At 66.0% G+C, this 57,671-nt stretch carries 52 protein-coding genes and 1 tRNA gene (1 of these 53 running past the window's edge); 5 read left to right on the forward strand and 48 right to left on the reverse strand.

Annotated features, from left to right (window positions below; genetic code table 11):
* A partial coding sequence (locus tag ACTIAO_RS07420) for a response regulator (RefSeq protein ID WP_441905645.1) occupies window positions 1–432 on the reverse strand: 432 nt, incomplete at its 3' end.
* Window positions 433–534: 102 nt separating this feature from the next.
* Here ACTIAO_RS07420 and ACTIAO_RS07425 point away from each other — a divergent pair.
* Window positions 535–617, forward strand: a tRNA-Leu gene (locus ACTIAO_RS07425).
* Window positions 618–674: 57 nt separating this feature from the next.
* Here ACTIAO_RS07425 and pyk read toward each other — a convergent pair.
* The 27 genes from pyk to pyrR all read right to left on the reverse strand — a co-directional run bounded on the left by pyk (window position 675) and on the right by pyrR (window position 31,417).
* Complete coding sequence (gene pyk, locus ACTIAO_RS07430; RefSeq protein WP_441905646.1) at window positions 675–2,123, reverse strand: pyruvate kinase; 1,449 nt, start codon at window positions 2,121–2,123, stop codon at window positions 675–677.
* 56 nt (window positions 2,124–2,179) lie between these two features.
* Window positions 2,180–3,646: a glutamate synthase subunit beta gene (locus ACTIAO_RS07435; protein WP_441905647.1), complete on the reverse strand. Its 1,467-nt coding sequence runs from the start codon at window positions 3,644–3,646 to the stop codon at window positions 2,180–2,182.
* Window positions 3,639–8,210, reverse strand: a complete 4,572-nt coding sequence (gene gltB, locus ACTIAO_RS07440; protein WP_441905648.1) for a glutamate synthase large subunit — start codon at window positions 8,208–8,210, stop codon at window positions 3,639–3,641. Before gltB ends, ACTIAO_RS07435 begins: the two co-directional genes overlap by 8 nt.
* Window positions 8,211–8,318: 108 nt before the next feature.
* On the reverse strand, window positions 8,319–9,320 hold the full coding sequence (gene lgt, locus ACTIAO_RS07445) for a prolipoprotein diacylglyceryl transferase (RefSeq protein ID WP_441905649.1): 1,002 nt from the start codon (window positions 9,318–9,320) through the stop codon (window positions 8,319–8,321).
* A 10-nt stretch (window positions 9,321–9,330) separates the two neighbouring features.
* Entirely contained in the window at window positions 9,331–10,134 is an 804-nt protein-coding gene (gene trpA / locus ACTIAO_RS07450) for a tryptophan synthase subunit alpha (protein ID WP_441905650.1), read from the reverse strand.
* Window positions 10,131–11,345, reverse strand: a complete 1,215-nt coding sequence (gene trpB / locus ACTIAO_RS07455; RefSeq protein ID WP_441905651.1) for a tryptophan synthase subunit beta — start codon at window positions 11,343–11,345, stop codon at window positions 10,131–10,133. Before trpB ends, trpA begins: the two co-directional genes overlap by 4 nt.
* Entirely contained in the window at window positions 11,342–12,142 is an 801-nt protein-coding gene (trpC, locus tag ACTIAO_RS07460; RefSeq protein WP_441905652.1) for an indole-3-glycerol phosphate synthase TrpC, read from the reverse strand. Before trpC ends, trpB begins: the two co-directional genes overlap by 4 nt.
* The gene (locus tag ACTIAO_RS07465) at window positions 12,142–12,372 is read right to left on the reverse strand and encodes an HGxxPAAW family protein (protein WP_441905653.1); all 231 of its coding nucleotides are present in this window, start codon (window positions 12,370–12,372) and stop codon (window positions 12,142–12,144) included. Before ACTIAO_RS07465 ends, trpC begins: the two co-directional genes overlap by 1 nt.
* Window positions 12,373–12,419: 47 nt before the next feature.
* Window positions 12,420–13,010 (reverse strand): Trp biosynthesis-associated membrane protein, encoded by a 591-nt coding sequence (locus ACTIAO_RS07470; RefSeq protein ID WP_441905654.1) that lies wholly within the window; start codon window positions 13,008–13,010, stop codon window positions 12,420–12,422.
* Window positions 13,007–13,363, reverse strand: coding sequence for a phosphoribosyl-AMP cyclohydrolase (gene hisI, locus ACTIAO_RS07475; RefSeq protein WP_441905655.1), 357 nt, complete (start codon window positions 13,361–13,363; stop codon window positions 13,007–13,009). The genes ACTIAO_RS07470 and hisI overlap by 4 nt, the downstream gene beginning before the upstream one ends.
* Window positions 13,360–14,169: an imidazole glycerol phosphate synthase subunit HisF gene (hisF, locus tag ACTIAO_RS07480; protein WP_441905656.1), complete on the reverse strand. Its 810-nt coding sequence runs from the start codon at window positions 14,167–14,169 to the stop codon at window positions 13,360–13,362. Before hisF ends, hisI begins: the two co-directional genes overlap by 4 nt.
* Complete coding sequence (gene hisG, locus ACTIAO_RS07485; protein ID WP_441905657.1) at window positions 14,169–15,008, reverse strand: ATP phosphoribosyltransferase; 840 nt, start codon at window positions 15,006–15,008, stop codon at window positions 14,169–14,171. The genes hisF and hisG overlap by 1 nt, the downstream gene beginning before the upstream one ends.
* A gap of 38 nt (window positions 15,009–15,046) precedes the next feature.
* On the reverse strand, window positions 15,047–15,310 hold the full coding sequence (locus ACTIAO_RS07490; RefSeq protein ID WP_441905658.1) for a phosphoribosyl-ATP diphosphatase: 264 nt from the start codon (window positions 15,308–15,310) through the stop codon (window positions 15,047–15,049).
* Window positions 15,307–15,987, reverse strand: a complete 681-nt coding sequence (gene rpe, locus ACTIAO_RS07495) for a ribulose-phosphate 3-epimerase (RefSeq protein ID WP_441905659.1) — start codon at window positions 15,985–15,987, stop codon at window positions 15,307–15,309. The genes ACTIAO_RS07490 and rpe overlap by 4 nt, the downstream gene beginning before the upstream one ends.
* A 4-nt stretch (window positions 15,988–15,991) precedes the next feature.
* Window positions 15,992–17,419: an RsmB/NOP family class I SAM-dependent RNA methyltransferase gene (locus tag ACTIAO_RS07500; protein WP_441905660.1), complete on the reverse strand. Its 1,428-nt coding sequence runs from the start codon at window positions 17,417–17,419 to the stop codon at window positions 15,992–15,994.
* Window positions 17,416–18,354 (reverse strand): methionyl-tRNA formyltransferase, encoded by a 939-nt coding sequence (fmt, locus tag ACTIAO_RS07505; RefSeq protein ID WP_441905661.1) that lies wholly within the window; start codon window positions 18,352–18,354, stop codon window positions 17,416–17,418. Before fmt ends, ACTIAO_RS07500 begins: the two co-directional genes overlap by 4 nt.
* Before the next feature lie 19 nt (window positions 18,355–18,373).
* Window positions 18,374–20,326 (reverse strand): primosomal protein N', encoded by a 1,953-nt coding sequence (locus tag ACTIAO_RS07510; RefSeq protein WP_441905662.1) that lies wholly within the window; start codon window positions 20,324–20,326, stop codon window positions 18,374–18,376.
* Between the two features lie 43 nt (window positions 20,327–20,369).
* Window positions 20,370–21,566 (reverse strand): methionine adenosyltransferase, encoded by a 1,197-nt coding sequence (metK, locus tag ACTIAO_RS07515; RefSeq protein WP_441905663.1) that lies wholly within the window; start codon window positions 21,564–21,566, stop codon window positions 20,370–20,372.
* 14 nt (window positions 21,567–21,580) lie between these two features.
* Window positions 21,581–21,838 (reverse strand): DNA-directed RNA polymerase subunit omega, encoded by a 258-nt coding sequence (rpoZ, locus tag ACTIAO_RS07520; protein WP_033107065.1) that lies wholly within the window; start codon window positions 21,836–21,838, stop codon window positions 21,581–21,583.
* A gap of 65 nt (window positions 21,839–21,903) precedes the next feature.
* Window positions 21,904–22,824, reverse strand: coding sequence for a guanylate kinase (gene gmk / locus ACTIAO_RS07525; RefSeq protein ID WP_441905664.1), 921 nt, complete (start codon window positions 22,822–22,824; stop codon window positions 21,904–21,906).
* Entirely contained in the window at window positions 22,817–23,677 is an 861-nt protein-coding gene (pyrF, locus tag ACTIAO_RS07530) for an orotidine-5'-phosphate decarboxylase (protein ID WP_441905665.1), read from the reverse strand. Before pyrF ends, gmk begins: the two co-directional genes overlap by 8 nt.
* Entirely contained in the window at window positions 23,674–26,961 is a 3,288-nt protein-coding gene (carB, locus tag ACTIAO_RS07535) for a carbamoyl-phosphate synthase large subunit (RefSeq protein ID WP_441905666.1), read from the reverse strand. Before carB ends, pyrF begins: the two co-directional genes overlap by 4 nt.
* Complete coding sequence (carA, locus tag ACTIAO_RS07540) at window positions 26,961–28,121, reverse strand: glutamine-hydrolyzing carbamoyl-phosphate synthase small subunit (RefSeq protein WP_441905667.1); 1,161 nt, start codon at window positions 28,119–28,121, stop codon at window positions 26,961–26,963. The genes carB and carA overlap by 1 nt, the downstream gene beginning before the upstream one ends.
* Window positions 28,118–28,627, reverse strand: a complete 510-nt coding sequence (locus ACTIAO_RS07545) for a PH-like domain-containing protein (RefSeq protein ID WP_441905668.1) — start codon at window positions 28,625–28,627, stop codon at window positions 28,118–28,120. Before ACTIAO_RS07545 ends, carA begins: the two co-directional genes overlap by 4 nt.
* Entirely contained in the window at window positions 28,624–29,928 is a 1,305-nt protein-coding gene (locus ACTIAO_RS07550) for a dihydroorotase (RefSeq protein ID WP_441905669.1), read from the reverse strand. Before ACTIAO_RS07550 ends, ACTIAO_RS07545 begins: the two co-directional genes overlap by 4 nt.
* On the reverse strand, window positions 29,925–30,890 hold the full coding sequence (locus tag ACTIAO_RS07555; RefSeq protein ID WP_441905670.1) for an aspartate carbamoyltransferase catalytic subunit: 966 nt from the start codon (window positions 30,888–30,890) through the stop codon (window positions 29,925–29,927). The genes ACTIAO_RS07550 and ACTIAO_RS07555 overlap by 4 nt, the downstream gene beginning before the upstream one ends.
* Complete coding sequence (gene pyrR, locus ACTIAO_RS07560) at window positions 30,887–31,417, reverse strand: bifunctional pyr operon transcriptional regulator/uracil phosphoribosyltransferase PyrR (protein WP_441905671.1); 531 nt, start codon at window positions 31,415–31,417, stop codon at window positions 30,887–30,889. Before pyrR ends, ACTIAO_RS07555 begins: the two co-directional genes overlap by 4 nt.
* A 76-nt stretch (window positions 31,418–31,493) precedes the next feature.
* On the opposite strand from pyrR, the gene ACTIAO_RS07565 reads away from it, so the two are divergent.
* Entirely contained in the window at window positions 31,494–32,186 is a 693-nt protein-coding gene (locus tag ACTIAO_RS07565) for a TMEM175 family protein (protein ID WP_441905672.1), read from the forward strand.
* Here ACTIAO_RS07565 and ACTIAO_RS07570 read toward each other — a convergent pair.
* The 16 genes from ACTIAO_RS07570 to ACTIAO_RS07645 form a co-directional block, all read right to left on the reverse strand.
* Window positions 32,155–33,732 carry a Rieske 2Fe-2S domain-containing protein gene (locus ACTIAO_RS07570; RefSeq protein ID WP_441905673.1) on the reverse strand — a complete coding sequence of 526 codons (1,578 nt, stop codon included), beginning with the start codon at window positions 33,730–33,732 and terminating at the stop codon, window positions 32,155–32,157. The two genes, ACTIAO_RS07565 and ACTIAO_RS07570, sit on opposite strands and share 32 nt — an antisense overlap.
* Window positions 33,733–33,810: 78 nt before the next feature.
* The gene (locus ACTIAO_RS07575; protein WP_441905674.1) at window positions 33,811–37,080 is read right to left on the reverse strand and encodes a DEAD/DEAH box helicase; all 3,270 of its coding nucleotides are present in this window, start codon (window positions 37,078–37,080) and stop codon (window positions 33,811–33,813) included.
* Between the two features lie 43 nt (window positions 37,081–37,123).
* The gene (gene nusB / locus ACTIAO_RS07580) at window positions 37,124–37,534 is read right to left on the reverse strand and encodes a transcription antitermination factor NusB (protein WP_441905675.1); all 411 of its coding nucleotides are present in this window, start codon (window positions 37,532–37,534) and stop codon (window positions 37,124–37,126) included.
* A gap of 3 nt (window positions 37,535–37,537) precedes the next feature.
* Window positions 37,538–38,098: an elongation factor P gene (gene efp / locus ACTIAO_RS07585; RefSeq protein ID WP_441905676.1), complete on the reverse strand. Its 561-nt coding sequence runs from the start codon at window positions 38,096–38,098 to the stop codon at window positions 37,538–37,540.
* A gap of 71 nt (window positions 38,099–38,169) precedes the next feature.
* On the reverse strand, window positions 38,170–38,613 hold the full coding sequence (locus ACTIAO_RS07590) for a type II 3-dehydroquinate dehydratase (protein WP_441905677.1): 444 nt from the start codon (window positions 38,611–38,613) through the stop codon (window positions 38,170–38,172).
* Entirely contained in the window at window positions 38,610–39,170 is a 561-nt protein-coding gene (locus tag ACTIAO_RS07595) for a GNAT family N-acetyltransferase (protein ID WP_441905678.1), read from the reverse strand. The genes ACTIAO_RS07590 and ACTIAO_RS07595 overlap by 4 nt, the downstream gene beginning before the upstream one ends.
* The gene (aroB, locus tag ACTIAO_RS07600) at window positions 39,167–40,255 is read right to left on the reverse strand and encodes a 3-dehydroquinate synthase (RefSeq protein WP_441905679.1); all 1,089 of its coding nucleotides are present in this window, start codon (window positions 40,253–40,255) and stop codon (window positions 39,167–39,169) included. The genes ACTIAO_RS07595 and aroB overlap by 4 nt, the downstream gene beginning before the upstream one ends.
* A complete protein-coding gene (locus tag ACTIAO_RS07605) occupies window positions 40,252–40,770 on the reverse strand; it encodes a shikimate kinase (RefSeq protein ID WP_441905680.1) in 519 nt (172 codons plus the stop codon). The genes aroB and ACTIAO_RS07605 overlap by 4 nt, the downstream gene beginning before the upstream one ends.
* Entirely contained in the window at window positions 40,757–41,986 is a 1,230-nt protein-coding gene (aroC, locus tag ACTIAO_RS07610) for a chorismate synthase (RefSeq protein ID WP_441905681.1), read from the reverse strand. Before aroC ends, ACTIAO_RS07605 begins: the two co-directional genes overlap by 14 nt.
* Before the next feature lie 68 nt (window positions 41,987–42,054).
* Window positions 42,055–42,879 carry a shikimate dehydrogenase family protein gene (locus ACTIAO_RS07615; protein WP_441905682.1) on the reverse strand — a complete coding sequence of 275 codons (825 nt, stop codon included), beginning with the start codon at window positions 42,877–42,879 and terminating at the stop codon, window positions 42,055–42,057.
* Window positions 42,873–44,330 (reverse strand): endolytic transglycosylase MltG, encoded by a 1,458-nt coding sequence (gene mltG / locus ACTIAO_RS07620; RefSeq protein WP_441905683.1) that lies wholly within the window; start codon window positions 44,328–44,330, stop codon window positions 42,873–42,875. The genes ACTIAO_RS07615 and mltG overlap by 7 nt, the downstream gene beginning before the upstream one ends.
* Window positions 44,331–44,332: 2 nt before the next feature.
* Window positions 44,333–44,806, reverse strand: coding sequence for a Holliday junction resolvase RuvX (gene ruvX, locus ACTIAO_RS07625; RefSeq protein WP_441905684.1), 474 nt, complete (start codon window positions 44,804–44,806; stop codon window positions 44,333–44,335).
* Window positions 44,803–47,463 carry an alanine--tRNA ligase gene (gene alaS / locus ACTIAO_RS07630; protein ID WP_441905685.1) on the reverse strand — a complete coding sequence of 887 codons (2,661 nt, stop codon included), beginning with the start codon at window positions 47,461–47,463 and terminating at the stop codon, window positions 44,803–44,805. The genes ruvX and alaS overlap by 4 nt, the downstream gene beginning before the upstream one ends.
* Window positions 47,464–47,530: 67 nt before the next feature.
* On the reverse strand, window positions 47,531–47,719 hold the full coding sequence (locus ACTIAO_RS07635; RefSeq protein WP_441905686.1) for a hypothetical protein: 189 nt from the start codon (window positions 47,717–47,719) through the stop codon (window positions 47,531–47,533).
* Between the two features lie 105 nt (window positions 47,720–47,824).
* Window positions 47,825–48,454, reverse strand: a complete 630-nt coding sequence (gene rpsD / locus ACTIAO_RS07640) for a 30S ribosomal protein S4 (RefSeq protein WP_441905687.1) — start codon at window positions 48,452–48,454, stop codon at window positions 47,825–47,827.
* 212 nt (window positions 48,455–48,666) lie between these two features.
* Window positions 48,667–50,001 (reverse strand): replication-associated recombination protein A, encoded by a 1,335-nt coding sequence (locus ACTIAO_RS07645; RefSeq protein ID WP_441905688.1) that lies wholly within the window; start codon window positions 49,999–50,001, stop codon window positions 48,667–48,669.
* A gap of 83 nt (window positions 50,002–50,084) precedes the next feature.
* On the opposite strand from ACTIAO_RS07645, the gene ACTIAO_RS07650 reads away from it, so the two are divergent.
* From ACTIAO_RS07650 to ACTIAO_RS07660, 3 genes are read left to right on the forward strand one after another with little or no spacing between them, the layout of a single operon-like run.
* Window positions 50,085–50,375, forward strand: coding sequence for a hypothetical protein (locus tag ACTIAO_RS07650; protein ID WP_441905689.1), 291 nt, complete (start codon window positions 50,085–50,087; stop codon window positions 50,373–50,375).
* Between the two features lie 54 nt (window positions 50,376–50,429).
* Window positions 50,430–51,782 carry a DUF349 domain-containing protein gene (locus tag ACTIAO_RS07655; protein WP_441905690.1) on the forward strand — a complete coding sequence of 451 codons (1,353 nt, stop codon included), beginning with the start codon at window positions 50,430–50,432 and terminating at the stop codon, window positions 51,780–51,782.
* A gap of 51 nt (window positions 51,783–51,833) precedes the next feature.
* Entirely contained in the window at window positions 51,834–52,394 is a 561-nt protein-coding gene (locus tag ACTIAO_RS07660; RefSeq protein WP_441905691.1) for an SAM-dependent methyltransferase, read from the forward strand.
* On the opposite strand, the gene ACTIAO_RS07665 is transcribed toward ACTIAO_RS07660, so the two are convergent.
* The 4 genes from ACTIAO_RS07665 to ACTIAO_RS07680 all read right to left on the reverse strand — a co-directional run.
* Window positions 52,373–54,622, reverse strand: a complete 2,250-nt coding sequence (locus ACTIAO_RS07665) for a RelA/SpoT family protein (RefSeq protein ID WP_441905692.1) — start codon at window positions 54,620–54,622, stop codon at window positions 52,373–52,375. The two genes, ACTIAO_RS07660 and ACTIAO_RS07665, sit on opposite strands and share 22 nt — an antisense overlap.
* 66 nt (window positions 54,623–54,688) lie before the next feature.
* A complete protein-coding gene (secF, locus tag ACTIAO_RS07670; RefSeq protein ID WP_441905693.1) occupies window positions 54,689–55,678 on the reverse strand; it encodes a protein translocase subunit SecF in 990 nt (329 codons plus the stop codon).
* Window positions 55,678–57,408, reverse strand: coding sequence for a protein translocase subunit SecD (gene secD / locus ACTIAO_RS07675; RefSeq protein WP_441905694.1), 1,731 nt, complete (start codon window positions 57,406–57,408; stop codon window positions 55,678–55,680). The genes secF and secD overlap by 1 nt, the downstream gene beginning before the upstream one ends.
* Window positions 57,409–57,464: 56 nt before the next feature.
* Window positions 57,465–57,671, reverse strand: the 3' portion of a protein-coding gene (locus ACTIAO_RS07680) for a preprotein translocase subunit YajC (RefSeq protein WP_441905695.1). Its footprint extends 195 nt past the window's final position; the window shows 207 of its 402 coding nt (coding positions 196–402); its start codon lies beyond the right edge, outside the window — the gene reads right to left on this strand; the stop codon is at window positions 57,465–57,467.

Here is a 57,671-nt window from a genome sequence, read left to right on the forward strand (position 1 = left end):
GACCTCGGCCTCGAGCGTGATGATCTGCTCGTGGCGGGCCAGCGCGATCTCGATCGCCGGGAGGAGGTCGTTCGGCGTGAACGGCTTGACGACATAGGCCAGGGCGCCGGCCTCGCTGGCGCGCTCGACGAGCTCCTTCTGGCTGAAAGCGGTCAGCAGTACGACGGGGGCGATGTTCGCCTTGTGCAGGCGCTCTGCGGCGCTGATGCCGTCGAGCTGCGGCATCTTGACGTCCATGATGACCAGGTCGGGCCGAAGCTCGGTTGCGAGGGCCACAGCCGTCTCACCGTCTCCTGCCTCGCCGACGACGTCATAGCCGTTGTCTCGGAGGATCTCGACGATGTCGAGTCGGATCAGCGATTCGTCTTCGGCGACGACGACGCGTCGCGGGGCGGATGCCGTGGGCTGCTCAGACTGTTCTTGCTCGGTCACAGCATCCATTCTAGTGGACACCCAGGCCGAGCCCGCCGCACACGCCCGCGGTGGACCAGACCACCACCTGCTCTGCGCTAAAGTCGTAGACGCGACATCCGCGCCGGCGTGGCGGAATGGTAGACGCGGAGCACTCAAAATGCTTTGTCCGAAAGGACGTGTGGGTTCGAGTCCCACCGCCGGCACCGCAAGAATGACGAATGGCCCCGGGATCTCTCCCGGGGCCATTCCTCGTTCAGCTCTTAGGCGCCAGCCTTGTAGATCGGCGCTGCTCCGTTGACGGCATCCCCGACCTTGTGGACGCGAATGTCGTTGGTGGAGCCGACGATTCCGGGAGGGGACCCGGAGATCACGACGACCTTGTCTCCCTCGACGGCGAGACCATTGCCCAGCAGGTACTCGTCGACCTGGTGGTACATCAGGTCGGTGTGCTGGACCATCTCGACCAGCTTCGAGCGGATGCCCCAGGTCAGGGCCATGCGACGGCGGATGCTCGGCTCCGGCGTGAACGCGAGCATCGGAATCCGCGAGCGCAGGCGCGACAGACGACGCGCGCTGTCACCGGACTGCGTGAAGACGCAGAGGAACTTCGCATCCACGAACTCCGCGACCTCGAGAGCGGCCAGCGTGATGGCGCCACCTTGGGTGCGCGGCTTGGTCGTCAGTGGCGCGATGCGCTCGAGACCGTGCTCCTCCGTGGACTCCACGATGCGTGCCATCGTCTCGACGACGACGATGGGGTACTCCCCCACGCTCGTCTCGCCGGAGAGCATGACAGCATCCGCGCCATCGAGCACGGCGTTGGCGACGTCCGAGGTCTCAGCACGCGTGGGAACGGGGCTGGAGATCATCGACTCGAGCATCTGCGTCGCGACGATGACGGGCTTCGCGTTGCGGCGGGCGAGCTCGACAGCGCGCTTCTGCACGATCGGGACCGCCTCCAGAGGCAGTTCGACGCCGAGGTCGCCGCGGGCGACCATGATGCCGTCGAACGCGTCGACGATCTCTTCGAGCGCCTCGACAGCCTGCGGCTTCTCGATCTTCGCGATGACGGGGACCTTCACGCCCTCTTCCGCCATGATCTCGTGGACGCGGTCGACATCCTCTGCGTTGCGCACGAACGACAGCGCGATCAGGTCGGCGCCGATCTTCAGGCCCCAGCGGAGATCTGCCTCGTCCTTTTCGCTCATCGCGGGGACGTTCACGGCGACGCCGGGCAGGTTGATGCCCTTGTTGTTCGATACGGCGCCGGCGACGATCACCTTGGTCGTCACGACGGTTCCGTCGGTCTCGACGACCTCGACGCGGACCTTGCCGTCGTCGATCAGCAGGAAGTCTCCGGGCTTGACGTCGTTCGGGAGTCCCTTGAACGTCGTGCCGCAGATCTCACGGTTGCCGATGATGTCTTCGGTGGTGATCTTGAAGATGTCGCCTTCGGCGAGCTCGTACGGGCCGTCCTCGAACTTGCCGAGTCGGATCTTCGGGCCCTGCAGGTCGACCAGGACGGCCACAGCACGGCCTGCGTCGTCCGCGGCGCGGCGCACGTTGGCGTAGTTCGCGTCGTGGACGGTGTAGTCACCGTGGCTGAGGTTCAGGCGGGCGACATCGACGCCCGCCTCGATGATTGCTCGGACGTTCTCATAACTTGACGTTGCCGGACCCAGCGTGGCGACGATTTTCGCGCGTCTCAATAGACTTCTCCAGGGTAAGAGGGTGGGGGAATTATGGCGACGGTGCCGTCGCCAGCCTACGCGGGCTGCAGCCCGATTGCGACATCCGACGGGCGTACAGGTGCAGGCAGCACCGATTCTCCCATCAGGAAGCGGTCAACACCGGCCGCAGCCGCACGTCCTTCGGCGATTGCCCACACGATGAGCGACTGCCCACGACCGGCGTCACCGGCGACGAATACGCCCGGGATCGTCGACTCGTAGGACTCCGCACGGTGAAACGCACCGCGTTCTGCCGTCTGCGGCCGCATCTCGTCGGTGAAGGTATCGGTCTCCGGGCCCGTGAACCCCATCGCGATGAGCACGAGGTCTGCGGGGATCTCCCGCTCGGTGCCGCTCTTCGGCACACGCCGCCCGTCGAGGTACTCGGTCTCGGCGACACGCAGCGCGCGCACCTCACCGGCCTCGTTGCCGAGGAACTCGACGGTGGATGCCAGATAGTGTCGCTCGCCGCCTTCTTCGTGCGCGGACTGCACCTCGAAGATGGTCGGCATCATCGGCCAGGGCTGGTGGTCAGGACGCTCGAGACCGGGTTGGGTGCCGATAGCGAGGTTGGTGACGCTGAGCGCGCCCTGACGGTGCGCGGTCCCGATGCAGTCGGCACCGGTGTCACCGCCGCCGATGACGATGACGTGCTTGCCCGCGGCGCTGATCTGGTTCGGCACGATATCGCCGGCACCTGCACGGTTGGACTCGACGAGATACTCCATCGCGAAGTGCACGCCGTCCCAGTCTCGCCCCGGGATCGACAGATCGCGCGGAACCGTGGAGCCGGTGGCGAGGACGACGGCGTCGTAACGCGCGCGCAGGTCGGCCCAGGTGATGTCCGTGCCGATCTCGACACCCGCCCGGAAGCGCGTGCCCTCCTCCTGCATCTGACGTAGGCGGGACTCAAGGTGGCTCTTCTCCATCTTGAAATCCGGGATGCCGTAACGCAGCAGCCCGCCGATGCGATCGTCCCGCTCGAAGACGGCGACGGTGTGACCCGCCCGCGTGAGCTGCTGAGCAGCCGCCAGCCCCGCGGGACCCGAGCCGACAACAGCGACGGTCTTGCCGGTGAGCCGCTCCGGCGGCTGCGGCTCGACCCAACCCTTCGCGAAGGCCTCGTCGATGATCGAGACCTCGACCTGCTTGATCGTCACGGCCGGCTGATTGATGCCCAGCACGCAGGCGCTCTCGCACGGTGCGGGGCACAGCCTGCCCGTGAACTCCGGGAAGTTGTTCGTCGCGTGCAGGCGCTCGATCGCGGCACGGTCCTCGCCGCGCCAGGTCAGATCGTTCCACTCCGGGATGAGATTGCCCAGCGGGCACCCCGAATGGCAGAACGGCACGCCGCAGTCCATGCACCGGCCGGCCTGGCGGCGCAGCACGTTCTTGTCACCGGGCTCGTAGACCTCTTTCCAGTCCATGATCCGCACCGGTACAGGGCGACGGGCGGGCAGTTCGCGCTCCGTCACCTTCAGAAAGCCCTTGGGATCAGCCACCGGTCACCTCCAGGATGCGGTTCCAGACAGCATCGCCGTCCGGGTCGACGCCGGAGGCCTCTGCCTCCTGGCGCATGGTCTGCACGGCCGCGAAATCACGCGGCAGCACCTTTACGAACTCGGATGCGATGGTGCCGAACTGCGCCAGCATCCCGGCTGCGAGTGGAGAGTCCGTGCGTTCGACATGCTCTGCGAGCAGGCTTCGCAGCACTTCCAGATCTGCTCGATCCAGTGGTTCCAGCCGGAGTTCGCCACTCTCGCGCGACTGCTGATTCACCTTCTCCGGCGGCAGCGCGTGCACGTAGGCCACTCCCCCGGACATACCCGCACCGAGGTTGCGGCCCGTTGTTCCGAGAATGACTGCGCGGCCGCCGGTCATGTACTCGAGGGCGTGGTCACCGACTCCCTCGACGACCGCGGTCGCCCCGGAATTTCGCACCAGGAACCGCTCGCCGACGACACCGGAGATGAACATCGACCCGGACGTCGCGCCGTAGCCGATCACGTTTCCTGCGATCACGTTCTCGTGAGGGGTGATACTCGACTCCCGCGCAGGGCGAACGACGATATCGCCGCCGGAGAGGCCCTTGCCGACGTAGTCGTTCGCATCGCCCTCGAGGCGCAGCATGATGCCCGCAGGCAGGAAGGCGCCCAGCGACTGGCCGGCCGTGCCGTGCAGGGTGACATCGATCGTCTCTCGTGCGAGACCGCCGGGCCCGAAACGAGTCGTGACCTCGTGTCCGAGCATGGTGCCCACGGCGCGCTCGGTGTTGCGGATCGGCAGTTCGATGAACACAGGCTGTCGATCGTGCAGCGCCTCCTGCGACATCTCGATCAACTGCACATCGAAGTGCTTGTCGAGCTCGTGATCCTGCGTACGCGCGTGCCGACGAGGTTCGGATGCTGGGAACAGCGGACCCTCGAGGATCGGTGCGAGATCGAGGCCATCGGCCTTCCAATGCTGGATCGCCGCATTCGCCTCGATGAGGTCTGCACGGCCGATGATCTCATCGAGAGAACGGAAGCCCAGATCGGCGAGGAGCTCACGAACCTCTTCAGCGATGAACTCCATGAAGTTCACGACGAACTCCGGCTTGCCGGTGAATCGCTCCCGCAGGGCGGGATTCTGAGTCGCAACTCCCACCGGGCACGTATCGAGATGGCAGACGCGCATCATGATGCAGCCGCTGACCACGAGCGGAGCGGTGGCGAAACCGAACTCCTCCGCCCCCAGCAGCGCACCGATGATGACGTCACGGCCGGTCTTGAGCTGTCCGTCGACCTGCACCACGACGCGGTCGCGCATACCGTTGAGCATGAGCGTCTGCTGCGTCTCGGCGAGCCCGAGTTCCCACGGAGTGCCGGCGTGCTTGAGCGAGTTCAACGGGCTTGCTCCCGTGCCGCCGTCGTGGCCGGAGACCAGGATGACGTCGCTGAGCGCCTTCGCCACGCCCGCAGAGACCGCGCCGATTCCGGACTGGCTCACCAGCTTGGTGTGGATGCGCGCCTTCGGGTTCGCGCGCTTCAGGTCGAAGATCAGCTGCTTGAGATCTTCGATCGAGTAGATGTCATGGTGCGGCGGCGGTGAGATGAGTCCCACACCGGCTGTGGCGTGTCGAGTCCTCGCGACCCAGGGATAGACCTTCCCCGGCGGCAACTGCCCGCCCTCGCCGGGCTTCGCGCCCTGGGCGAGCTTGATCTGGATGTCATCCGCCTGCGTGAGGTAGAGGCTCGTGACCCCGAAGCGGCCGGATGCGACCTGCTTGATCGCACTGCGACGCTCGGGGTCGAGCAGCCGATCGACGTCTTCACCACCTTCGCCGGTGTTCGACTTCGCTCCGATGCTGTTCATCGCGACGGCGAGCGTTTCGTGCGCTTCGCGGGAGATGGAACCGTAGCTCATCGCTCCGGTCGAGAAGCGTTTCACGATGGCGCTCGCCGGCTCGACGTCGTCGATCGGGATCGGCGGACGTGTGCCCGTGCGCAGGGCGAACAGTCCACGCAGCGTCTTCAGCTCGGCTGCCTGATCATCGACGAGCTTCGTGTACTCGCGGAAGATGTCATAGCGACGGTTGCGCGTGGAGTGCTGCAGTCGGAACACCGTTTCGGGATTGAACAGGTGCGGGGAGCCATCGCGGCGCCACTGGTACTCGCCGCCGGTCCACAGGCGTTCGTGGGCCCTGGCTGCGGCATCCTCAGGATAGGCGTAGTCGTGACGGGCCTGGTTCTCGGCGAAGACGTCTTCGATGCCGATGCCGCCGAGCTTGGTCTCGGTGCCGGTGAAGTAGGCGTCGATGAAGTCCTGGCTGAGGCCGATGGCCTCGAAGACCTGCGCGCCGGCATACGAGGAGACGGTGGAGATGCCCATCTTCGACATGATCTTCAGCACGCCCTTGCCGAGCGCGTAGATGAGATTGCGGACGGCCTTCTCCGGGGAGATTCCGGTGATGAAGCCGGTGCGCACGAGGTGCTCCACCGTCTCCATCGCGAGGTAGGGATTGACAGCGGATGCCCCGTATCCGATAAGGGTGGCAACGTGATGCACTTCGCGCACGTCACCCGCTTCGACGAGCAGGCCCACCTTCATCCGATTCTCACGACGGATCAGATGATGGTGGATCGCCGAGACCATCAGCAGAGACGGGATCGCGACGAGATCCTTGTTCGAGTCACGGTCGGACAGGATAATGAACTCCGCGCCTTCGGCGATCGCCTCATCCGCTTCGGCGCACATCTCCTCGATGCGCTCCTGCATCGTGTGGGCACCGGCATCGAAGTGGTAGAGGCCGCTGATCGTGACGGCGGAGCGTCCTTCAAGCGCCTTATCTATGTGCCGGATCTTCGCGAGCTCGTCGTTATCGATGACGGGGAAGTCGACGGCGACAGTGCGCGTGTGCTCCGGACCCCAGCTGAGCAGGTTGCTCTCCGGGCCGAGGGAGGACCGGAGGCTCGTCACGACCTCTTCGCGGATCGAGTCCAGTGGCGGATTCGTCACCTGCGCGAACTGCTGCGTGAAGTAGTCGAACAGCAGGCGCGGACGGTCGCTGAGCACCGCAATCGGTGTGTCGGATCCCATCGCCCCCAGTGGCTCGACGCCGGTCTGGCCCATCGGCGTGAGCAGGATGCGCACTTCTTCTTCGGTGTATCCGAAAGTGCGCTGGCGGCGCGTGATGGATGCCGGCGGGTGCACGATGTGCTCGCGCTCCGGCAACTCGGCCAGACGAACGGCGCCCTGATTGAGCCATTCCTGCCAAGGATGCAGTGTCGCGAGGTTCTTCTTGATTTCGTCATCTTCGACGATGCGGCCAGCGGCCGTGTCGACGACGAACATCTTGCCCGGCTGCAGGCGGCCACGACGCTTGATCCGCTCGGGCTCGAAATCCAGCACACCCGTCTCTGATCCGATGACGACGAGCCCATCGGTGGTCTCGGTCCATCGTCCTGGGCGCAGGCCGTTGCGGTCGAGTGTGGCACCGACGAGTGACCCATCGGTGAAGATGAGAGCGGCAGGGCCGTCCCACGGCTCCATCTGGTTGGAGTGGTAGTCGTAGAACGCCCGTAGCTCGGGTGAGAGGTCCGACTGCTTCTCGTAGGCCTCGGGGACCATCATCATGATCGCGTGCGGGAGGCTGCGGCCCGAAAGCGTCAGCAGCTCGAGAACCTCGTCGAACGATGCCGAGTCGCTGGCTCCGGGCGTGCAGATGGGCAGAAGAGGTCGGATGTCGCCGAGCAGCTCGGACTCCAGCTGCGACTGGCGTGCGCGCATCCAGTTGCGGTTTCCACCGACGGTGTTGATCTCCCCGTTGTGGGCCAGCATCCGCAACGGCTGTGCGAGCGGCCAGGACGGGAAGGTGTTCGTGGAGTACCGGGAATGCACCACGGCGAGCTCGGAGGCGAAGCGCTCATCCTGCAGGTCGGGGTAGAACGGCTCGAGCTGGAGCGTCGTCACCATGCCCTTGTAGCCCAGCGTACGACTGGACAACGAGACGAAGTAGGCATCGAGCTCGTGGCCGGCGCGCTTGCGGAGCCGGTACGCGACGCGGTCCAGGGCGATTCCGGATAGTCGAGCGTCGTCGCCGGGGGCAGCGGCGACGAAGAGCTGTTCAAATGCCGGACGCGCCTCATCGGCGAGCTTTCCGAGATTCTCATTGGCGGTGGGAACGACGCGCCAGCCGAGGACGTCCAGTCCCTCTTCGCGGGCGATCTTCTCGACCCCGGCCTTCTGCGCACGGCGGTCAGAAGCCTGCAGCGGAAGGAAGGCGAGCCCGGCGGCGTATTCGCCGGCATCGGGCAGTTCGAAGTCTGTGACTTCACGCAAGAATGCGTCTGGCATCTGGGTGAGGATGCCCGCACCGTCTCCGGTGCCGGCGTCAGAGCCGATGGCACCTCGGTGCTCGAGGTTGCGCAGCGCTTGAAGCGCCAGCGCGATGATGTCGTGTCCTGCTGTACCCCGGAGGGTGGCGACCATAGCCAGGCCGCAGGCATCCTTCTCGAATGCCGGGTTGTACATGCCCTGCTTCGGGGGGTAGGCGCCGGAGGCGCCGTAGGGAGGCTGGAAGTACATCTGTTACCGTCCTCAGGCAATCAGGTGACACCGGGGACGCCGTCGGCCCACTCGTTCAGTGCAATGGATACGTGACTCGACGAGGGGCCTTCGGGGGCCGCCTTCGCCTTACGGAGCGGTGCTTGTGGCGGTGGCTCCGACGGTGACTTCGGCGGGAGGCTCGCTCACGTCGACGAAATCATCAAGATCGTGTTGCGATTGTACATCAGCGGCCGCGGCCTTCCGCCCTCGGCCCGGCGCGTAGGGCGAGGCCTCCTGGCCGGTGTGCCGACGCGTCTGGACGATGAGGATGACGATGCCGACGATGATGCCGATGATCGAGGCCCACACGTTGCTGCGCAGTCCGAGAATGATCTCGCTCGGGTCGATGCGGATCGATTCCCACACCACGCGACCTGCGCTGTACCAGATCAGGTACACGGCGAAGAGCTTGCCCCACTGCAGGTGCAGGCGACGGCCGATCCAGAGCAGGAAGAGCACGCCGAGGAGGTTCCAGATGACCTCGTAGAGGAAGGTGGGATGGAACAGCGTGCCGTCAGCGAGTCCCGGAGGGAACGCTGAATTGTCGGACTCGATCTCGAGTCCCCACGGCAGGTCCGTCGGCAGACCGAAGAGCTCGTGGTTGAACCAGTTCCCGAAGCGCCCCATCGCCTGGGCGAGCAGCATGCCGGGCGCGAGTGCGTCGGCGAAGGTCCAGAACCGGATCCCGGTCCACTTGCAGCCGAGGTACGCACCGACAGCTCCTCCGAGGAGCGCACCGAAGATCGCGATGCCGCCCTCCCAGATCGCCCAGACCGAACCTGGCTCGAAGGGGTTCCAGGTGTTCCTGCCCTCACCGAAGTAGAAGTTCGGGTGGGTGAGCACGTGGAAGATGCGTGCGCCGATGATGGCGAGCGGCACGGCCAGGATGGCGATGTCAATGACGACCCAGGGCTCTGCCCCGCGCTTGGTGAGCCGGTGGTTCGTCAGCAGAGTTGCGACGATGATGCCGGCGATGATGCACAGAGCGTAGAAGTGGATCCGCAGCGGGCCGAGGTCGAAGTAGCTGACCGGAGGGCTCGGGATGCTGGTGAGCACACCGCTGAGGGCAGAGTGAAGCGCGAGGGACATGAGTGCGATTCTAGTTCTCGTGTGAGCGGACTGCGGACGGCGTGCCTGCAGCAAGGGTCTTCGCAACGTCGGCGAGGGCGTCAAGGCCCCCGTCGCGAAGCGCGCGAACCAGGGCGGTTCCGACGATGGCTCCATCGGCGTACTCGACCACGTCGGCGATCTGATCGGCTGTGGAGATGCCGATGCCGACGCAGGCATTGACGGCGCCGTAGGCGCGGAGTCGACCGACGAGCGCCCGCGCTGCCTGGTCGAGCTCGGCCCGTTCTCCGGTGATGCCCATAGTCGAGACGGTGTAGATGAATCCGGTCGAGGACTTCACGACGAGATCCAGCCGCTCATCGGTCGATGTGGGAGCTGCGAGGAAGATTCGATCGAGCCCAGTGCGCTCACTGGCGGAGATCCACTCCCCTGCTGCTTCGGGGGTGATGTCGGGTGTGATGAGCCCCGACCCACCCGCGGCGAGGAGATCGTCCGCGTAGCGATCGACGCCGTACTGCATCACCGGATTCCAGTACGACATCACGACGACGGGCACATCGGTTGCGGCGGTGATCTCGCGGACCGCGGTGAAGAGGTCGCGCATCTTGAAGCCGTTCGCCAGAGCGGTCTGGGTCGCTTCCTGGATGACCGGGCCGTCCATCACCGGATCGCTGTAGGGCGGGCCGAGCTCGATGATGTCGGCACCGTTCTCGGCGAGCGTGATCGCCGCCTGGATGCTCGTCTGAAGATCGGGAAAACCGACCGGGAGATAGCCGATGAACGCTCCGCGTCCAGCATCCTTCGCCTTCTGGATGGCGGCGGTGACGCGGCTCATCGGGCTTCCTCCACACCTTCGTCGTACAGCTGGAAGTACTTCGCGGCGGTGTCCATGTCTTTGTCGCCGCGCCCCGATAGGCAGACGGCGATGACGGCATCCGGCCCCATGGCGAGTCCCAGACGGATCGCACCGGCCAGCGCATGCGCGGACTCGATGGCGGGGATGATGCCCTCTGTCCTGCTGAGCAGCCGCAGCGCCTGCATGGCCTCGTCGTCGGTCGCGGGAATGTACTCGACGCGTCCGATGTCGGCGAGCCAGGAGTGCTCTGGCCCAACGCCCGGATAGTCGAGCCCGGCGGAGATCGAGTGCGACTCGATCGTCTGGCCGTCCTCGTCCTGCAGCACGTACGTCTTCGCGCCGTGCAGCACGCCGGGTCGGCCGCGTTCAATCGATGCTGCGTGCTTGTCGGTATCGACACCGTCGCCGGCTGCCTCGACGCCGTACAGCTTGACGCTCTCATCGTCGAGGAACGCATCGAACATGCCGATGGCATTGGATCCTCCGCCGACGCAGGCGACGACTGCCTCCGGGAGGCGTCCGAGCTCCGCGAGAAGCTGCTCGCGCGCCTCTTCGCCGATGATCTTCTGGAAATCACGCACCATGGCGGGGAACGGGTGGGGGCCGGCCGCCGTTCCGAAGATGTAGTTGGTCGTCTCGACGCTTGTGACCCAGTCGCGGTAGGCCTCGTTGATCGCGTCCTTCAGCGTGCGCGATCCTGTCGTTACGGGGATGACCTCGGCGCCCAGCAAGCGCATGCGGGCGACGTTGAGCGCTTGCCGTTCGGTATCGACCTCGCCCATGTAGATGGTGCAGTCCATCCCGAACAGCGCCGCGGCGGTCGCGGTAGCGACACCGTGCTGCCCTGCGCCGGTCTCTGCGATGACCCGGGTCTTTCCCAGACGCTTGGTGAGCAGCGCCTGGCCGAGCACGTTGTTGATCTTGTGGCTGCCGGTGTGGTTGAGGTCTTCGCGCTTGAGGAAGATGCGCGCTCCCCCGGCGTGCTCGGCGAACCGCGGGACCTCGGTGAGGGCGGACGGTCGGCCCGCATAAGAGCCCAGCAGTTGCGCCAGCTCGGAGCGGAACTCCGGGTCGGCAACCGCCTGCTCGTAGGCGACGGTCAACTCATCGATCGCGGCGATGAGGGATTCGGGCATGAAGCGCCCGCCGAACTCACCGAAGAACGGCCCTGGCTGTTCGCGCAGACTCACGGTGTCTCATGCCTCTCATCGTCTCCGGCTTCGAGGAAGCCCTGCAGTGTGGCGACCGGGTCGCCGGTCACGAGTGCCTCGCCGATCAGTACGACATCGGCGCCGGCTTGGCGGTAGTGCGTGACATCCGCGGGCTCCAGGACGGCAGATTCCGCGATCTTGATCGCGCCGGACGGAATGCGATCGACCAGCTGGCCGAACAGGTTGCGGTCGAGCTCGAAGGTCGAGAGGTTCCGGGCATTGATTCCGATGAGCGATGCGCCGAGATCGATGGCCACGTCGAGCTCCTCGGCCGAGTGCGTCTCGACGAGGGGCGTCATGCCCAGTTCCAGGACCAGCGAGTACAGCTCCTGCAGGACGTCCCGCTCGAGGCCGGCGACGATCAGCAGAGCGAGGTCAGCACCTGCGGCACGTGCTTCGAGCACCTGGTACGGCGTTGCAATGAAGTCCTTGCGCAGAACGGGTAGCCCGACCCGTGCGGTGACAGCTTCCAGGTCTGCGAGGCTGCCGCCGAACCGGCGCTCCTCGGTGAGGACGCTGATGGCGGAGGCACCACCGGTTTCATACAGCGATGCCTGATGGGCGGGATCGGGGATCTCTGCCAGGGCACCGCGCGAGGGGCTGGCGCGCTTGACTTCGGCGACGATCTTCACCCGGGATGCCGGGGCGAGCGCTGCAAGCGCGTCACGCGCGGCGGGACGCGCGAGAGCATCCTTCTCGACCTCGGCGAGCGGGCGCGAGAGCGCACGGGTCTGCGCGTCCTCGACTGCGCCGGCCGTCAGGTCGGCGAGGACCACTAGTGTCCCTTCGGCGAGTACTTGGGTCCGTTGACGCCGTAGCCGGCCTTCGCCATGATCCAACCGACAACGATTCCGACGACGACGATAGCGACGCCCACCCACACCAGCGGCGGCATGTCGAGGCAGAAGAACAAGGTGCCGAAGGCAACGCCGACGAGCATGATCACGACAGCGGTCCAGGCCGCAGGCGAGTGTCCGTGGCCGGGGTCGGCGATCGGGTTGGTCATGTTCTCCTCCGAGGCGGTCGTGGGTGTTGGGTTCAAGTCTATCGGGCTCATCGCGTGGGATCCGTGCCATGCGAGAGGTCATCCCAGGAATCGATGGCGTCCACCGGCCCGTCATGCTGGTCATGGGCCTCGGCATCCGTCTGGAAGCGGCGCCCGCCGCGCTGCCAGCGGTGCGCGGTCAGGAGGGCGAATACTGCCGTGATGATCTGGACGGCCCATCCGATCAACGCGAGAACCGGCCACGCCGAGGGGACGATCGAGGCGATCATCTCTGCGACCGTTGCACTTCCGGCGAGTCCGGTGGTCTCGGTGACAGTGGGCGCGACGGCCGAGAGAGGGGTGGTGAAGAGGATCTCAGCGGTCCACCAGGCGAGCAGGCCTCCGGCCAGGAGTGCCAGCATGGCGAAGACGTAGCGGAGCACCTTTCCCACCAGTGCGAGGGCGGCACCCACGGCGAGGACGGCCAGGCTGAGCGGCGCCAGCAGCGCCATAGCGTCTGCGCCGGGAACGAGGATCGGCTCGGCAGCATCGACCCGGTTCACGGTCAGCCACGTCTGGGTCGACGAGATGATGCCGATGCCGCCGGCGATCAGCAGTCCGATCACCGAGAGGCTGCGCCCGCGACGCGCGACGTTCATTCGTGCACGCCGTCGACGGCTTCGAGATCCGCTGCGTCGAAGCAAGTGCGCGTACCAGTGTGGCAGGCGGGTCCGGTCTGATCGACCAGCAGCAGAATGGCGTCGCCATCGCAGTCCAGCCGCGCCTCGTGAATGCGCTGGATGTTGCCCGATGTGTCGCCCTTGCGCCAGTACTCCTGGCGTGAGCGCGACCAGTACGTGACGCGGCCGGTGGTGAGCGTGCGACGCAGCGCCTCGGCATCCACCCAGGCGAGCATCAGCACCTCGTGCGTGTCCCACTGCTGCACGATGGCGGGGGCGAGGCCGTCGTCGTTCCAGACGACCTGTGCGATCCGCGCCTCGAGATCTGTCACTTCGACTCACTCCACTCGGTCTGGTCCGACTCGGTCTGTGCGCTCGAGCGCACCAGGACGCCCTCTGCGCGCATGGCGTCCTTGACCTCGCCGATGGTGAGTGCTCCGGAGTGGAAGACACTCGCGGCGAGCACGGCATCAGCACCGGCGTGGATCGCCGGGGCGAAGTCGGACACGCTGCCCGCTCCGCCGGATGCGATCACCGGTACTGATGACACCTCCCGCATGAGACGGACCAGTTCGAGGTCGAAGCCGTCACGGGTGCCGTCCGCATCGATGGAATTGACGAGCAGTTCACCGGCGCCGCGTTCGATGGCCTCGCGCGCCCAGTCGAGGGCGTCCAGATCGGTTGCCGTCCGACCACCGTGGGTGGTGACGATGAAGCCGGACGCGGTCGTGGGTGCACGTTTGACGTCGAGCGAGAGCACGAGCACCTGTGCGCCGAAACGGTCCGCGATCTCGCCGATCAGGTCGGGGCGTGCGATGGCTGCGGAGTTCACTCCCACCTTGTCGGCTCCGACGCCCTGGAGTCGCGCAACGTCTTCGACGCTGCGCACTCCCCCGCCGACGGTGAGCGGCACGAACACGTTCTCGGCAGTGCGCTGCACGACGTCGTATGTGGTCGAGCGGTCATCGACGGTCGCGGTGACATCGAGGAAGGTGATCTCGTCCGCGCCCTGCTGCGCGTAGTGGGCAGCCAGCTCGACGGGGTCGCCCATGTCGCGCAGATTCTCGAAGTTGACGCCCTTCACGACACGGCCGCCCGCGACGTCCAGGCAGGGGATCACCCGGCTTGTGAGCGTCATCAGAGCCGGGCCGCCTCGATGGCGGTGACCAGGAGCGCACGTGCGCCGAGCGCATACAGGTCGTCCATCACCTTGTTGATGCCCTTGCGGGGAAGCATCACGCGCACGGCGACCCACGTGGGGTCCTGAAGAGGTGAGATCGTCGGAGATTCACGACCGGATGCGATGGCCGCTGCCTCTTCGATCTTGTCCGCAGGCAGGTCGTAGTCCAGAAGCACGTAGCGACGGGCGACGATGACGCCGCGCAGTCGACGCAGCAGCTTCTCGGTGCCCTCGACTTCGCCGGGACGGCTGATCAGCACGGCCTCGGACTCGATGATCACCGGGCCGAAGATCTCCAGACCCGCCTGACGCAGCGTCGTACCGGTCTCGACGACATCGGCGATGGCATCCGCCACGCCCAGCTGCACGGCCGACTCGACGGCGCCGTCCAGCGGGACGAGTGTCGCTTCGACGCCGTTCTCCCGCAGGAACGTGTCGACGAGGCCAGGGTAGGCGGATGCGATGCGCACACCGGCAAGGTCGGCGATCGAGGAGAATTTGCCGGTCGGTGCGGCGAAGCGGAATGTCGAGTGGGCGAAACCGAGAGCTTCGATCTCGCGCGCCTGCTGCGGTACGTCGCGGAGCAGGTCGCGGCCAGTGACGCCGACGTCGAGTGCACCGGATGCCACGTAGGTGGCGATGTCGCGGGGGCGGAGGAAGAAGAACTCGACATCGTTCGCGGCGTCGATGACGTGCAGGGTCTTGGAGTCGCGGCGGCCGGCGTATCCGGCTTCGGCGAGCATCTCGGCGGCGGTCTCGGCGAGCGAGCCCTTATTGGGAACGGCAATGCGCAGCATGGTGAAACTTTCAGATCAGAGGAACAAGACGGTGCGCATCAAAGATGTCGGTACACGTCTTCGAGGCTGAGCCCCTTCGCCAGCATCATCACCTGGAGGTGGTAGAGCAGCTGGGAGATCTCCTCGGCCGCCTCAGCATCGGACTCGTACTCGGCAGCCATCCACACCTCGGCTGCCTCTTCGACGATCTTCTTGCCGATGGTGTGCACGCCGGCGTCGAGCTCGGCGATCGTGCGAGATCCCTCCGGACGGGTCTCTGCCTTGGCACGGAGCTCAGCGAACAGCTCGTCGAAAGTCTTCACAGTTCCAGGCTAGCGGCTCGCGCGCGGTCTCGAAGCCCCTCGATGGCAGCCTCGATGTTGTCCGCACCGTACACCGCTGAGCCCGCCACGAACGTGTCGGCCCCGGCGGCCGCTGCCTGGGCGATCGTGTCATCGGAGATTCCGCCGTCGACCTGGAACCAGGCATCCGTCCCGCGCCTGCGCGCTTCGGCCACGAGACCCCGCAACTTCGGCATGGTTTCGGGCATGAAGCTCTGACCACCGAAGCCCGGTTCGACCGTCATCACCAGAACCTGATCGAACTCGCCGAGCATATCGTACAGCTCCTCCCCCGCTGTTCCGGGCTTGAGCGCGATGCCGGCCCTGGCGCCGATATCGCGCAGCCGGCGTGCGAGCGCGACGGGGTCGGCGGCGGCTTCGAGGTGGAATGTGACGCTCGCAGCTCCCAGCTCCGCGTATCCGGGCGCCCAGCGGTCGGGATCGTCGATCATGAGGTGGACATCGAGCGGAATCGGGCTCGTGGCCTGCACGCGCTCGACCATCTGGAGCCCGAAGGTGAGGTTGGGCACGAAATGGTTGTCCATGACATCCACGTGCGCGAAATCGGCCGCCGCGATGCGCGCGAGGTCGGCCTGCATGTTCACGAAGTCGGCCGAGAGGATGCTGGGGTTGATGCGTGGGGCGTGCGGAAGGCTCATGGGATCACTCTCCAGTGGTGTCGCGCTGCAGCAGCGCGAGGAACATGGCATCTGTGCCGTGGCGGTGCGGCCAGAGCTGCACGCGACCGGTGCCGTCCGTGGCCAGGTCGATGGGGCTCTGGGCGACCGTCGACATCACCGCTGCGGCATCGAGCTCCGTGATGTCATTGCGCGTGCGTAGGGCTTCTGCGACGATGCCGGAGGTTTCCGCGAGGTGCGGCGAGCAGGTGACGTAGGCGACGATTCCGCCGGGTGCCACGGCATCGAGCGCGCCGGAGAGCAGCTGCGCCTGGAGAACCGCGAGCTCTGCGACGTCGGAAGGTGATTTCCGCCAGCGGGCCTCGGGACGTCGGCGCAGCGCACCGAGTCCTGTGCAGGGGGCATCGACGAGGATCCGATCGAATCGGCCCGGGTTCGCCGCCGTGAGCTCGCGTCCGTCCTGCTCGTGCACGACCACTTCGCCCGGCACGGCCTTCAGCGCGCTGCGCACGAGTCCGGCGCGGGTGGGAATGACCTCATTCGCCTCGAGCGTCACATCGTGCTGCCGGGCGATTGCCGCGAGGAGCGCTGTCTTGCCACCAGGGCCGGCACACAGATCCAGCCACTGCTCCCCCGGAGCGATCGGCTTCGCCGCCGCCAGGGCCAGGGCGACCAGCTGAGATCCTTCGTCCTGCACGCGTACTGTTCCTCCGGAAGCGCGGATGATCGTGTGCGGGTCCCCGCCCGGTGAGCCGAATGCGGTGCGTGCGTAGGGGCACGGAGGCACTCCGGGCTCGGCGAGGCCGGGGAGAGCGACCAGCGTCACCTCCGGGGAGGCGTTGTCAGCTTCCAGGAGCGCTTCGAGCTCATCGGCGCGCCCCTCGGCGGCCAGGGCGCGGCGCATCGCCCGGATGATCCACACCGGGTGCGCACTCGTGAGGCCGAGGCGCTCATCATCGGACCGGGCGCCCTGCTCGATGCGCTCCTGCCACTGGCCTGGTGTGTCGCGCGAAATACGGCGGAGCACCGCATTGGTGAATCCGGCGGGCCCGCGACCGAGTTCGGCGGCGACGAGGTTGACGGATTCGTTGACGGCGGCGTGAGAGGCCACCCTGGTGGCCAGCAGCTGGTGCGTCGCGAGACGGAGAGCGCCGAGCACAGCGGGATCGATCTGATCGATCTCGCGACCGGCCGCTATCGCGATCACGGCGTCGTACATCCCGCGCCGTCGAAGCGCCCCGTAAGTGAGCTCTGTCGCCAGGGCTGCATCCTGCGGGGTGAGGGATGCCGAAGTGATCGCCGAGGGCAGCAGCAGATTCGCGTAGGCGTCGGAGTCGCTCACGGCGCGCAGCACGTCGTACGCGACACGACGTGCGGGCTGAACCCGGCGGGCCGACGATGCGCCCGTTCGGTCGCGCCCGCTGCGGGCGGGGCGTCGCTGGGGGGCGCTCACGATCCTGCTCGCAGGGTGACATCGCTGCGGACGCCGCGCCACCAGTCCGTCGCGCTCATGGCCTGCTTGCCTGCCGGCTGCACGCGCGTGACGGCGAGCGGCTCGGTGGCGGTGCCGATCAGCACCGCATGCTTCGTCGCGGTGATCTCCCCTGGGGAGAGGTCGCCGGGTTCGGTCGCGCCCTCAGCATCTGTCGCAGGTCCTGCGGCGAGGACTTTCAGGCGCTGCCCGTCGATCGTCGTATGTGCCCCGGGCTCGGGGGTGACTCCGCGGAACCGTGCGTACACCTCGTCGAAGGGTCGATTCCACTCCAGCGCACCGTCATCGAACGCGAGCTTCGCCGCTGTCGTCGGTTCACCCTGCTGAGGGTGGGCGACGGCGGTGCCACCGGCGATGTCGGCGACGACCTCGGCCATGAGCTGCGCACCATCGTCGGCAAGTATCCCGAGCGCGACATCGGCGGTTGCATCGCCGGGGACATCCACGGTGCGCATCGCGAACACGTCGCCCGCGTCGAGCGCCGGCACGATCTGGAAGACGCTGGCGCCCAGCTCGGCATCACCGGCGATCAGTGCGCGCTGTACGGGCGCAGCGCCCCGCCACATCGGAAGCAGCGAGAAATGCAGATTGATCCAGCCGTGATCGGGCGCCGACAGCAGCGGTTCGCGCACGAGTCCGCCGTAGGCCACGATGACGCCGAGTTCGGGCCGAAGCGCCGTGATACGGCCGGTGGCCTCGTCATCCAGGCGCGCGGCCTTGATGATCGGGAGTCCGAGCTCTTCGGCGACCAGGGCGACCGGCGAAGGGGTGAGGACCCGCTTGCGACCGAGCGGCGCATCCGGGCGAGTGACTACCGCGGCGATATCGTGCAGTCCGGCCAGCGCTCGTAACGTCGGGGCGGCTGCCGCTGGTGTGCCGGCGAAAACGAGGCGCATAAAGGTACTCCGGAAAGGATCAAAGCTCAGGATCGAGCATATCGAGGCGAACGGACAGCGGGACGCGATTGCTCTGCCCACGACCACGCCGACGCTTCACGGCCTCGGCGACGACAGCCGCGCGCAATCGGGTCGCGACGGCGGCGCCGGCGGCGTATTCGAAGCGCACGAGGGCACGCACGCGCCCGTCGTCGCTGTTGGTGTCGTTCTCGATCGGGACCGGGCCGAGGATCGCGTCGGAAGGCAGGGGCAGTTCGCGAAGCACGTCCAGGGCCCTCGAGACCGATGCCGGCTGGCCTTCGACCAGTCCGACACGCGTCGCGGGCGGCAGATGCAACGGTGCGCGGCTGTCGAGCTCGGAGCGGGCATAGGCCGGCTGCGTCCAGGTCGCCAGAGCTCGACCGATCGGCCCGTCGACGCCGACGAGATGGATCGGCGCCCCGGGAGCAGCGAGCGCGGCCGCGTTGGACCACCAGCGCAGGCACGACTCGCCGATGCGCAGGTCGGGGGCTTGCAGCATCCGCGTGCCGTCCAGCAGCAGGACGGCACGGTAGCCGCCTTCGGCGACCGGTTCGGCACCGCGGGTGGCCACGACGAGCGCGGGCTTGGCCGACACGGTTTCGACCGGATGCGCGCCGTCCGCGACGATCACGCGCACACCGGCGAATGCCCGGCCCAGCTCATCCGCGGTGCGCTCGCTTCCCGAAGAGGACAGGCGCAGCTGTGCGGAAGAGCATGACGGGCAGCGCCAGGCCTGTGCCGAGCGACCGCACCACCCGCATACGGGGACGGCACCGCGGTGCGATGCGCCCAGCGGCCCACCGCAGTGAGCGCAGCGGGCCGGGGCCCGGCACTGCGCGCACACCAGCGTCGGCGAGAAGCCGGGGCGTGCGACCTGAACGAGAACAGGTCCTTCATCGGTGGCCTTGCGTGCGGCCGAGAATGCGCTCGAATGCACGCGCTGGGCCGGCTGCTCCATCTCCTGGGGGCTGCTAAGCACGACGCGCGGCAGGACACGGCGCTCGGCGTGCACGTCTGTCAGCCACCCTCGCTGAACGAGACGCTCGACGTCTGTGGTTCGGGTGTGACCGGCAAAAAGAAGCGCCGATCCCTCCTGCTCCTGGCGCAGGAGCATCGCGTCTCGGGTGTGGACGTATGGGGCGAGAGGCTCGCTGTAGAGCGGATCGCCATCGTCCCAGATCGCCACCAGTCCCGCCCGGACAGGGGCGTACACCGCAGATCGATTGCCGACGACGATGCAGGGGGCGTCCTCGAGCGTGCGGAGAAACCCGCGGTACCGATCCGGGTTGGTCTGCCGGGAGTCGTGGCGAACGATCGCGTCGGCAGGAACGAACGTCTCCAGTGTCGCCAGCAGCCGATCGAGATCTCGATGATCGGGCACAGCGATGATCGCCGAGGAACCGGATGCCAGTGCCCGACTCGCAGCGGCGGCGAGCAGCTCTGTCCAGCTCAGAGTCTCATCACGAATACCCGGAATCGCTTCGACTGCGGCGCGCCCGTGTTCATCGAGCACAGCGCTGAGGCCGGTGTACTCCGCGAGGACGGCATCCGCGCGCTGCACATCATCCGCTGACGGCACCGGGGTATCGGCATCCGCCTTCCACGCCTTCTCGACCCGTACCTGACGTTTCGGGATCACCAGGCGCAGGATGTCCGACGCCGAACCGGCGGCACGGTCGGCGACCCGGCGCGCGAGTCGGTACAGCCGATCCGGGAGCACCGGAACGAGCGAAACGACGCTCTCCAGCGTCGAAAGCGGGCGCTCGGCGTCATCCTCTTCGTCGATCTCCACGACGTAGGCGTCGACCATACGTCCCGCTGTGCGCAGGGGCACTCGGACGCGCGCACCGATCGGTACATCGCCGAGTTCGTCCAGCAGGACGTAGTCGAAGAGGCGATCCAGCTGCGGAAGCGGAGACTCCAGCAGCACGCGCGCGATACGCCGACTCAACGCCGAACCCCGCGCGAGTGCGTGCGCGACCCGCGACTGTGCATTACAGCCCCGCGGCGCGGCGCAGTTCGTCAGCGCGGTCCGTGCGCTCCCATGTGAAGTCGGGCAGCTCGCGACCGAAATGACCGTAGGCGGCCGTCTTCCGGTAGATCGGGCGCAGCAGATCAAGCTGCTCGATGATGGCCTGCGGCCGCAGATCGAAGACGTCACGGATCGCGCGGGTGATCACCTCATCGGAGACTTTCCCCGTGCCGAAGGTCTCGACGTACAGTCCGACGGGACGCGCGACACCGATCGCGTAGGCGACCTGGACCTCGAGTCGGTCCGCGAGACCTGCCGCGACGGCGTTCTTGGCAACCCACCGCATGGCGTAAGCACCGGAGCGGTCAACCTTGGAGGGGTCTTTTCCGCTGAACGCGCCGCCGCCATGGCGGGCTGCTCCGCCGTAGGTGTCGATGATGATCTTGCGACCGGTGAGGCCGGCATCGCCCTTCGGACCGCCCGTGACGAACGGGCCTGCAGGGTTGATGAAATAGCGATCGCTCGCGGGCATTTCGAGGCCGGTGCTCTCGAGCACCGGATCGATCACGAGTCGGCGCACCTGCTCCTGCAGTTCGTGCTGGGAGACATCGGGGTGGTGCTGGGTGGACAGCACCACGGCGTCGATCGTCTTCGGTGTGAAGCCCTCGTAGCCGAGCGTGACCTGCGTCTTGCCGTCGGGACGCAGGAAGTCGAGCTCACCCGAGCGGCGAACCGCGGTGAGCCGCTCAGCGATCCGATGCGCGGTGTGACCGGCCATCGGCATGAGTTCCGGCGTCTCGATGGTCGCGAAGCCGAACATGATGCCCTGGTCGCCGGCGCCAAGACCATCGAGCGCATCGCTCGAGCTGCCGTCGCGATGCTCCTGCGCGAGGTCGACACCGTGCGCGATGTCTGTGGACTGCTCCCCGACGGAGATGCTCACGCCACACGAGTCGCCGTCAAATCCGGTCTCGCTGGAGGTGTAACCGATCCCGTTGACGACCTCGCGGACGATCGTGGGGATGTCGACGTACGCCTCGGTGCGGATCTCGCCGGCGACGTGGACAAGCCCTGTCGTGACAAGGGTCTCCACAGCCACCCGCGAGCCGGGGTCTTTGGCGATCAATCCGTCGAGGATGCTGTCCGAGATCTGATCGCAGATCTTGTCAGGGTGTCCCTCGGTGACGGACTCGGAGGTGAAAAGGCGCAGTGCGCTCATCGAGGAAGCGGCCCTCACTCGGCGTGGCGAAGGCGGAGCTTGTCCTCGTTGATCTCGTGGAGCGCAATGGTCAGCGGCTTGTCCTCGACGGACGAGTCGACCAACGGTCCGACGTTGTCGAACAGGTTGCCCTCGTGGAGATCGGCGTAGTAGTCGTTGATCTGGCGGGCGCGCTTGGACGCGTAGATGACCAGTTCGTACTTCGACTCGACGCGATCGAGCAGGTTGTCGATGGGCGGGTCGATGATGCCCTTGGTGTGGTGTCCGGCCATGGTGGGACCTCCAGATCAGGCGACGGGTTCGTCGCGAAGTCGATTCGGCGGGCGCGTAAAAGCGATCAGCGCGCAGTAGCCTCAGACAATTCTACGACCTCCCGCGCTGCTGCGGCGACGTCCTCGTTCACAATGCGGTAATCGAACTCGCTCTGCGCCGCCAATTCGACCTTTGCGGTGCGCAGACGACGGGCCCGTTCTTCTTCGTTCTCGGTGCCCCGCCCGACCAGGCGGTGCACCAATTCGTCCCAGGACGGCGGGAGCAGGAAGATGAGAGTCGCCGACGGTTCAGCCGCCCGGACCTGCCGCGCACCCTGCAGATCGATCTCGAGCAGCACCGTCTTTCCGGCGGCCAGCGCATCGGCGATGGGTGCGCGCGGAGTCCCATAGCGGGACTTGTTGTGCACGACCGCGTATTCCAGCAGCTCATCATCGGCGATCAGACGATCGAACTCGTCATCGCCGACGAAGTAGTAGTGCACGCCGTCGATCTCGCCCGGGCGTGGTGGGCGTGTGGTGGCCGAGACCGAGAGGTGGATCTCGGGGTTGTGCTCGCGGATGTGCGCGGCGACAGTGCCTTTGCCGACCGCGGTGGGCCCCGCGAGGACGAGCAGGCGGCTGCGTCCTGCGCGCGGCGAAGGCTGCGGGAATCGTTCGTCGAGCCAGCGCGTGAGACTTGTGCGCTGGCGCACGCCGAGGCCGCCGAGTCGCTTGACCGGGGCGATCTCGAGGTCAGCGAGGATGCGGTCGCGCTTGCCGACGCCGATTGCGGGCAACGCGACAAGGAAGTCGGTGATCCGCATGGATCCGGCCACGGAGTCGGCGTCGTCGAATGCGTGAGCGGCGACCGCCTGGGGCGTCACGACGCGCATCGTGAGATCGCGTTTCAGCGACGCACGTGCACGGCGCCGCTCGACGGCGCGGCGTGCCGCCGCCGCCCGATCCACCTCGGGGACAGTGCGTTCGGAACCAGCGCGCTCAGACATCGAGAGCCTTTCGATAGTCGGCGACACGTTCGTCGATCGCCAAGGCGAGCCCATCGGGACCAGCCGAGAGGATGCTCCGGCTCTCCGAGGCGATGACCGTCGCTGCAGCGGTGCCGAAGCGTCCGCGCAGGTCAGCAGGTCCGGCGCCCTGGGCGCCGAAGCCGGGACCGAGAATGGGAGCCGGCGGGGAGAACGGTGCGAGGCCCGCTGCGGTCCAGTCCACGGTTGCCCCGATCACGAAGCCGAGACTGCCCCACTCGCCGGCCGGCGTGCTGTGCGCATTGCGCGTGCTGACCTGCGCCACGATCTCCGCCGAGACCGACTGGGCTGCTGCGGTCTGCGCGCGCTGTACGGTCGTCGCTTCGGGGTTGCTGGTCGCAGCGAGGACGAAGACGCCCTTGCCGTTGCGCTGTGCCAATTCGAACGTGCTCTCGAGTGCGCCCACTCCCAGGAAGGGATTCACCGTCAGAGCATCCGCCTCCAACGGCGAGCCGGAGCCCAGCCATGCTGCCGCGTACGCATCCATCGTCGTGCCGATGTCGCCGCGCTTGGCGTCGGCGATAACGATGAGACCGGCCTCACGTGCCGCGCGGAGAACATCTTCGAGTGCGGCGATCCCGACAGAACCGAAGCGTTCGAAGAATGACACCTGCGGCTTGACGAAACCGACTCGATCAGCTGCGGCATCCACGGTGCGCAGGCCGAATTCACGCACTCCCCGAGCAGACTCGGAGAGCCCCCACGCGCTCAGCAGACCGGCATGCGGATCGATGCCGACGCACAGGGGGCCTCGCGCACGCAGCGCGAGGCGAACCCGCTCCCCGAATCGCTCTGGCGATGTCTGTCGTGTCACAGAGCCGCCTGCCGGTCGAGCGCGTACTCCTGGAGGCTCTTGACATCGAACCCGGTGTCGGCGGCATCCATACCGCTGACTGCAGCACCGAGCACCGCCATCGTGGTGAACAGCGCCTTGTCCGCCGCGACCGCCGCTGCGCGGATCTCGTAGCCGTCGGCACGCGCGGCCCCGCCGGAAGGCGTGTTCACGACGATGTCGATGGAGCCGTTGTTGATCAGATCGACGACGTTCTCCGAGCCATCTTCCTGAGTCTCGCTGTATTTCGCCACCGCCGTCACGGCGATGCCGTTGCGGGAGAGGACTTCGGCAGTTCCCTCGGTCGCGACCAGCGTGAAGCCGAGCTGCTGCAGACGATGCGCGGGAAGGATCACAGCGCGCTTGTCCGCATCGGCGACGGAGATGAACACCGTGCCGGATGTCGGCATGCCGCCGTAGGCTGCGGCCTGGCTCTTCGCGAACGCCGTCGGGAAGTCCTTGTCGATGCCCATGACCTCACCGGTCGAGCGCATCTCGGGGCCCAGCACGGAGTCGACGATCTTGCCGTCCTTGGTGCGGAACCGCTTGAACGGGAGAACGGCTTCCTTCACAGAGACCGGTGAGCCCAGCGGAACCCGTGAGCCGTCCGAGGCCGGGAGCAGCCCCTCTGCCTTCAGATCTGCGATCTTGTCCCCCACCATGACGCGGCTGGCAGCCTTCGCCATCGGGATCCCGAGCGCCTTCGAAACGAAGGGCACCGTGCGGCTGGCGCGCGGGTTCGCCTCGATCACGTAGAGCACGCCCGCGCTGATCGCGAACTGCACGTTGAGGAGGCCGCGGACACCCACGCCCTCGGCGATCGCGAGCGTCGCCTCGCGGACACGGTCGACATCGCTGCGACCGAGCGAGATCGGAGGCAGGGTGCAGCTCGAGTCGCCGGAGTGGATGCCGGCCTCTTCGAGGTGCTCCATCACTCCACCGATGTAGAGCTCGTCACCGTCGTACAGGGCATCGACGTCGAGCTCGATGGCGTCGTCGAGGAACCGGTCGACGAGCAGCGGCGTGCCGGGGCCGACGATGACCTCGCCGCCGGTGCGCACGAAGTAGTCGCGCAGGCTCGGGGTGTCGTAGACGATCTCCATGCCACGGCCGCCGAGCACGAAGCTCGGACGAACGAGAACGGGATAGCCGATGTCCTCCGCGATCACGACGGCACCGTCGACGTCAGTGGCCGTACCATGACGCGGGGCCACGAGACCGGCCTTGTCGAGCAGCTGCGAGAAGAGCTCGCGCTCCTCGGCGATGTCGATCGCTTCCGGGCTCGTGCCGAGGATCGTGTAGCCGGCTGCCTCGATGCCTTTCGCGAGGCCGAGTGGCGTCTGTCCACCGAGCTGGCAGACGACACCGAGGATCGTGCCGCTGGCGGCTTCGGCATCCAGCACTTCGAGAACGTCCTCGAGCGTGAGCGGCTCGAAGTAGAGGCGGTCCGAGGTGTCGTAGTCGGTCGAGACGGTCTCGGGGTTGCAGTTGACCATCACCGTCTCGTATCCGGCATCCGACAGCGCGAACGACGCGTGGACGCACGAATAGTCGAACTCCACACCCTGGCCGATGCGGTTCGGGCCCGATCCGATGATGACGACCTTGGTGCGCTCGGACGGCGCCACCTCGGTTTCGAAGTCATAGCTCGAGTAGTGGTATGGCGTGAGTGCCGGGAACTCCCCCGCACACGTGTCGACCGTCTTGTAGACCGGGCGGATGCCGAGGCCGTGACGCACGCCGCGGACCTCGGCCTCGCCGATGCCGCGCAGCTGGGCGATCTGCGCATCGGAGAAGCCGTGCTCCTTCGCGTGGCGGATCACGTCGGCGTCCAGCTCGTCGGCCGTGTGCACGGATTCGGCGACCTCATTGATCAGGACGATCTGGTCGAGGAACCACGGGTCGATCGCGGTCGCATCGAACGCCTGCTCGATCGTCGCTCCCTTGCGCAGCGCCTGCTGCAGCACGACGATACGGCCATCGGTGGGCGTCTTCGAGATTTCGAGCAGCTCCTCGACGGACCGGGGCTCATCGCCCCAGTGGAAGCTGGAGCCGCGCTTCTCGAGCGAGCGCAGCGCCTTCTGCAAGGCGGTGGCGTAGTTGCGGCCGATCGCCATCGCCTCGCCCACCGACTTCATGGTCGTGGTGAGCGTGGCGTCGGCGGCGGGGAACTTCTCGAACGCGAACCGCGGCACCTTCACCACCACGTAGTCGAGCGTGGGCTCGAAGCTCGCCGGGGTGACGCCGGTGATGTCGTTGGGGATCTCGTCGAGGCGGTAGCCGAGGGCGAGTTTGGCTGCGAGCTTGGCGATCGGGAAACCGGTCGCCTTCGATGCCAGGGCGCTCGAGCGCGAGACGCGCGGGTTCATCTCGATGACGATGATGCGGCCGTTGGACGGATCGACGGCGAACTGGATGTTGCATCCGCCGGTGTCGACGCCGACGGCGCGAATGATGTCGATGCCGATGTCGCGCATCTTCTGATACTCGCGGTCGGTCAGCGTGAGGGCCGGAGCGACCGTGATCGAGTCGCCCGTGTGAACGCCGACCGGGTCGACGTTCTCGATGGAGCAGACGACGACCGTGTTGTCGGCGGTGTCGCGCATGAGCTCGAGCTCGTACTCCTTCCAGCCGAGGATCGACTCCTCGAGCAGGACCTCATTCGTCGGCGAGTCGTGCAGACCTGCTCCGCCGATGCGGCGGAGGTCCTTCTCGTCGTACGCGAACCCGGAACCGAGACCGCCCATGGTGAAGCTCGGGCGGACCACGAGCGGGTAGCCGAGCTTCTCCGCTCCCGCGATGAGCTCATCCATGGTGTGGCAGATGACGGATGCTGCGACATCCGCGCCAGCCTCGAGGACGAGCTCCTTGAAGATCTGACGATCCTCGCCCTTGTTGATGGCCTCGAAGTTCGCACCGATGAGCTCGATGTCGTACTTCTCGAGGATCCCGTGGTTGTGGAGGTCGATTGCGGCATTCAGCGCCGTCTGACCACCCAGGGTGGGCAGAATCGCGTCCGGGCGCTCCTTGGCGATGATGGTCTCGATGACCTGCCAGGTGATCGGCTCGATGTAGGTGGCATCCGCGAAGTCCGGGTCGGTCATAATCGTCGCCGGGTTGGAGTTGACCAGGATGACGCGCACGCCTTCTTCGCGCAGCACGCGGCAGGCCTGGGTTCCGGAGTAGTCGAATTCGCACGCCTGCCCGATGACGATCGGGCCGGAGCCGATGACGAGGACGGAGTTGATGTCGTCGCGCTTTGGCATTACTTTGCGTCCTTCTGCGTGGAGATGACCAGCTCGGCGAAGCGGTCGAAGAGGTAGTTGGCATCGTGCGGGCCGGCGGCGGCCTCCGGGTGGTACTGCACGGAGAACGCGGGCAGGTCGAGGGCGCGGAGCCCCTCCACGACGTTGTCGTTGAGGCCGATGTGGCTGACTTCGACCTTGCCGTACCCGTTCGGGCTGTCGAAGGTCCCCTCCAAGGGCGCCTCGACGGCGAAGCCGTGATTGTGCGCGGTGATCTCGACGCGGCCCGTGGACTTGTCGAGAACCGGCTGGTTGATACCGCGGTGGCCGAACGGCAGCTTGTACGTGCCGAGCCCGAGGGCGCGGCCGAGCAGCTGGTTGCCGAAGCAGATGCCGAAGAACGGCAGCCTGTCGTCGAGCACAGCGCGCAGCAGAGCGACGTGGTCCCCTGATGCGGCAGGGTCGCCGGGGCCGTTGGAGTAGAACACGCCCACGGGGTCGATCGCCTGGATCTCATCGAACGTGACATCCTGCGGCATCACGTGCACGTCGAATCCACGCGCGGCGAGGTTGTCGATCGTGGCCTGCTTGACCCCGAGGTCGAGCACCGCGAGGTTGCCGATGCGCTTCCCGAGCGCCGTCGTGATGGTGGGAGCGTCGACGGACACCTGTGCAGACAGATTCTGTCCGCTCATCTGCGGCGCCTGCTGCACGATGCGCAGCTGCTCATCAGCATCGAGTGCGGCATCCGCCCCCGAGAAGATACCCCCGCGCATGGATCCGGCCGCGCGGATGTGGCGCGTCACGGCGCGCGTGTCGATCCCGCTGACGCCGATGATGCCGTCTCGGACGAGAATCTCGTCCAGCGAGGCGTTCGCACGCCAATTGGACACCACTCGCGAGGGGTCTCGCACGATGTAGCCCGCGACCCAGATGCGTCGGGACTCGGAGTCTTCGTCGTTCATGCCGGTGTTGCCGATGTGCGGTGCGGTCTGCAGCACGATCTGGCCGGCGTAGGAGGGATCGGTGAGGGTCTCCTGATAGCCGGACATCCCGGTCGCGAAGACGACTTCGCCGAGGGTCGTGCCTTCGGCGCCGTATGCGCGGCCGGTGTGCCGGGTTCCGTCTTCGAGGACGAGGACGGCGGATGCCCGGTTGGTCAGAGGATGTGAGCTGGTCAAGACATGGCTCCTGTGTCGGGGGCGGGGGTGAGCCGCTGCAGTTCTGAGATGAGAGTGTCGGGGTTGCCGCTGACGGCCCGCAGGTAGGAGTCGACGATGGTGTCGGCATCCACCCGCCAGGCGATGCGGACGAGTCCGCCGGGTTCGACCACCCGGTCGATGGTGACGGTGGCGCGATCGACGGCTTCGATATTGTCCGTGGCGAAGAAGACCGTGGGCGATCCGTCGAGGCAGAGCGCCGCACCGCGGTCGGTGACGGCGAGCTCTCCGCGCGCACGATATGCCAGCGGCTTGATCGCGAGGCGCTCGAGGGGCGCATCGTGACGAGTGGTCGAAACGTAGAGCACCTCGTGACGGCTCGTCACCTCGGCGTGCTCGGGAACGCCCAGTGGCGCGGTGTAGACGGCATCGCGTCGCAATCGTCGTCGCCACGCGAACAGCATCGCGAGCAGAATGAGGACTGCGACAGCGATCGTGATCGCGACGGCGAGGTCCCGTGCACTCACGAGATCAGCTCCGAGACGACCTCGCCGGCGGCGAGCGTGACGACTCCGTGATGGATGGTCCACTCCACCCGCCCGGGGAGGTTCCGCCCGAGGTACGGCGAATTCTCGCTGCGACCGTGCAGATCGGCAGTGGTGAACTCCCCCGCCGCGGACGGATCGTAGAGCGTGATCTGTGCGGGCTGTCCGACCTCCAGCGGCGTGCCGTGCCCCTCGAGCATTCCGATGCGCGCAGGGGTCGTGCTCATCACGCGTGCCACATCCGTCCAATCGAGGAGCCCGGTCTGCACCATCGACTGATGCACCACGCGCAGAGCGCTTTCGAGGCCCACCATGCCGTTGGCGGCGGCCTGCCATTCGCATGCCTTGTTCTCGCTGGGATGCGGTGCGTGATCGGTTGCGACGATGTCGATCGTGCCGTCGGCGAGTCCTTCGCGGACGGCGAGCACATCTTCTTCGCGGCGCAGCGGCGGGTTGACCTTGAAGCGCGCGTCATATCCGCGCACGAGTTCGTCGGTGAGTAGCAGGTGGTGCGGGGTGACTTCGGCGGTGACGTTGACGCCCCGCTTCTTCGCCCAGCGGATGATGTCGACCGAGCCTGCCGTGGAGAGATGGCAGACGTGCAGGCGCGAGCCGACGTGCTCGGCGAGCAGCACATCGCGGGCGATGATCGACTCCTCGGCGACTGCCGGCCAGCCGGCGAGCCCCAGTTCCGCCGAGACTGCGCCCTCGTTCATCTGGGCGCCCTCGGTCAATCGCGGATCCTGGGCATGCTGGGCGATGACTCCCCCGAACGACTTCACGTATTCGAGAGCGCGTCGCATGATCAGCGGATCGAAGACGCAGAAGCCGTCGTCGCTGAACACACGCACCTTCGCGCGGGAGTTCGCCATCGCGCCGAGTTCGGCGAGCCGCTCGCCCTTCTGCCCGACGGTGACGGCGCCGATCGGCTGCACGGTGGCGTAGCCCGCCGCCTCACCGAGCGCGAGCTCCTGTTCGACAACGCCCGCGGAGTCGGCGACCGGCGAGGTGTTGGGCATCGCGAAGACAGCGGTGAAGCCGCCGGCAGCTGCGGCCCGAGTGCCGGTGAGGATCGTCTCGGATGCTTCATATCCGGGCTCGCGCAGGTGCGTGTGCAGATCGACGAGTCCCGGCAGTGCCACAAGACCGTCAGCATCGATCACGCGTGCGCCGTCGCGGCTGATTCCGCTGCCGATCTCGGCGATCTTCCCGTCTTGAACGAGGATGTCGGCGCCATCGGCGCCCAGCATGCGCGCTCCGGTGATCACGAGGGTCTCGGTCACAGGTCTCTCCCTCGTTCGTCGTTTCGTTCTCCTGCGAGCAGCAGGTAAAGGACGGCCATTCTCACGGACACCCCGTTTGTCACCTGCTCGAGCACCGTCGAGCGCGGTGAGTCCGCAGCCTCCGACGAGATCTCGAGGCCCCGGTTCATGGGCCCGGGGTGCATGACAATGCTATCTCGCGGCAGCGACGCCGCGCGTACGGCATCCAGGCCCCACGTGCGGGAATACTCCCGCTCACTGGGGAAATATGCGGCGTTCATGCGTTCGAGCTGAATGCGCAGCATCATGACGGCGTCGGGACCATCGGCGAGAGCTTCGTCGAGCGAGTACAGCACGCGTACCGGCCACTTCGTGACGTTCTGGGGCACGAGGGTCGGCGGCGATACGAGCGTGACCTGCGCGCCGAGTGTCGCAAGCAACCAGACGTTCGATCGCGCGACGCGGGAGTGTAGCACGTCGCCGACGATGACCACGTGGATGCCGGTGAGATCCTTCCCGCGGCTATCGGCGCCGAAACGGCGCTTGCGGATCGTGAAGGCGTCCAGCAGCGCCTGGGTCGGATGCTCGTGCGTACCGTCGCCGGCATTGACCACACCGGCCGAGATCCATCCGCTCGTTGCGAGCGTGCGCGGGGCCCCGGAAGCCGCATGACGGACGACGACGGCATCCGCCCCCATCGCCTGCAGGGTCTGGGCGGTGTCCTTCAGGCTCTCGCCTTTGGAGACGCTGGAGCCTTTGGCGGAGAAGTTGATGACGTCGGCGGAGAGGCGCTTGGCCGCTGCTTCGAACGAGATGCGCGTGCGCGTGGAGTCTTCGAAGAAGAGGTTAACGACGGTCTTGCCGCGCAGCGTTGGAAGCTTCTTGACCTCGCGCGACTGCGTATCGGACATGTCTTCGGCGACATCGAGGATGCGCAGAGCGGTCTCGCGGTCGAGAGTCTTGGTATCGAGGAGATGTCTCATGCGCCGATCGTCACCTCGTCCACGCCGTCGTATTCATCCAGACGCACATTCACGCGCTCTGCGCTGGCCGAGGGGATGTTCTTGCCGACGAAGTCAGGGCGGATCGGCAGTTCTCGGTGGCCGCGATCGACGAGAATCGCGAGGCGCACGATGGCGGGTCGCCCGATGGACTGGATCGCGTCCAGCGCTGCGCGGATGCTGCGACCAGAGAAGAGCACGTCATCGACGAGAACGACCGTCTTGCCGTCGATGCCGCCGGAGGGGATCTCGGTCGGCTGCGGGGAGCGAGTCGGATGCTTGGCGAGGTCATCTCGGAAGAGCGTGACATCCAGTGACCCGACCGGGATCTCGGTGTCGGAGATCGAGGCGATCAGCGCGCCGAGCCGCTCGGCGAGGGCGACGCCGCGAGTGGGGATCCCGAGCAGCACCAGATCTGCCGCACCCTTGTTGGATTCGAGAATCTCATGGGCGATACGGGTCAGTGCCCGCGAGATATCGGCTTGCTGCAGCACAGTGCGTGCGCTCATCAGCCGCTCCCTTCTCCGCCTCTCTGGACGGTGTTAAAGGTTGCTTGCGCTGTCAGTCTACTGGCACGCTGTGGACATGAGCGACGACGAGGTCCCGTCGAGGAGTGCCGAGTCTGCGAGCCGTCGAACCGAATCCGTGGACACCACCGACTCGATGCCGTTCAGTCGGGGCGTCTCGTTGTACGACTCCATCTACGGATTCGCGATGACACTTCTGATCGCGAACGTCGATCCACCTCCCGTGAGCGCCTGGCAGAGTCTTGAGAGCCTCCTCGCATCCGGCGTCGGAACACAGCTGCTCGGATTCGCGCTGAGCTTCATCGTCATCGCCGTGGTCTGGCGCGCCAACGTCCGCCTGACGCGTCGCCTTTCCGGTACAGACGGCCCCGTCACCGCGTTGAACCTCCTGGCCGCGGCGCTGGTCATCCTCATCGCCTTCACCACGCAAGGCATCAGCGATCCGGTGGCGACCGAATTCGCTCTTCCCACCGCGCTCTACGCCGTGAACATCGCGGCCGTGTCGCTGACCCAGACGATCACGTATCAGGTGGCTCGCGCGCGCGGGCTCGAGGATCCGCAGCGACCGGATGCGCAGAACAGGATCGAGACGCTCGCGGCGCTCATCACGCCCGTCGTGTTCCTGGCATCCGTGCCGGTGGCGCTGTTCATCGACGCGAACACTGCCAAGCTCACCTGGCTGATTCTGATCGTGCTGAATCCACTCTCCGACGCGCTGGTCAGGCGCCGAGTCGCAAAGCGTCGTCGGTAACAGGGCAGCGCTGAGCGCGGATTTCGTGCCCTGTTGTGGTCAGGCACTTGCCGGTCTTCAGATCCCACTTCCAGTCATGCATGCTGCACGTGAGGATGCCGTCATCATCGACCTTGCCGGTCTTGGTGAGGTCGGCACGCAGGTGCGGGCAGCGGCGCTGGACGACCCAATCTCCGACCTCGGCGTCCTCGGTCTGATCGGTCTGCTCGGAGTACCAGTTCTCGACGTATTCGATGCGATCGACCGATAGGCACTTGAGGAATGTGGTGAGGAACTCGTTGAACTTGCCGCTGCGGCCCACGGAGAACTGCATCGACAGGAAGATCGAGTTCGACCAGTCGATCTCGTGATCGCGGATGTTCGTCGAGACGAGGTCCGCGGGAATCGTGTACCAGTAGATGCACTCCTCCCCCGCGTATTCGCGCACTTTGGCCTTGGGAAAATCGACCACCATGTCGAGGTCGCCGATGCGGAACCGCACACACCCGCCGACACCGAGACGGATCGTGCGCGACTTCTTTAGCAGCGGCTCCCACCAGCTCTTGAGGGCCGCGAGAATCTCGTCGGCGGGCAGTGGCTCTGCCCGCTCGGCCTCCTCGTCGCGGATCTCCTGCTGCCGGCCAGCGCGCTGACCCTCGAGGTACTCCCACTTCTCGTCGAAGATGTGATCGATCTCGTCCTGGCTGTACAGCGTCTGCTCGATCGAGGACAGCGCTCGATTCTCGAGAGTCACGACAGTGCCGGGAACGAACAGCTGCCCGTCGTACTGCGGCGCGAGCTCTTTCAAATGCGTGATGAACTGCTTCTGATCGGTGAAGATCGACTCGCCGTTCTTGCCGAACCCGTTGTACGCGAACAGCTCGTCTCGCAGGAACATCGGCGGGCCCGCCATCGGGAACACGAGGGGTGCATCGACTTTCTCGATGTAGTACATGGCGCGTTTGTTCTGCGCTTCGCGCTTGAGCCGTGCGAAGTTCTGCTTGGCATCCAGTGGCAGGTCGTAGACCATCGGCCACCAGATCGCTCCGGAGGTCTGTGTGAAATAGGCATCGGGCTTGCCGAAGCTCAGCAACCTGTCGAGATCGAGCGGATGCGAATCATTCTGATTGAGCACGGATGCCGTGCCATCGTCGACACTCAGTGACGAGTCACCGATCGGACCGTCACTGGGGGCGCGCAACGGGGTGATCATGATCTTGAGGTCGCCGCGCTCGATCACCTGGCCCGCCGGAGCGTAGGTGATGTTGGTGTAGCCGAGGGAGCGGATGTCCTGCTCGAGATCGTTGATCGGGTACTCCGGCAGGAGTACCTCGATGTCACGGCGGATATAGCACTGCAGCAGCTTCGGGTCGAAGTGATCGCGGTGGCGGTGCGAGATGTACAGGAAGTCGGCTTCGGCGCCGAACTTCTCCCAGTCGAGGCCGCGGTTGTCGGGGAACGGGAACCAGGAGCCGAAGAAGGAGGGCCCGAGCACCGGGTCGCAGATGATGTTTCCGCCGACGGTCTCGATGAACATCCCGGCGTGGCCGAGTCCGGTGATCCGCATTGCACTCCTCCTGAGGTGGACAGCTCGATTCTACCGGCGGCATGCTCACGACCAGCCGAGCGTGGCCGTGGATATCGGTCAGGCCTCGAATAGCCCGCGGATGTCGTCGGCGGTGAGCGACTGCGCGAACAGCGCTTCATCGTCCATGACCGCGGTGAACAGCCGCGCCTTGCGCTGCTGAAGGGCCAGCACCTTTTCCTCGATCGTGCCGGAGGAGATCATGCGATAGACCATCACGGGATTGCGCTGACCGATCCGGTGCGTGCGGTCGATGGCTTGGGCTTCTGCCGCCGGATTCCACCACGGGTCGAGCATGAAGACGTAGTCGGCTTCGGTGAGCGTCAGTCCGAAGCCGCCGGATTTCAGGCTGATGAGGAACACAGGCTGCTTCCCCGTGCGGAACCCGTCGATGACCTGCTTTCGCGCACGTGTGGAACCGTCGAGGTACGCATAGGCGATGCCCGCCTGCTCGAGTCGCGCGGCGGCGAGCTGGAGGAATGAGGTGAACTGGCTGAATACCAGTGCCCGGTGTCCCTCGGCGTGCAGCTCGATGACGCGCTCGACAAGGGTGTCGAGCTTCCGTGAGCCGATCGCTGCGTCAGCTTCGTCGACCAGGCCGGGTGCGAGACTCAGCATCCGCAGCATCGTGAGCGATCGGAAGACGATGAAGCGGTTGCGGTCGAGGTCTTTGAGCAGCCCGAGCACCTTCTGCCGCTCTCGCTGAAGAACCGTGTCGTAGAGCGCGCGATGCGCGGGGCTGAGATCGACGTGCAGCAGCTGCTCCTGCTTTTCGGGGAGATCGGTCGCAACAAGCTCTTTCGTTCGTCGCAGCATGAGCGGACGGATGCGTCTGCGCAGTCGCTGCAGTCGTCGCTGCCGGTACTCGCCGCCCTCTTCGTTCTCGGGGACCTTGCCTTGCTCAATGGGCTGGATGTAGTCCTGCCGGAACTTCCGTGCCGAGGCGAACAAGCCGGGAGCGGTGAGTTTCAACAGCGCCCACAGGTCGCCCAGGCTGTTTTCCATCGGCGTTCCCGTCACGGCGAACGTCACCGGTGCCGGGATGGATGCCACGGCACGATGCTGCTTCGTCGAGGGGTTCTTCACGAACTGCGCTTCATCGAGCACGAGGACTGCCCACTCGGTTGCGGCGTATTCGTCGGCATCGAGTCGCGCGAGGGTGTACGAGGTGACGACGATGTCGGCATCCTGGACGATGTCTCCGGCGGAGGCACCGCGACGGTTCGATGTCCCCTCGACCAGACGCACGCGCAGGGATGGTGCGAACCGCGCTGCCTCTTCCTGCCATGTGGGCAGCACCGAGGTCGGGGCGATGACGAGGAAGGGTCGCTTCTCCCCTGCCGCGCGGGCATGCAGCATGAGGGTGAGCAGTTGGATCGTCTTTCCGAGCCCCATATCGTCGGCAAGGATTCCGCCGAGGCGGTGCTCCCACAGGAACGCGAGCCAGTCGAACCCGGCTTTCTGGTACGGACGCAGTTCCGCGTGCAGCCCAGCGGGAACTGCTGCCGACGGCACACCGTCGGCCGTTCTCAGGCCGTCCGCCGTGGCTCGCCAGCTGGTCGCCGGCGTCGCTTCGTCGGCGAGGTCCTCGAACTCTTCCCAGAGGTCTGTCTGGTACCGGCTGATGCGGGGCGCGGTCTCCCATTCGGCGAGCTCCGTGGCTTCGTCGATGAGTTCGCGCAGGGAGTCCAGCGCGGGGTGCGCGAGCGAGAAGTAGCTGCCGTCGACGAGCAGCAGTTTCGTCCGGCGCATGCTCAGTGCAGTGAACAACGGCGCGAACGGGATGCTGCGGCCATCAATCTTGACGATGATTCCCAGATCAAACCAGTCCGGGTCGCTGCTCTCCACGGTCGACACCGAGATCTCGGGCGCTCCGCTGAGCTCCTGATACGTCTTGGCCTTTCCGACGACGACGGTCGTGATTCCCTGGCTCTTCAGCGCGGGAACGACATGGGTGGCGAATTCGGCGGCGTCCACGTCCTGGTAGGTGCCGGTCGCTGCGAACGGCTCTCCGGTGGCTGTCTGCCATTGCCGCTCCAGCTCGGACAGCGCGGAGGACTCGGCGCTCTCATCGCGCACGCCGTCGCCGGTGGGAGTGAGCGGAAAGCGTCCGTGCCCGGTGTAGGTCCATTCGAACGCGTAGTCGATTCGATCCTTGGGCCGATGAGTGATGACGAGGGTCGCCGTCGGCACCGGCACGGGCGGGAGCTCGATCGTGCCGATGGCCCGCACGGGCACGCGCCGAGCGAGCGCCGGGTAGGCATCGCGCAGGAATGCGGGTTCGTCATCCGCTGGCACCGTCAGCGTGCTGCGCGCGGTGACCAGTGCATGGACGATCGGACTGAGCGCGACCTCCGCGATCGTCACCTGCGCTCTGCTGCCGAGAGGTGCGACGCTGTATATGCCCGAATGGCCGAGCGTGTGCACCGTCGTCGCGTCGATCCGCTGCCCGTCCAGGGTGATCTCCGCCGACACCAGGAGACCGTTGTCATCGCGCTCCACCTCCGCGGCGACAGCCCCGGAGTCTGCGAGTCCCACCGAAAAGCTCTTCTGATTGGTGACGATGGGAATGTCGTAATCCGCACCAGCACGCAGATGGGGCCAGAGCAGGCCGGACTCGACGTGATCGAGGATCAGCCAGTCACCGGCGGTGCCGGACATGAGCGAGTCCCTGGCGATGCTCAGAAGCTCGGAGAACCACCGCAGCTGGTCAGGACGGAACTGCGGGCCGGGCCGGCGCACCACGTCCCACGAGATCGTCCCCTGGATCCATGCACCCGTCGAGACGCTCTTCATGAGCGGACGGATGCCGAGCAGCAGTTCGCCGCTGTTCTTGACCACATCGCGCACTGTGGCCGTGCGCACGGGTCGCGGCGCCCACTGGTGGGCGCCCTGCGCGCCGCGATGCCGCACCTCGATGCCGAGTGCGAGCGGCACGGCCCCGACCTGTGGCCGGGGCGTTTCGAGCAGCAGCCGCCAGGTGGGAACCTGGACCGAATCGACGGGGCCCGACGGCACCGGGACGGGTGCTGCCTCCACCTCGGCGTTGCTCGCGAGCACGGTCGCGACGATGTGCTTGCATCCTCGTCGCACGGGGCAGGTGCAGGTCGTGGAGGTGATCTCGGCGGTCTCGGCGCCCATGGCCACGCGCACGACGCTCCGGTACTCCGCAGCCCCCGATCCCCGCACATCGGCGGCGAGCATCGTGAAGGCGGCGTTCCATGCCTTTCGGAGCACCATGCCGCTTCGGGCATAGGCCCGTCCGCGGTCGAGGCTTCCCGCGTCTGTCACCCGTTGCAAGATGTACAGGTCTATGAGCGGAGCGGGCATACCGGCATCCTCTCGGCGACCACCGACAACGTGATGACTCGGATCAGCTGGCGCGCGCTACGCGGGCGAGCACCCCGTGCACGAAGGCCCCGGAGTCGTCCGTCGAGAACTCCTTGGCGAGTTCGACCGCTTCATCGATCGCGACGGCGGTTGGCACCTCGTCGTTGTACAGGATCTCCCACGCACCCATCCGCAGCAGTGCGCGGTCGACGGTCGGCATCCGATCGATCTTCCAATCACGACTGTGCGTGACGATGCTCTCGTCGATGTCTTCGCCGTGATCGATGATGCCGTCGATGATCTCGCGGGCGTACAGCCACGATGCCTCGCGCGCCGGCTCGCTGGCCGCACGCTTGGCTTCCGCCGCGAGAGTCACACCGAGTGCGTCTCCGCGGACATCCGAGGAGAAGAGAATGTCGAGTGCGCGCTTGCGCGCCTTCGTCCGAGCGCTCACGCCTTACTTCTCGCGACCGAGGTAGTCACCCGTGCGCGTGTCGACCTTGATCTTCGTACCGGTCTCGACGAACAGCGGAACCTGCATCTCGTAGCCGGTTTCGACCGTTGCGGGCTTGGTGCCGGCGGAGGAGCGGTCGCCCTGCAGACCGGGCTCGCTGTAGGTCACCTCGAGGATGACCGATGTCGGCAGCTCGATGTACAGCGGGTTGCCGTTGTTGAGCGCGATCGTGACCTGCGTGTTCTCCAGCAGGAAGTTCTTGGCGTCGCCGACCACGACATCACTGAGGGTGATCTGATCGAAATCGGTCGCGTCCATGAAGACGTAACCATCGCCGTCGGCGTACAGGTAGGTGAAGTCGCGGCGGTCGACGTTCTCGATGTCGACCTTGGCGCCGGCGTTGAAGGTCTTGTCGTTGGTGCGACCCGTGACGACGTTCTTCAGCTTGGTGCGCACGAATGCGCCGCCCTTGCCCGGCTTGACGTGCTGGAACTCCACAACGGTCCAGAGCTGCCCGTCGAGATTGAGGACGACGCCGTTCTTGATATCTGCGGTGGATGCCATGCGGGAGAGTTCCGTTTCGTTGAGGTAGAGGCCATCACTGATCCTGTCGAAGTGGCGACCGACAGTCGATTCTACGGGATGAGCGCACAAAGCTGTGCGACGGCGGTGGCGTACCCGTGCACGCCCTCGCCGATGACGCGGACGGTCGCGACATCATGCAGATAGGAGAAGCGGCGGAACTCCTCACGCGCGTTCACATCCGAGATATGGATCTCGGCGAATGGGAGCGACACCCCGGTGAGGGCGTCGCGCAGCGCGACGGATGTGTGCGTCAGTCCGCCAGGGTTGATGACGATGCCGGCGCAGTCCTCGCGGGCTGCGTGGATCTCATCGATGAGCACACCCTCGTGATTGCTCTGGATGCTGCGCACCGAGAAGCCGGCTTCGGCCGAAGCATCCGCCGTGATCTTCTCCACGTCGGCGAGGGTCGAGGTGCCGTACACCGCCGGATCGCGGATGCCGAGCAGATTCAGGTTCGGACCGTTCACGAGCAGGAGACGGCGTGGGGCGCTCATTTCACTCCCCCGCTCGTGGCGAGGTCGTTTACGAGGGAGCGCTCCATGACGATTTCGGCGCCGATGGGGCCGGTGAACGTCTGGCCGGTCTCGACGAACCCGACGCGTCGGTAGGCCGCCTGCGCGCGGGAGTTGTCCGCGTGCACATCGAGAGAGAGACGCGTATCGCCGAGTGAGGTCGCCCAGTCTGCGGCGGCGTGGAACAGCTCGTCGACGATGCCGTTGCCGCGGTGCTCGGGACGGATGAAGACGCCGACGACATCACCGCGAGGTGCGTCCACGACGTGTCCCTGATGGTCTGTCGCCCCGGCAGCCCAGCGCAGCACCGTCAGAGTGCCGATCCACTCGCCATCCTCCTCGGCGACGAACTGCGCCACAGCGTCGCCTTTTGCGCCGCCAGCGGCCCGATCCTGCCAGAAGGCATCGTCGTGCGCGGCCTCAACTTCATAGGGATGCAGGAAGGCGATGGGAGCGGCAGGATCGCGCACAGCGTCCAGGCGCAGGGCCCGAACCCGCTGCCATTCGTCAGCCTTGATTCGCCGGATCTCTGCGCTCACGCTCCCACCTCCTGATAGGCGGCGAACATCAGCGATTCGTCCGGTGCCTGCAGGACGGTGGGCTTGGCGATGTCGTCGAGCAGGATGAAGCGCAGCATCCCCCCGCGTGCCTTCTTATCGCGCTGCATCGTCGATAGGAGCTGCGGCCACGCACCCGCGCGATAGGTGGTCGGAAGGCCCAGCGATTCGAGGACCGAGCGATGCCTGTCGACCGCCGAGTCCGACAGACGGCCGGCCAGGCGCGAGAGTTCGGCCGCGTACATCATCCCTATCGAGATCGCCGCGCCGTGCCGCCACTGATAGCGCTCGGCGTGTTCGATAGCGTGGCCCAGCGTGTGTCCGTAGTTCAGGATCTCGCGCTGACCCGCTTCCCGGAAGTCCTCGGAGACCACTGCCGCTTTCATCTCGACCGCAAGCTCCACGGTGCGTCGGAACTCCTGCGTGGAGGTGTCGACCACGCGAGACGGGTCGGCCTCGATGAGGTCGAGAATCTCCGGCGCCCAGATGAAGCCCGCCTTCACGACCTCGGCGTAGCCGGCGGTGGCCTCGTTCGCGCTGAGACTACCCAGTTCATCGAGATCTCCGATGACCGCCTGCGGCGCCCAGAAAGCGCCCACCAGGTTCTTTCCCTCAGCGGTGTTGACCCCCGTCTTTCCGCCCACGGAAGCATCGACGAGCCCCAGCACAGTGGTCGGCACCTGGACGAGCTGGACGCCGCGCAGCCAGGTTGCCGCGACGAATCCGGCGAGGTCCGTGACCGCCCCGCCGCCGTAGCCGACCACAGCATCGGTGCGCGTGAAGTCGGACTGTCCCATGACCTGCCAGCAGAACGCGGCGACCTCGATGCGCTTGCCCTGCTCGGCGTCGGGGATCTCAGCGAGGATCACCTCGCGCCCGGTGTTGACCGGGTCGGCGAGAAGCCGCTCGCGCAGCTCGGCCGCACGAAGTGCCAGCGTCGGCGGGTGCACGACGAGTACCTTGCGGACGGCGGGGTCCAAAGCGCTCGAGACCTGGTCGAGGATGTCCCGACCGATGGTGATGTCGTAGGACGTCTGTCCTGTGACGCTGATCGTGGTGGTGCTCATGCCTGCTCTCTCCTCCAAGCCGCGATCTCTTCGGCGATGCGCTTCATCGGCCGATGAGAAGTATCGAAGGTCGCATCCGCAACCTCGTCGTACCAGCCACGGCGCTGTTCGTAGATCTGCTTCCAACGGGTGAGCGCATCGTCGCTGCCGGCCAGCATGGGGCGTCCTGCTCCGCCGATGCGGTGGCTGACCGCATCCGCGGCGACGGTCAGAAAGACGACAGGATGCTGGAGCAGCATCTCACGCGTGTGCGCGTCGGCCACCGCGCCCCCGCCCAGCGAGATCACACCGCCCGCGTCCAGCGCCTCGGCGACTGCTACGCGTTCCAGCGATCTGAATCGATCTTCACCGTGCTCGGCGAAGATCGCCGGAATCGGACCGTGCTCGGCGACGATGCGCTTGTCCGTGTCGATGAAGCCGACCTCGAGAATCTTCGCGACTCGACGGCCGACGCTGGTCTTGCCGGCCCCCATCGGGCCGACGAGCACGAGCGTCAGCGGATCAGGACTGCTCATCGTGCGCGATCAGTGCCGTTTCCGATGCCGGGGCGGTGCGCAGCTCGGCCGGGATCGCCTCGAGGTACCCCTCGAGGTTTCGCCGGGTCTCACGAACGCTGTCGCCACCGAACTTCTCCAGCACGGCACGTGCCAGCTCGACCGCGACCATCGCCTCGGCGACGACGCCCGCAGCAGGGACCGCGCACACGTCGGAACGCTGGTGATGGGCGCTGGCTGCCTCGCCGGTGGCCGTATCGATCGTGCGCAGGGAATGCGGGACCGTTGCGATCGGCTTCATACCGGCGCGCACGCGCAGGACGGTGCCCGTGGACATCCCGCCCTCGGTGCCGCCGGCACGATCGGATGCGCGAGTGATCCCGGCATCCGCGGCGAAAAGTTCGTCATGTGCGGCCGAGCCTCGCCTGCGCGTGGTCTCGAACCCATCGCCGACCTCGACGCCCTTGATCGCCTGGATGCTCATGAGCGCCTGAGCGAGACGAGCGTCCAGACGACGATCCCAGTGCACGTGCGATCCGAGCCCCGGCGGAAGACCATAAGCGAGCACCTCGACGATGCCGCCCAGGGTGTCGCCGGCCTTGCGAGCGTCGTCGACCTCGTCGACCATGCGCTCGGAGGTCTCTGCATCGAAGCACCGCAGCGGATCGGCATCGAGCGCGTCCACGTCATCGGGTGTCGGAAGCGCGGCTCCCTCCGGAACACGAACCGGACCGATCGAGAGTGTGTGGCTGACCAGACGGATGCCGAGCTCGCCGAGGAATGACCGGGCGACAGCGCCCAATGCGACGCGTGCGGCAGTCTCTCGTGCGCTGGCACGCTCGAGGATGGGGCGGGCCTCGTCGAAGTCGTACTTCTGCATGCCCACGAGATCGGCGTGTCCGGGGCGGGGCCGGGTCAGCGGCGCAGAACGCCCCCGGGACTTGTCGGTGATCTCCACGGGCTCGGGGTTCATGACTTCGATCCACTTGGGCCACTCGGTGTTGCCGATGCGGAGCGCAATCGGGCTGCCGAGCGTCTTGCCGTGGCGGACACCACCCGAGATCGAGAGCGCGTCCTGTTCGAACTTCATCCGCGACCCGCGACCGTAGCCGAGTTTGCGGCGGGCGAGATCGGCCTGAATGGCCTCGGAGGAGATCGGAACGCCGGAGGGCAGGCCTTCCATGACGGCGATGAGTTCGGGGCCGTGCGATTCGCCGGCCGTGAGCACGCGGAGCATTGCTCCAGTCTCCCATGACATCAGGGCTGCATCCGCCCGTGTGTCAGCACGTGCGATGGCAGTGCTGTTCAGACCGCGGCGCGCATCGCCGCAATCACACGGTCCTCATCGGGCAACAGGGTGAGCGGGTCGCCGGTGAGGAAGATCCGGATCTGACGCACGGCCTGATGCAGCAGCATCCCGAACCCGGAAATCACCGGCGAGCCGCCCCAGCCAGCGGCCAGAGCCGATGGCCACGGCGCGTATGCCGCATCGAACAGGACACCGCCGGTTGCCGCGAACGATTCTGTGACGGGCGCATCGAGCACGGTGCCGCTGGGAAGCGTCGCGATCGTGAGATCCGCCGGCTCTGTCGCCCCTGCGAAGCTGTCGATCGTCACGTGGAGACCGAGCCTCTCCCCCAGCGCCATGAGCTCGATGGCGCGCTCCGGACGGCGTGCACGGATATCGACGCGCGCAGCGCCGATCTCGCTCACGGCGACCAGGGCGGATGCCGCGGTCGCCCCTGCCCCGAGAATGCGAACCCGGTGCGCTGCGGCGATCCCGCCCTCGGCAAGGGCATCGACGATACCGCCGACATCCGTGTTGAAGCCGGCCGGCTTCGCGCCCAGAAGCAGCGTGTTGGCCGCGCCCGTGAGGGTCGCATGACGGTCGTGCGAGGCCGAGGCCGCGAATCCCTGCTCTTTCAGCGGCATGGTGAGCGAGAGGCCGCGCCAGTTGCCGTCGAGCGAGGCCAATGCCCCAGTGAAACCTGCGGCGTCCACCTGTCGACGCCCGTACTCCCAGTCGAGCCCGAGCACGCGATACGCGGCGACATGCAGCGCCGGAGACTTGCTGTGCGCGATGGGATCGCCCCAGACCTCGAAGCGGTTCCCCGCGTCTCGCGTCAGCATCCTTGATCGGGGTTCGCCCGGCACCATTCCTGCCACGTCTTGATCGCCGCCTGATGTTCCTCGTAGGTCGTGGAGAAGACCGTTTCACCGGTCTGCGGGTTGGTCGTCACGAAATACAGCCACGGGCCATCGGCGGGATGCATCGCTGCCTCGATCGCGGCGTCACTGGGATTGGCGATGGGCCCCTGGGGCAGACCGTCGATGACGTAGGTATTCCACGGGTTGTCATCGAACTGCGCCTCATCGGACGTGCTGACCACGCCGGCGTGAAGTTCACCGAAGCCGTACTGCGCTGTCGAGTCCATCTGCAGCTTCATTCCGTCATCGAGTCGGTTCTGAATGACACGGGAGACCTTGGCGAAGTCATCCGTGCGGCCCTCGCGCTGGATGATGGACGCGATCGTCAGGATGCGCTGCTCATCGGCGGCAGGAACAGCCGCTGCCGACAATGATTCGCGCGTACGGTCGACCATGCGTGCGATGACCTGCGTAGCCGTGGCCTCCGGATCGAATGTGTAGATCGCCGGGAACAGCCAGCCCTCGAGATCCGGGGCATCCACGCCGTACGCTGCAGGATCGGCCACAGCCGCCTGCAGATCTTCGAGGGGAATTCCCACGCTCTCAGTGATGAGCGGCAGCGAGGACTCGATCGTCCCGCCTTCGGGAATGCTGACCGTGTTCTCGGACTTGCTCGCAGGATCCTGGAGCGCCTCGAGTGCGGCCGATGCCGTCATCTTCTGCTGCAGCTTGTAGACGCCCGGGTAGAAGGTGACCGCGACGTTCTCGTTCACCAGATAGTCGTAGAAGACTCGATCGGTCTTGGTGACGCCCGCCTCGTACAGAGCCGTCGACACCGGAGTCCCGGTGTCTCCCTCACGAATCGTCACGAGCGCTTCACCCGTTGCCATCCCGGGATCCCAGTCCGCAGGCTCGCCCCAGCCCATGACACTGTTGATCTGGTCACCGTAGACGTTCATCACCCAGAATCCGGCGCCCACAATGCCGCCGATGATCGCCAGAACAACGATCAGCGCGACCACGCACCCGCTACGGCGCTTCTTCCTGCCGCGGCGGCCGTGCCCGCCCTGGTCGTCATGATCCGTCGCGAAGAGGTCATCGAGTGTCGCGGTCGCCGGCTTCGCCGGGGTCTGCTGAGGCGCCTGCTGCGAAACCTGCTGCGGTGCGGAATCCGACGCGAGTGGTGCGGAGGTCACTGCGGGCGCATCCTGAGCGTCCGGCGGCGCCGTAGGCTCGCTGACTCGCGCGGGCGTGGCATCTGCGACCGGACCGCTGGTGTCGGACTGCTCGGCTTCACGGCGCGCGCGGCGAGATCCGGGCGCCGGGGGCGTCGATGACGGAGCCGGGGATTGATGCGTCGGCTCCGGCAGATTCGCGAACAGGTCGTCGGACAGGCTCTGCCGCCCCTGCTCCTGGTTGTCGCGTTCGGGCATGTTCAGATGGGCTCCTCGGCTCTCGGAACCACGGAGCCGGCCGGGCTGCCGGTGCTCTTCTCCGTGTCGATCGCATGCTGCAGGAGAACCACGGCAGCGACCTGATCGACAATGCTACGAGAGTTTCGCTGATTTCGCCCGGAGGATCTCAAGGCCGCGTGCGCGGAGACCGTACTGAGTCGTTCGTCCATCATCCGCACCGGGATCCCGGTGAGCTGCTGCAGGGCCGCAGCGAACTCCCTGGCATCCGCGGTGGAGGGCGTGTCGGTCCCCTGCATGTTCACCGGGAGTCCGACGACGAACTCCAGCGGTGCGTATTCTTCTGCGAGCTCCGCGATCCGTGCCAGTGACGCATCCGAGCGCGGAACAGTCTCGACTGGAACGGCGAGCATGCCATCCGGATCGCATCGTGAAATGCCGACACGCGCTTTGCCTACGTCGACACCGAGTCGAACGCCGCGACGGAACCCGCTCACGCGCCGCGAAGTGCTTTCGTGACGGCTTCGAGCGCTGCAGGCAGCGCCGCAGCATCCGTACCGCCACCCTGCGCGACGTCGTCACGACCACCTCCGCCTCCACCGAGGACACCGGCCGCGGTTTTGGCGAGCACACCGGCCTTGGCACCGGCGGCGCGGGCGGCATCATTGGTGGCGACCACGACAACGGGGCGTCCTGCGGCGATGGCACCGAGTGCGACGACGGCGGGCTCGGAGCCGAGCCGCTCGCGCACGCTCAGGGCCAGACCGCGAACGTCATCGCCGGAAGCGACCTCACCCACAGAGACTGCGGCCACCCGGAGCTCGCCGATGCGCTCGGCGGACTCGGCGATCGCGGGGACACGTCCTTCCCGTTCCTTCGCCTCGAACTGCGCGATGCGCTTCTCCGCCGCCTTCAGATTCGCAGCGATCTCCGCGATGCGCTCGGGGAGCTGCTCGCGGGGAGTCTTCAACGAAGACGTCAGCTGAGACACGATCGCGCGCTCCGCCGCCAGTTCGCGGAAGGCGTTCTGACCGACGAGAGCTTCGATACGCCGGTTGGATGCGCCGACCGAAGATTCGCCGACGACGCTGACCAGACCGATCTCAGCGCTGGTTGCCACATGCGTGCCACCGCACAGCTCGCGCGACCACGGACCGCCGATGTCGACCATCCGCACCACATCGCCGTACTTCTCGCCGAACAGCGCCATGGCTCCGGCTTCCTTCGCCTCATCGAGCGACATGATGCGCGTGGTCACCTCGAGGGCATCCTGAACTGCACGGTTCGTGATCTCTTCGACCTCGGTGCGGGTGTCCGTCGACAACGGCTGCGCCCAGGAGAAGTCGAACCGCATGTAGCCCGCGCGGTTCAGCGACCCGGTCTGCGTCGCTCCGGAGCCGAGGGTGTCACGCAATGCGGCGTGCACGAGGTGGGTCGCGGAGTGCGCCTGACGTGCAGCTCGGCGGTTCGCGGCATCCACGACCGTCGTTGCACGGTCATCGACCGCGACGCTTCCGCTGATGACCTGCACGGTGTGGCTGATGAGCCCGGGAACAGGCTTCTGAACGTCGAGGACTTCGAGTTCGAATCCGGCGCCGACGATCATCCCCTTGTCGGCGACCTGTCCGCCGGACTCCGCATACAGCGTGGTCTCGGGGAGGATTATCTCGGCGACGTCGCCCTCGGATGCTGTCGTGACGGGGTGTCCGTCGACGAGGATGCCGAGCACGCGTGACTCGGTTTGCAGGTCTGTGTAGCCGGTGAAGGATGTCTCGCCGAGCGCGCGGAGATCGCGGTACACCGTTACATCGGCCATCTGGCGGCGCCGGCTCTTCGCGTCGGCCTTGGCACGAGTGCGCTGCTCGGTCATCAGCTCATCGAACGCGCTGCGGTCGACGCTGAGGCCCTGCTCCTCTGCGATCTCGAGCGTGAGATCGATCGGGAAACCGTACGTGTCGTGCAGCAGGAAGGCTTCCGGGCCGGCGAGTGTCTGCTTGCCGGATTTCTTCGTGTCGCTCAGGGCGAGGTCGAGGATCGTCGATCCCTGAGCCAGGGTGCGCAGGAACGTCTCTTCTTCGGCGATGGCCAGACCCGACAGTCGGTCCCACTCGGTTTCGAGTACGGGGTACGAAGCCTTCATCGCGTCGCGAGAGGTGGCGAACAGCTCGGGGAAAGTCGGAGCATCCACGCCCAGCAGGCGCATCGAGCGCACGGTGCGGCGCATGAGGCGACGCAGGATGTAGCCGCGCCCGTCATTGGCGGGCTTCACGCCGTCCGAGAGCAGCATGAGCGAGGAGCGCACGTGGTCGGCGATCACGCGGAACCGGACGTCGTCCTCGTGCGAGACGCCGTACTTGCGACCGGAGATCTCGATCGCGCGATCGAGAACAGGACGCACCTGGTCGGTCTCGTACATGTTCTCGACGCCCTGCTTGAACATGGCGACGCGCTCGAGGCCCATGCCGGTGTCGATGTTCTTCTTCGGGAGGGGACCGGCGATGTCGAAATCCGTCTTCGTGCGCACATCGGAGAGCATCTCCTGCATGAAGACGAGGTTCCAGATCTCCGTGAATCGATTGTCATCGACGATCGGGCCGCCGTCGCGTCCGTACGCAGGTCCGCGATCGATGTAGATCTCCGAGCACGGGCCGCCGGGGCCCGGCTGACCGGTGTGCCAGTAGTTGTCTTCCTTGCCCATGCGCTGGATGCGCTCGATGGGGAGGCCGGCGATCTTCTGCCAGAGGGCTGCTGCTTCGTCATCCGTCTCGTAGACGGTGACCCAGATGTCCTTCTCGTCGAAGCCGAGACCGCCATCCGCCTCGGACGACGTCAGCAGCTCCCAGGCGTAGCTGATCGCGCCCTCTTTGAAGTAGTCACCGAAGGACCAGTTGCCGAGCATCTGGAAGAACGTGCCGTGACGGGCCGTCTTGCCGACCTCTTCGATGTCATTGGTGCGGATGCACTTCTGGAGGTCGGTCGCACGCGAAAACGGCGCAGGCAGCAGACCCGTCAGATAGGGCACGAATGGCACCATTCCGGCGATGTTGAACATGACCGTCGGGTCGTCGCTCACGAGCGACGCCGATGGCACGACCGTGTGGCCGTTCTTCTCGAAGTAGGAGAGATAGCGCTGCGCGATGTCCGTGGTTTTCATAGGGATACTGCTGTCCTTGTGTGAGACGGACGGATGCTGCGCCAAACGCAGCCTCCGGGGCGGATGATCAATGCTCGCGGGGTTCGACGAGCCGGGCTTCCTGGTCGCGGTACGCGTCGCCGAGGATCGCCGTGAAACCGGTGATGCGCGCGTCGACCTCAGAGAGAAGATCGTGCCCGCGCGGGTCTTTGTTCATGAAGTGAGCGGCGACGAAGCCGCCGATCACGCCGATCAGGAACCACAGAAAAGTCTTCATGTCGCCATCCTTGCGATTGGGCCGCAGGGCGCGGCTTATCCATCGTATGCGGAAACAGCAGAAGGCGCCGGGATCTCCCCCGACGCCTTCTGTTCTAACGCTGTATCAGCGAGCCGCGTAGTACTCGACGACGAGCTGCACTTCACAGGTCACGGGGACCTCGGCGCGCTTCGGACGACGAACCAGACGGGCCTGCAGCTTGTCGAGCTCGACCTCAAGGTACGCAGGAACGGGAGGAAGCACCTCGGCGTGACCGCCGGCTGCTGCCACCTGGAAGGGCTCGGTGCCCTCGCTCTTGGGCTTGACGTGGATGAGCTGACCCGGCTTCACGCGGAAGGACGGGCGGTCGACGAGCTGGCCGTCGACCATGATGTGACGGTGCACGACCATCTGGCGGGCCTGTGCGGTGGTGCGGGCGAAGCCCGAACGCACGACAAGCGCGTCAAGACGCATCTCGAGCAGCTCGACCAGGTTCTCACCGGTCAGACCGTCGACACGACGTGCCTCGTTGAACGCAATGCGCAGCTGCTTCTCGCGGATGCCGTACTGCTCGCGCAGACGCTGCTTCTCACGCAGACGAACCGCGTAGTCGCTGTCGGCCTTGCGCTTGGTGCGGCCGTGCTCGCCCGGAGCGTAGGGACGCTTCTCGAGGTAGCGGGCGGCCTTCGGGGTGAGTGCCACGCCGAGGGCGCGGGACAGGCGGACCTTGCGGCGGTCCTGGGACTTCGTAACCACGAAGTATTCCTTCCGATGACGTGGACGTGTCTTTCACGCCTCACGGACGTATCTCCAACGCTCTGCCTTCTGCACGCACGCCGGGGCGCGAAGAAAGTGGGGTGTGAACGAAGAGATGCCCGAAAACTCTGTTTCGAGCCGCTCAAGTCTAACAGACCACCCGTGAGTCGATCCCTGAGCCTGTCGAACCGGTCCCTGAGCCTGTCGAAGGGTCAGCGCCCGTCGAGAATGCGCCGGATTCGCTCGAGCCGTGCGGAGACGTCGCGCTCGGCGCCCAGGTTCTTCGGCTGGTAGTAGCGCCGGCCCTGCAACTCGTCCGGAAGGTACTGCTGCGTCACGATGCCGTGCTCATTGTCATGCGGGAACAGATAGCCCTTGCCATGTCCGAGGCGCTTCGCGCCCGGATAGTGCGCATCGCGCAGATGCGCGGGAACACGACCGATCTTTCCTGCGCGCACGTCGGCGATCGCCGCATCGATGCCGGCGTATGCGGCATTGGATTTGGCGGTCGTTGCCAGGTAGACGGTCGCCTCCGCGAGCGGGATGCGGCCCTCCGGCATTCCGATGAAGGCGACGGCGTCTGCGGCGGCGGCGGCGATCACCAGGCCTTGCGGGTCTGCGAGGCCGATATCTTCGGATGCCGAGATCACCAGGCGCCGCGCGATGAATCGCGGGTCCTCCCCCGCCTCGATCATTCGGGCGAGGTAGTGCAGCGCAGCATCCGGATCGGAACCGCGGATGGACTTGATGAACGCGCTGATCACGTCGTAGTGCTCGTCGCCCTGGCGGTCGTAGCGCAGCAGCGCACGGTCGACGGCTTGCGCGACGTCATCAGCGGTGACCGTTGGCTTCACGGCGGCAGCTGAATCAGCGTTCGACATCGCCACAGCCGCCGCGGCATCCAAGCCCGTCAGGGCCCGTCGCGCATCACCGGAGGCGAGCCGCACCAGTGCGCCGCGCGCGGCATCTTCGACTTCGACCGCACCGTTCAATCCGCGTGCGTCGGAGACCGCGCGGTCGACCAGCAGGGCGATGTCATCGTCGGTGAGCGGCTGCAGCGTCAGCAGGAGCGAGCGTGAGAGCAACGGTGAGATGACCGAGAACGAGGGGTTCTCCGTCGTTGCTGCGATGAGGATGACCCAGCCGTTCTCGACGCCGGGAAGCAGCGCGTCTTGCTGAGCCTTGGTGAACCGGTGTATCTCATCGAGGAACAGGATCGTCGTCTGCCCGTACAGGTCACGCTGCGTTAGCGCCTCCTGCATCACCTCGCGGACATCCTTCACCCCGGCCGTGATCGCCGACAGCTCGACGAAACGCCGCCCGGAGGACCGGGCGATGGCCTGAGCCAGAGTCGTCTTACCGGTGCCGGGCGGTCCCCAGAGGATGATCGACACGGCACCGGGGGATGCGGCATCCGGATCGGCCAGCGCCACGATCGGGGAACCCGCGCGCAGCAGGTGCTGCTGACCGGCCACCTCGTCGAGGGATATCGGTCGCATGCGCACGGCAAGGGGCGTCTGTCCCGAGAGCAGTGGCGCGGAGGTCATCTCACCAGGCTAATGTGCGCCGCCGACAACGCTCACAGGTAGGCTCGCGGGTGGTGCAGACAGCGTGCACCCGAGGAAGGAAGATGATGGCCGGTCGTGGATCGAAGAACGCCCCCCGCTCGAAGGCGTCCGCCGAGCGATCGCGACTCTATGCGGCTCGTACTTCGTGGCATGAGGCGCAGATCAGCCGCCGAGCACGCGACAACACGATCGCCGGCATCGTCGGCGGCCTCATCATCGTCGGCGCGATCGTCAGTCAGTCCGTGCACGCCGCCGTCGTCACACCGGAGCCGGAGCCGACAGCAGCGTCCACGCCCGCCGTCCTGGAGAACCCGTTCGCGGATCTGTTCTCGCCCGCGGCCTCCGCCGACTAGGCTGAACGAAGTCCTTTCCACCCTCACGCGGGCAGACCGCGCAAGGAGCACATCGTGTCCGCAGACGAGACCTCAAAGCCGACTCCACCCGTCCCCGCCCCGCCGCGCATCCCCATGCCGCCGCGCGCGACCTCACCTGTCGCAGCGCCGGCTGCCCCGGCATCCCCGGTCGCATCCGCGGACTCCGCCACCTGGGGCCGCGTGACCGATGACGGCACCGTCGAGGTGCGGGAGGGCGATGACTGGCGTGTCGTTGGCCAGTTCCCCGACGGCACCCCCGATGAGGCGCTCGCGTATTACGTGCGCAAGTTCGATGACCTTGCGTTCAAGGTGCATACGCTCGAGCAGCGACACCAGAGCGGTGGCGCATCGGCAAGCGACCTGACCGGCCAGGCCGGCAAACTCGTCACGGAGATCACCGGGGCGGCTGCCGTCGGCGATCTCGCCTCCCTCCAGACGCGTCTGTCCACGCTGACCGATGCTCTCGCGGAGGCACGCGATGCGGAGGCGAAGGCAGCCAAGGAGCAGGTCGACCAGGCAATCGCTGACCGCACGGTCCTCGTCGAAAGCATCGAGGCCATCGCCGCGCGCGACCTCAGCAAGGTGCAGTGGAAGCAGGTCACCGAAGAGGTGAACACACTCTTCGAAACGTGGCAGTCGCAGCAGCAGAACGGGCCCCGCCTGCCGAAGGGGATCTCTCAGCAGCTGTGGAAGCGGTTCCGTGATGCACGCTCCGTCGTGGACAAGAGCCGTCGTTCGTTCTACGCCGACCTCGACGAGACGCACAAGGCTGCTCGCGACCGCAAGAACACGCTGATCGAGCGGGCCGAGGCCCTCGCCCCGAAGGGCGTGGACGGAATCCCCGCCTACCGCAACCTTCTCGAGGACTGGAAGGCTTCCGGCCGTGCCGGACGCAAGGCCGATGACGCACTGTGGGCGCGGTTCAAGACGGCTGGCGATGCTCTGTACGCGGCGCGTGCCGAGCAGTCCGCCGCAGAAGAAGCCGAGTCGGCTCCGAAGATCGAAGCGCGCAAGGCACTTCTCGAAGACGCGAAGGCGGTCGCCGATGAGTCGAACATCAAACAGGCCCGTGCGCTGCTGACGAAGATCCAGCGACAGTGGGACGAGGTCGGACGCATCTTCCCCCGCGAGCAGGAACGCGCCCTAGATGACAAGCTGCGCGTGATCGAGCAGGGACTGAAGTCTCGTGAGGAAGTCGACTGGAAGCGCAACAACCCCGAAACCAAGGCTCGCGCGAACGACATGAGCCAGCAGCTCCTCGATGCGATCGAGAAGCTCGAGAACGAGCTCGCAGCCGCCGAGAAGTCCGGTGACAAGAAGTCCATCGAACAGGCGGCGGAGGCTCTCCAGGCTCGGCGCGCTTGGCTCGACGCTCTCGGCAACTGAGGGTTATCCACAGCCGCCCCGAGGCGGGGTTCAGCGCGTCACACTGAAGGTGTGCATTCGTCGTTGTTCTTCCGCCCCGGGGCTTTGCTGTCTCAGCCGGAGCTGAGTTCGGCGCGACTCGATGGGCTGCTGATTGAAGTCGGCGACGGTTATATGCCACCCGACCTTCCCGAGGATGCCGCAGCTCGCATGATGTCGATCAGACACCTTCTCGCCCCTGACTGTGCCCTCAGCGGGCCAACGGCGGCGTGGGTGCACGGCGCGGGTGACTCCCCGCCGCTACGACATCACCTGGTGCGCGTATCCACCCGGCGCGGACGCCTGCAGGCGCCACCGCTCGTGGTCATGCATGAAAAGCGACTTCAGTCCGGCGACATCGAGACCATTGCCGGCGAGCAGATCACGACGAAGTTGCGAACGCTGACCGATCTCGCCCTCGGTGCCGCATACGACGACGAAACAGCGGCGTGGTTACACCGGTTCGCGCGCGTCGAATCGTCGCTCGTACCGCGTGCGACTGAGCTTCTGCGATCGCGTCAGAGACTGCCGGGAAAACGCGCAGCACTGGCAGTGCTCGACAGCCTCGGAGGCTATGAGGACGTCACCCGGTAGACGTCGTAGACGGCGTCGATGCGACGTACTGCGTTGAGCACACGATCGAGATGCACCGAGTCGCCCATCTCGAAGACGAATCTGCTGATCGCCAGACGTTCGTCGTTCGTATTCACTGTCGCCGAGAGGATATTCACGTGATGCTCGGTGAGCACACGTGTCACGTCAGAGAGGAGTCCGCCTCGATCGAGTGCCTCCACCTGGATCTGGACGCGGAATATGCTCTTGGTCGTCGAGCCCCACTCCACCTCGATGAAGCGCTCCTCCTGGTCGCTCAGCGCCTTCACATTGACGCAGTCGGCCCTGTGCACCGACACGCCACTGCCCCGCGTGACGAAGCCGACGATCGGGTCGCCAGGGACGGGAGTGCAGCATTTGGCGAGCTTCACGAGAATGTCGGCTGCGCCCCGGACGAGAACGCCGGAGTCCCCCGCGCGGGGTTCATGCGCGCGCGGCCGAACCGGGATGTCGATCGCACCCGTGCTCGTATCGTTGGCGGCGACGAGCGCGGTGACCTTTTCGAGCACCGACTGCGTCGAGACGTGTCCCTCGCCAACCGCCGCGTACAGTGCCGACACATCCTCGTAGCGCAGCTGCAGCGCGACCTCGGCAAAGGAATCCTGACTCATCAGACGCTGAAGTGGGAGGTTCTGGCGTCGCATCGCTCGCGCGATGGACTCCTTGCCCTGTTCTATCGCCTCTTCGCGCCGCTCCTTCGTGAACCAGCCCTTGATCTTGTTGCGCGCACGTGTGCTCTTGACGAAGCTCAACCAGTCCTGGCTGGGGCCGGCATCAGGGTTCTTCGATGTGAACACCTCGACGACATCGCCGCTCTTGACCTCGGTCTCGAGGGGAACGAGACGTCCGTTCACCTTCGCGCCCATCGTGCGGTGCCCGATCTCGGTATGCACGGCGTACGCGAAGTCGACAGTGGTCGCACCCGCGGGCAAGCCGATCACTCGCCCCTTCGGCGTGAAGACGTAGACCTCTTTCGCACCGATCTCGAAACGCAGCGAATCGAGGAACTCGCTCGGATCAGCCGTCTCCGCCTGCCAGTCCGAGATATGCGCGAGCCAGGTCATGTCGGTGTCGCTCGGACCGTCGAACGACTTGCCGCCGTTCATGCGCTCTTTGTACATCCAGTGCGCGGCGACACCGAACTCCGCCTGCTGATGCATTTCATGCGTACGGATCTGGATCTCGACCGTTCGGCCGTTCGGGCCGATCACCGTCGTGTGCAGCGACTGATAAAGATTGAACTTCGGAGTGGCGATGTAGTCCTTGAAACGCCCAGGCAGCGGGGTCCACCGGGCGTGGATCGCGCCGAGCACCGCGTAGCAGTCGCGTACTGAGTTCACGAGGACGCGGATTCCGATGAGGTCGTAGATGTCGTCGAACTCACGACCGCGTATGACCATCTTCTGGTACACCGAATACAGCTGCTTGGGTCGGCCGACGACCTTGCCCTTGATCCGCAGATCGTGCAGATCTTCGTTGATCGACTCGATGACCTGCTTGAGATACTTCTCGCGCTGCGGGGTGCGCTGCGCGATCAGGCTGTTGATCTCGGCATAGATCTTCGGATGCAGCACGGCGAAGGAGAGATCTTCGAGTTCGGATTTGATCGCCTGGATGCCGAGGCGATTGGCCAGCGGCGCGTAGATCTCCAGGGTCTCCCGGGCCTTCGGTGCAGCTTTCTCCGGCGGGACGAAGCCCCAGGTGCGGGCATTGTGCAATCGGTCGGCGAGTTTGATCAGCAGTACCCGGATGTCTTTCGACATCGCCACGATCATCTTGCGGACGGTCTCGGCCTGCGCGCTCTCTCCGTACTTGACTTTGTCGAGCTTCGTGACGCCGTCGACGAGCATCGCCACTTCGTCGCCGAATGTGTCGCTGAGCTCGGACAGCGCGTAGCCGGTGTCCTCGACCGTGTCGTGAAGCAGCGCCGCAGCGATCGCACGCGGACCCAGCCCCATCTCGGCGAGGATCTGGGCGACAGCGAGCGGATGCGTGATGTACGGCTCTCCGCTGCGCCTCTTCTGCCCCTCGTGCTTCTCTTTGGCGACCTTGTAGGCGCGTTCGATGATCGCGAGGTCACCCTTGGGGTGGTTGACCCGCACGGAACGGATGAGGTTGTCGAGATCGTTGACGCGGGGGGCTCGCGAAAAAATGCGGGGAACGAGTCGTCTCAGACTCGAGCCCTGCGCCTGCGTGCTCGCCTCCGCCATCGATACCTCCGGGTCACAACATCCTACGCGTACGCCGTTGCCCGAGGCCCGGGTCGGCGGGACGGCTCAGGCGTCTACCGCGGCACGAGCCCGGAGGTCGCGTACGCGACGATCGTTCTCGATGATCTGCGGCTCGTTCTCACGGAAGAGCGAGTACAGCGGCGCGGCGACGAACAGTGTGGAATACGTCGCGACGAGGATGCCGACGAAGATCGACAACGAGATATCGGTGAGTGTCTCGGCACCGAGCCAGAACGCGCCGATGAACAGGATCGCACCGACCGGGAGGGCGGCGACGATCGATGTGTTGATCGAGCGCACGAGAGTCTGGTTGACCGCGAGGTTCACCGATTCACCGAACGTGCGGGCAGAGTTCTCCCCGTCTTCCGTGGTGTTCTCTCTGACCTTGTCGAACACCACCGTCGTGTCGTACAGCGAGTACGCGAGGATCGTCAAGAAGCCGATGACGGCTGCCGGCGAGATCTCGAACCCGGCCAGCGCGTATACGCCGACCGTGATGACGAGGACGTCGAGCAGACCGAGAATTGCGGCGGCAGACATCTTCCACGTGCGGAAGTAGATCGCGAGGATCAGGAAGGTCAGCGCGAGGAAGATCGCCAGACCCCACAGCGACTGCCGCGTGACGCTCTCGCCCCACTGGGGTCCGATGAACGATGAGGTGACTTCGTCAGGGTCGACGTCGTATGCCGCTGCCAGCGCCTTGGAGACCGTGATGGTGTCTTCTGCCGACATCTGGGAGGTCTGCACGCGGACGTCGGTACCACCGACGATGGCGACCTTGGCCGTCGACTCCGGGACCACCGACTGCACGGCCTGCGTCGCCGTTGTCTGGTCTGTGGATGACGGGGCGACCACGGTGAACTGCGATCCACCCGTGAACTCGATCGAGAACTGCACCGGGCGCAGTAGCGGGACGAGTGCGGAAGCGAGGACCAGTGCAATCGCGATGATGAACCACAGACGACGCTTCCCCACGAACGGGAAGGAGGTCTTTCCCGTGTAGAGGTTGTTGCCGAACTCATTCATGGAGGCCATCAGTGCTCTCCCTCGCTTCCCGAGTCCGTGGATCTCGTGCCGGTGAGCGCCTGTTCTCTCTTGCGCTCGGCGATCGTCTGACGTCGCTCCGCCTCACCGCGGGAACGGTTGTTCTTGGCGGTGCGACCGACCGTTGCCTGATTCACTTCTCGGAACTGCGTCCGTGTGTGGTAGACCGCGCCGAGCGCATCCGGATCGAGGCCGGACAGTTTGTGCCCGCCGCCGAAGAAGCGTGTTCGTGCCAGGATCTGCATGACCGGGTGGGTGAAGATGATGAAGATGAACACGTCGATCAGGGTTGTGAGCCCCAGAGTGAACGCGAAGCCCTTCACCGTCGAATCGGCGAGGATGTACAGCACCACAGCGGCGAGGATGTTGATCGACTTGGAGATGTAGATCGTCCGCTTCGCGCGCCCCCAGCCGTCCTCGACCGCTCCGGCGATGGATTTACCGTCTCGCAGCTCATCTCGTATTCGCTCGAAGTACACGATGAAGGAGTCGGCGGTGAAGCCGATGGAGACGATCAGGCCCGCGACGCCGGCGAGCGAGAGGCGGAAGCCGAGACGCCAGGCGAGGATGCAGATGATGATGTACGTCAGCACACCCATCACCGCGATCGACGCGATGATCACGGTGCCGAGTGCGCGATAGCTGATCAACGAGTAAAGCGCGACGAGAGCAAGCCCGATGAGCCCGGCGATGAGGCCGACCTGCAGTTGCTGGGTTCCCAGCGTCGCTGAGACCGTTGCGGCGCTCTCTGTCGTGAAGCTCAGCGGAAGCGCACCGTACTTGAGCTGATTGGCGAGCGTCTCAGCGGTCTCCTGCGTGAACGAGCCTGAGATGCTGGGCTTTCCGTTGAGGATCTGCGCGTTCATCCGCGGCGCGGAGATGACCTTGCCGTCGAGCACGAATGCGAACTGGTCGCGGGGGCTCAGCCCGTCGAGCTGGTTCTGGTACAGGCGCTGGCTGATCTCGCCGAAGACCTGGGTGCCGTTGCCGTCGAGCGTGAGCTGGACGGTCCATGCACCCGACTGCGGGTCGCGGCCGCTCGACGCGTCGTTGATCGCATCGCCGGAGAGCTCCATCGGACCCAGGATGTACTTGGTCGTCCCGGCGTCGTCGCACGTGATCAACGGTTCATCAGCGGGTGGGCTCGAGGCGCCATCGTTGGGGGCCGCGCAGTCGTAGGCGAGGAACTCGGCCTGCAGCTTCTCCGTGACCCACGACATGTCACTGCCGTCGGTCGGCTCTGCCGTGGGAACCGCGTTCGCCGAGGGATCGGGCGTCGGGTACGGAGTGGAGTTTCCGTCTTCCCCGACGAACTCCGTCGCCGGGTCTCCGGCGAAGATCACTGCGCGGAACTCGAGCTGGGCGCTCGCCTCGATCCGGGCGCGCGTCTCTTCATCCGCGACACCCGGGATCTGGACGACGATGTTGCGTCCGCCCTCGGTGGTGATATCGGCTTCGGCGACACCGGATGCGTCGACTCGCTGTCGGATGATCTCGACAGCTTGATCGAGCTGGTCCTGGGTCGGGTTCGAGCCGTCTTCAGTGACGGCGCTCAAGACGATCTGCGTGCCACCCTGCAGGTCGAGGGCGAGTTCAGGTGCCCATGAGCTCTTCTGGAATCCGTAGACACCGAGTGCGTTGATGCCGAACAGTGCGGCTGTCACGAGAAGAAGGCCGAGGAGCACCTTCCACGCGTGGCGGACAGGAGAGGATGAAGCCACGTATGTTCAGCTTTCTGCGATACCGGTCGGGCCGGAGAGGACCAGCGAAGAGCCTACTACTTGCTGTCGGCGTCGCGATCCAGTCGGGCGCGGGTCTCTTCGGGAGTCTCGAGCGCGACGTCGGGCGCGATCTCTTCGATCACGTGGTCATGCGCGTCGCTGGACTCATCGAGATCTGCGACAGCATCCTTCGGCTCCACGACGCGGAGGATCGCCTGGCTGTGGACCTCGATGATCGTGCCGGGTGCGATCTCGACGAGGGC

Origin of the sequence: Microbacterium sp. (assembly GCF_052099035.1) — a bacterium.
Taxonomy (GTDB): domain Bacteria; phylum Actinomycetota; class Actinomycetes; order Actinomycetales; family Microbacteriaceae; genus Microbacterium.

Bases quoted from the DNA above. Each gene is read 5' to 3' on its own strand.
- ACTIAO_RS07575 (WP_441905674.1), bottom strand. From the start codon at position 37,080: ATGCCCGCTCCGCTCATAGACCTGTACATCTTGCAACGGGTGACAGAC.
- metK (WP_441905663.1), bottom strand. From the start codon at position 21,566: ATGAGCGCACTGCGCCTTTTCACCTCCGAGTCCGTCACCGAGGGACAC.
- hisF (WP_441905656.1), bottom strand. From the start codon at position 14,169: ATGACGCTCACAAGCCGGGTGATCCCCTGCCTGGACGTCGCGGGCGGC.
- ACTIAO_RS07590 (WP_441905677.1), bottom strand. From the start codon at position 38,613: ATGAGCGCCCCACGCCGTCTCCTGCTCGTGAACGGTCCGAACCTGAAT.
- gmk (WP_441905664.1), bottom strand. From the start codon at position 22,824: ATGTCTGAGCGCGCTGGTTCCGAACGCACTGTCCCCGAGGTGGATCGG.
- rpe (WP_441905659.1), bottom strand. From the start codon at position 15,987: ATGAGCCTTCCGCACGCCCCACGCATCAACCCCAGCATCCTCTCGGCC.
- ACTIAO_RS07645 (WP_441905688.1), bottom strand. From the start codon at position 50,001: ATGACCTCCGCGCCACTGCTCTCGGGACAGACGCCCCTTGCCGTGCGC.
- hisG (WP_441905657.1), bottom strand. From the start codon at position 15,008: ATGCTGCGCATTGCCGTTCCCAATAAGGGCTCGCTCGCCGAGACCGCC.
- ACTIAO_RS07605 (WP_441905680.1), bottom strand. From the start codon at position 40,770: ATGAGCAGTCCTGATCCGCTGACGCTCGTGCTCGTCGGCCCGATGGGG.
- ACTIAO_RS07650 (WP_441905689.1), top strand. From the start codon at position 50,085: ATGATGGCCGGTCGTGGATCGAAGAACGCCCCCCGCTCGAAGGCGTCC.
- pyrR (WP_441905671.1), bottom strand. From the start codon at position 31,417: ATGAGCGCACGCACTGTGCTGCAGCAAGCCGATATCTCGCGGGCACTG.
- ACTIAO_RS07565 (WP_441905672.1), top strand. From the start codon at position 31,494: ATGAGCGACGACGAGGTCCCGTCGAGGAGTGCCGAGTCTGCGAGCCGT.
- ACTIAO_RS07665 (WP_441905692.1), bottom strand. From the start codon at position 54,622: ATGGCGGAGGCGAGCACGCAGGCGCAGGGCTCGAGTCTGAGACGACTC.
- ACTIAO_RS07635 (WP_441905686.1), bottom strand. From the start codon at position 47,719: ATGAAGACTTTTCTGTGGTTCCTGATCGGCGTGATCGGCGGCTTCGTC.
- alaS (WP_441905685.1), bottom strand. From the start codon at position 47,463: ATGAAAACCACGGACATCGCGCAGCGCTATCTCTCCTACTTCGAGAAG.
- ACTIAO_RS07615 (WP_441905682.1), bottom strand. From the start codon at position 42,879: ATGCTGACGCGAGACGCGGGGAACCGCTTCGAGGTCTGGGGCGATCCC.
- secF (WP_441905693.1), bottom strand. From the start codon at position 55,678: ATGGCCTCCATGAATGAGTTCGGCAACAACCTCTACACGGGAAAGACC.
- ACTIAO_RS07555 (WP_441905670.1), bottom strand. From the start codon at position 30,890: ATGAGACATCTCCTCGATACCAAGACTCTCGACCGCGAGACCGCTCTG.
- carB (WP_441905666.1), bottom strand. From the start codon at position 26,961: ATGCCAAAGCGCGACGACATCAACTCCGTCCTCGTCATCGGCTCCGGC.
- mltG (WP_441905683.1), bottom strand. From the start codon at position 44,330: ATGCCCGAACGCGACAACCAGGAGCAGGGGCGGCAGAGCCTGTCCGAC.
- efp (WP_441905676.1), bottom strand. From the start codon at position 38,098: ATGGCATCCACCGCAGATATCAAGAACGGCGTCGTCCTCAATCTCGAC.
- ACTIAO_RS07465 (WP_441905653.1), bottom strand. From the start codon at position 12,372: ATGACCAACCCGATCGCCGACCCCGGCCACGGACACTCGCCTGCGGCC.
- ACTIAO_RS07470 (WP_441905654.1), bottom strand. From the start codon at position 13,010: ATGAACGTCGCGCGTCGCGGGCGCAGCCTCTCGGTGATCGGACTGCTG.
- ACTIAO_RS07570 (WP_441905673.1), bottom strand. From the start codon at position 33,732: ATGCGGATCACCGGACTCGGCCACGCCGGGATGTTCATCGAGACCGTC.
- gltB (WP_441905648.1), bottom strand. From the start codon at position 8,210: ATGTACTTCCAGCCTCCCTACGGCGCCTCCGGCGCCTACCCCCCGAAG.
- aroB (WP_441905679.1), bottom strand. From the start codon at position 40,255: ATGAGCACCACCACGATCAGCGTCACAGGACAGACGTCCTACGACATC.
- aroC (WP_441905681.1), bottom strand. From the start codon at position 41,986: ATGCTCCGCGTGCTCACGGCCGGCGAATCGCACGGCCCCGAACTCATC.
- fmt (WP_441905661.1), bottom strand. From the start codon at position 18,354: ATGCGCCTCGTTTTCGCCGGCACACCAGCGGCAGCCGCCCCGACGTTA.
- lgt (WP_441905649.1), bottom strand. From the start codon at position 9,320: ATGTCCCTCGCGCTTCACTCTGCCCTCAGCGGTGTGCTCACCAGCATC.
- rpoZ (WP_033107065.1), bottom strand. From the start codon at position 21,838: ATGGCCGGACACCACACCAAGGGCATCATCGACCCGCCCATCGACAAC.
- trpA (WP_441905650.1), bottom strand. From the start codon at position 10,134: ATGAGCCGCGTCACCGCCGCCATCCAGAAGGCGAAGGATGCTGGACGC.